Raw genomic sequence first — 57,671 nt, 5'->3', positions numbered from 1 at the left:
CGGGCGTGCCGGTGGGATTATTGGGCGAGCACAGGAACACGATCGAGGGCTGGTGCCGATCGATGACGCGCTCCAACTCGAAGACGCTGACGCTGCCGTCCGCGTGCCGCTCGCCATCGACCACGGCGCTCTGGGTGCTGCGCGCGATCTGGCCGTACATCGCATAGGTGGGCTCAAAGGTGGCAACGCTTCGACCTGTCCCGCCGTAGGTCAAACAGACGGTCTGCAGCACCTCGTTGGAGCCGTTGGCCACGAAGATGCGCTCAGGCTCGATGTCGTGCAGCTTCGCCAGGTCGGCCCGTAGCCCGCTTGCCGTGCGATCGGGGTAGCGATGCCACTCGACGTTGCGCAGTTCCGCCGCGAGGGCCTCGGTGAACTCTGACGGCGGTCCCACCGGTGCCTCGTTCGTGTTGAGGCGCACTTCGACCTCGATCTGCGGCGAGTGATACCCCTCAAGCAGGCGCAGGTCGTCACGGACTGGCGGCTTCACGGCCGAATCCCCGATGTGGACCACTCCTTGCGGCGCGACACCGAGGCTGCGTGCGCCCACAGCCCCTCGGCCTCGGCAAGCGCAGCCACTGCTGGCGCGAGCCGGTCAAATCCGGCCTCTGAGACCTCCACCACATGCATCCGCTTGGTGAAGTCGTCGGTGGTGAGCGCTCCCGCAAATCGGGCAGTTCCAGCAGTGGGCAGCACGTGCGATGGTCCAGCCACGTAGTCGCCGACCGACGCCGGCGCCCACTGCCCGACAAACACTGCCCCGGCGTGACGGATGTCGGCCAGCAGTTCGTGGGCGCCATCGCACATGAGTTGAAGATGTTCGGGCGCCACGAAGTTGGCGACTTCGGCAGCCTGGGCGGGACCGTCAACGAGGCACACGAAGCCGTCGGCCTCCAAGGTGGCCAGGGTCTCGTCGCGCCGTGGCGACAGGTCGACGATCTGAACGATTGCCTCGCAGACGGCGTCAGCGCAGGCAGGGTCCCAAGTCACAAGCCAGGCTCGGCCGCCGGGGCCGTGCTCGGCCTGCAGCACCACATCGGTGGCTGCAGCGGCCGGCGGGCACGTCCCGTCGGCGATCACAACGATCTCCGAGGGGCCCGCGAACGCGGACGCGACGCCAACGTCTCCGGCCACAAGCTGCTTTGCCGTGGCGACCCAGGCGTTGCCAGGCCCAGCCACGACATCAGCAGGTCGAATCGTCTCGGTGCCGTAGGCCAGAGCCGCAACAGCCTGCACGCCGCCGACCCGGTGAACCTCGCTGACGCCGCAGAGATGCGCCGCTGCCATGACCGATGGCGACAGATTGCCGTCGGGACCCGGAGGGGAGCAGAGCACGATGTCGTCCACCCCGGCCGCTTGAGCGACCAGCACGGTCATGAGCACAGTGGACGGGTAGGCGGCCAACCCGCCCGGCACGTACACGCCCGCCCGATCCACCGGCTGGCTGATCGAGCGAACGGTGACACCGTCGCGCTCATAGGTGTGGCCCACAGCGGCTTCGGTGCGATGGAACTCCACGATGCGCTGGTGAGCGGTCTCCATTGCCGAACGCAACGCAGGCGACAGACCTGCCCACGCAGCCTGAAGTTCGCTCGCCGGCACCAACGTGTCGGGCACGTCAACCCCGTCGAAGCGGGCAGTGAGTTCCCGGACAGCCGAATCGCCGCCGTTTCGGACTTGGTCGATCAGCTCGCGAACAGCCTCGGCTGGCACCGCGGTGCTCGCTTGCGGGCGCGGCAGCAGGTCAGCCAGCTTGTCGCTCCGACCCCGCAAGTCCAGCCGCTTGAGCACCGCGCCGAGGGTACCTGGGCCTGTTTGAGCCACTGCTGCGAATTACGGATGGAGCACTGCTGAGCCCACAATCTGCCCCCGGCCAGTGTGTAGATTCCTCTCATGCGGAGATGTATGTTGATCATGGCGCTGGCTATTGCGATGGCTAGCGGTGTGCTCGTGCCGGTCGTAACAGTGGGAGCATCGCAACGCCCTGCCGATCTTGATGTGTCGCGCTATGGGGGCGCGGACCGGTATGCCACCTCGCTGCTGGTGGCCGAAGCGGTGGCAGCCCATGCGGGGGGAAGTCTCGAGTGGGTGGTGATGGTCTCGGGCCGCAACTGGACCGACGCAGTCATTGCTGCACCGCTTGCAGGGTCACTGGGCGCACCGGTTCTTGCGACGCCGCCGGGCGAGCTGCTCTCGGACGCCTCGGAGTTTCTGCACCGCATAGGGGTGTCTCAGGCGCTTGTCGTGGGCGCCGAGAGCGACACCGAGGGGGTGGGCCCCACGGTCGTGGCAGGCCTAGAGGCCATTGGCATCTCGGTGGAGCGAGTAACGCGTGCGGACCAGTACGCCACTGGATTCGCGGTCGCCCATCGGATGGGCACGCCGGGCCACATGGGCAATCTGGGCAGAACTGCTGTAGTGGCGAGCGGGGAGGTGTTTGCTGACGCACTGGTGGCGGGTGCGTTCGCGGCTCGCGGCCCGCATCCCGTGCTGCTGACTCCGCGCAGCCGTTTGCACCAAGCCGTGGCCCGTTACCTCGCCGAACTCAGAATCGAACATGTCGTGCTCATGGGCGGTACAGGCGCACTGCACCAGACCGTCGAAGACTCGATCGTCGCACTTGGTATTGAGGTAACAAGGCTTGCGGGCAGCTCCCGCTACGACACTGCAGTCGAGGCGGCAAGACTCATCTCGGGCATCTATGGCGACGACTGCTTCACGAGCCGACGAGTCGGCTTGGCGCGCGCCCGAATTCCGTTCGACTCCTTCAGCGCCGCCCCGCTCCTCGCCCGCCTGTGCGCTCCCCTGCTGCTTGCGGATCCAGGTTCAATCCCTCCCGTCGCAGCCGATTTCTTGATCCAGGCTCGAATTGCTGCAGCCTCTGCAGGGCACAAGAACTTCGGGGTGCGCATCTTCGGAGGCAACGCCGCAGTTTCCGATGCAGCCATTTCCAACTACGTCGCAAGCTCGACGGGCGCCGTCAACCCGCTCGGTGCAGACGGAATCCCCGTGGACACAGAGGCCGGCGAAGCACAGCCTCAACGGCCTTGCGTAGCCCCACTCGACGACGAGCCGCTCAGATTGCTCGGGGATGTCTACTCTCGACAGGCAACCTGGTCACCGGACTGCAGTCGCATTGTGTATCTCGACAACGAGGGAGCGATCTGGACATCTCGGATCGACGGAACAGAACGAACCAGGCTGACCGCTGGCTACACCGAGGACGAGGATGACGAGTCACCCGCGTGGTCGCCCAATGGGACCCGAATTGCATTCGTTCGCTACGCCGGACGATCCCACAACGGCGAGCATGTCACGCGCATACTTGTCGTCAACGCCGACGGCTCAGGCGAGACCCAACTGACCTCGGGCAACTTCCGTGATGCTTCTCCAGCGTGGTCCCCCGACAGCCAGCGCATCGCGTTTGCTCGCCACAACCTAGAATCGCCTCGGGTCCCGTCAAACCGCGAAGACCGGTACATCGCTGTCATGGATGCTGACGGCGCGAACATCACGGCGTTGACGCGCGGCGGCACTGCAGAGGCATCTCCGGCGTGGTCCCCCGACGGCTCGGCAATTGCCTACGACTCAGACGGCACGATGTGGATCGCGGACTCCGACGGTCGCAATCCTCGGCGCGTTCCAGTGGCGAATGCCCGACGAAGTGGCTATTCCTGGTCACCTGATGGAACGGCGATCGCATACGTGTCTCGAGAGTGGGTCGACGACCCCAGCATTGAGGGGGGAGTCGGCGTCCAGAACGGGATCACCGTCGTCAGTTTGGATGGCCATTCGACCGCCCACGCTGTCACGTATACCGGACCATCAGTCAGTGACACGTCCATGGGCACATTTACGATAGTCCGGACACCTCGGTGGGCGCCGGACGGCAGAAGCATCCTGTTCGAACGCAACACGCACCGAGGCGATATGGCGCGGAGCTATGTGGCGCCCGTACCGGATCTGGCGATTCTGCAAGTCACCACGGATTGCCGACCGACTGGCTCGCCATACGAGAGCGTCGGATTCCCGAGGCCGAGCGCTTACCCCGCGACGGTCGGCACGCTTCGCGTGGCGGTGCTGTTCATGGACTTCCCTGATGCTCAGGCGGCATATAGCACTGCGGAGGAATTGGCGAGGGGAGATCTCGCGACGACGCAGGACTTCATCGAGTCCGTCAGCTACGGACGTTTGAACCTCGAGTTCGTTCCGCTGCGCCGGTGGCTTCGGGCACCGGGCAGCACGGACGCCTATCTCGCCCACGACGGCTCGATCAGCGAATTCATGATCGCAGAAGTGTCTGCATCACTCGCCTCCAGCGATGTCGATTTCGATGCAATAGACGCTTTCGTCACGGTCCTGCCGAGCAATCACTTCAGCGGAGCTCGAACAGCAGGACACGCCTCGGTGGGAGCCGACGATGATCGGCGTATCGCGTCGGCCATCAACATCTTCCTTGCGGAGTCGGAAGGTCCCGATTGGGGCCGCTACCTCGTTCCGCTGTCGCTTCAGTGGTTCGGCGTGCCCTACCTCGGCGACTACGGCGCACTTGGCAATCCCGACAGCCAGGTCGAACGGCCGCCGCTGGCGAGTGGGCAGCGCTGGCACCAATTGCGGATCGGCACCCAGGGGCTGAGCGCTTCGTTCCCGTCGCCCAGCACCGACTTCTACGGAGACCTCTGGGAACCCCTGAGCTGGACGCGCTGGCAACTCGATTGGATCGGACCATCTCAGATGGTCTGTCTGAATCGGCCCGAAGCAACCGTCGAGTTGAGTCCGCTCGCGGGTTCTGGCGAGGGCACCGTCATGGCGGCCGTGCCGGCAGCCCACGACGCGATCGTCGTCGTCGAGAGTCGTCGCCGGATCGGATACGACAGCTACTCCCGTCCACATCGCGACGCCATCGCTGCCGGCCGTCTGCATCCCGATCTCGTGGGAGACCGCGTCCTCGTCTACACCGTGGACCCAACGCTGCGAGGCGGCCGACGACCCATCAAGTTCGCCACTGACAACGGCTTTGGCTTTCTTCAGCGCTACCCCTTCTTGGCCGTCGGTGAGTCATTGACGGTCGAGGGTTACACCATCTCCGTGACTGCCGATGACGGGGACAGCCACACGGTCACGATTGTCAAGTCGAACTGAGCCCAAGGCGACCGCCGCACAATCGAAGAGTCAGGATTTCCAATATGCGCAGACACCTCGCTCTCGTCACTGCCTTGCTCGTCGCATCTGCCAGTGTGCTGGTGCCTGCGACGGCGGCTGGGGCGGTGCAGACCAAGGCCGAGGTGGATGTGTCGCGTTATGGGGGCGCAGACCGTTACGCGACGTCGCTGCTGGTGGCTGATGCGGTCGCCGCTCATGGTGGCGGCACGCTCGACTCGGTGGTGATGGTTTCGGGTCAGAACTGGACCGATGCGGTCGTCGCGGCACCGCTGGCCGGATCGCTGGCAGCACCGGTGCTGACAACCCCGCCCGGCATGCTGCGTGCCGACACCGCGGCATTCTTGCAACGCACCGGCGTGTCACACGCGTTGATCGTGGGCGCCGACAGCGACACCGACGGAGTCGGACCCACCGTGGAAGCGTCCCTTGAGGCCCTCGGCATCAACGTCGAGCGGGTCACCCGCTCAGACCAGTACGCGACAAGCGTTGCGGCTGCACAGCGGCTCGGCGAGCCCGGCTACATGGGCATTCTGGGACGCACCGCCATTGTGGCCAGTGGCGAGGTTTTTGCAGACGCGCTGGTAGCAGGCGCATTCGCAGCACGAGGTCCCCATCCCGTGCTGCTCACGCCGCCGGGTCGACTCCACCAGGGCGTGGCCGACTATCTCGTGCGCGTCGGGACTGAGCACGTGGTGATCATGGGGGGAACCGGTGCTCTCGGCCAACCGGTCGAAGATGCTCTGGCTGCCCTCGGTGTCAGAGTGACACGGCTCGCGGGCAAGAGCCGCTATGACACAGCCGTCCAGGCCGCCGAGCTAGTCGTCCACACCTACCACCAGACGTGTTTCACAACCCGACGAGTCGGCTTGGCCCGCGCCCGCGTCCCCTTCGACTCGTTCAGCGCCGCCCCGCTGCTCGCCCGCCTGTGTGCACCACTGCTGCTCGCCGACCCGGGCTCGATTCATTTGGTCACGGCGAACTATCTGGACCGACGTCTTGGAGACAACACACTCAGCGGCGACAACACGCTCGCCGCGTACATCTTCGGAGGTGACTCGGCGATCTCAGCCGCTGCGATCGACGCCTACCTTGCGAGAGGAACCGGTGAGGTGACGTGCGACATAGAGCTCGGGGACGAACCGGTCCAGGTCCAAGTGTTCCTCAACCTTGGCGGAGTGCGGGCCGCATGGTCACCCGACTGCTCGCGGATTGCCTACGACGACAAGGGAAACCTCTGGACGGCTCAAGCGGACGGCTCGGATCCCGTGCAACTCACCTTCGGTGCGCGAAAGAACGAGGGCTCGGGAACATGGTCGTCCGACCGCAGCCGCCTGACATTCAATACTCAGGCCGACTTCTCGCCGGTTTGGTCGCCTGACGGCGCCCGCATCGCCTTCCTTCGGTATACCGGTGTGTGGATTCAGGGCGATGAGCCCGTCGATCACATCTACGTCATCAACGCAGACGGGACCGGCGAAGTCCAGCTCACTGATGCTGACGCGACAGACAAGAGGCCGTCCTTCTCGCCTGACGGACAGAGAGTCGTTTTCGAACGCCTAGATCTCGAAGGCGATCCAAGTGATCCCGACAGCGGCTGGAGCAAGAACTCGGTTATGATCATCGACGCCGACGGTCGTAACGAAACCCGTGTGTATCAAGGCGGTGGCGGCGAGGTCTATCCCCGTTGGACGCCCGATGGCCAGCGCATCTCGTTTCCCAACGTCGGCCGTGGTCTCGGCACGGTGCGTCTGGATGGCACCGATTGGAAACCGGTTTGGCCTGTCTCTCGGGCCAATCTTCGGTTCAACGAGTACGCGTGGTCGCCGGACGGTTGTCAGGTTGCCGTGGTGGCGCGGCGCAGACTTGACGACGGTCAAGCCGAAGAATCAATCAAGGTCATCAACCTTGAGGACTCTTCGGTCACGACGCTCGTCAGCTACACGGGGCCTCACAACCGAAACCAAAGAATCTTCAGGCCCCAGTGGATTCCCGACGGTCGCGGGATTCTCTACAGCAGTCACATTGTGAACACACACGATGAACCGCGTCACTACGTCGTGCGGTTTCCCCCGCCGGAGTCTGCAGACGTTCCCACCGGCTGAATCCGACCCTCGAAACCCTTGAATCACCCGGCGAGGACCGTTGTGGCTAGCGTGCCGCGGGTGATCAGCGCAGCGGAGCTGTCATCGATAGAGACTGCGGTGGGCGAAATCGGGTCTCGAGTCGCTCAGGCAGCCGACGAACTGATGGGCACGCCGCACGAGGATGTCGGCGTCGAGCTCTACGAAGTTGAGCGCTCGCTGCGCATGGCTCGGCGCCGATTGGCCCAGGCCACCGACTCGCTTCGTTGAGCGCCCGCTCGGCTGCCGCCCGGCGCGGCACTTCAGGAGCGTTCGACGATGGCCTCGGCGGTGGCGACGATCTTGCGGGCGCGGGTCAGGTGCGGAACATCCACCATCTGGCCCTTGTGGGCGAACGCCATCAGGCCAGCAGCCTCGGCTTCGGCGAACGCCTCGAGCAGCTCGCGTGCGTCTGCCAACTCGGCGTCACTGGGTGTGAAAGCGGCGTTGACGATGTCGATCTGAGCGGGATGGATGGTGATCTTGCCGGTGAAGCCCATGGCCGCCGAGGTCGCGCATTCAGCAGCCAACCCCATGTCGTCGCGGAAGTCCACGAACACCGTGTCGAGCGGTTGCTTGCCCCATGCCGTGGCCCCTACCAAGCACATGACCCTGGCATATTCGAACACCGGCAGGAAGGCTCCCGAGGCATCCCGGTTGGCCTTGGAGCCCATCGCCCCTGACAGATCCTCGGCACCCCAGCTCAGCGCATCCACCCGGTCGTGTTGGGCGAGTTCGCCGATGTTGAGCAGGCCTTGCGGCGTCTCGGTACCCAGCACCAGCAGCACCACGCCTCCGGGCGGGTGACCGTGTTCGAGTTCCCAGCGGGTGATCATGCCGTCGATCTGGACGACCTCTGCCGCATTGTTCACCTTCGGCACCAGATAGGCGTCGGGCGGGCAGACCATCGTCTCGGCAATGTCCGCAACGCACCATGGGCTGTCGAGCGGGTTGATTCGCACGACCCGCTCCTTGGCGCCAAAGTCGACATCGGCCAGCCAGCCAGCCAGCCAGGGTGGCCCGGGCGCTGTCCTTGTTGTCGGGTGTGACGGCGTCTTCGAGGTCGAGCACGAGGCTGTCCGCGTCGGTGGCCAGGGACTTTGTGAGCATGCGTTCGTTGGCGCCGGGCACGAAATGCGACGATCGCCGCACGGTTGGGTTGCCAGCACTGAGGGACTCGGTCATTCGGTCGGGCCTCCTGGGCCTCGGGTCGTCGTTGCGGCGGGCGCCGCTGGCGGATCAGGCCGCGAAGGCACTCGGGCAGTAGTCGTTGAGCACGCAGTCATCGCACGCGGGCTTCCGCGACGAGCAGACCCGCCTGCCATGCAGGATGAGTCGCAGGCTGAAGTCGCCCCGCTCGTACTGCGGGATCATCGGATTCAACGCAAGCTCGACCTTGACCGGGTCTTCCTCGTCGGTGATGCCGAGTCGCCGCACGAGGCGGCCGACGTGGGTGTCCACGGGCAAACCGGGCAGGTCGAAAGCCACCGAGCGGATGACGTTCGCCGTCTTGCGGCCCACGCCAGGCAGCTTCACGAGTTCTTCCAAGCGGGTCGGGACCTCGCCTCCGTGATCGGCCAGCAGCTGTCGGGCCATGCCCTGCAGGTTGCGGGCCTTGCTGCGGAAGAAGCCGGTGGGATGCACCAACTCCTCCAGCTCAGTGAGGTCGCATGATGCCAGCGCCTCGGCGTCGGGGAACTTCTCGAACAGCGCCGGCACAGTGGCGTTGACACGCACGTCCGTGCACTGCGCCGACAGGATCGTCGCCACCAGCAACTCGAACGGATTGCGGTGCTCGAGTTCGCACACGGCCTCGTACTCGTCCTTGAGTCGTTCGTGGGTCCGCTGTGCGCGCCCTCTCGGCGATCGAGGCCTAGCCATGGCGAGTTTCTAGCGCTCTTGCTGAGCGCGTGCCCCGCGGCGGGCTCGGCCGCCCCTCTGGATCGAGACCAGCTTGTCGGCACGAAGCTGCCCGCACGCGGCATCGATAGAGGTGCCCCGGTTGACTCGCACGGTGGCCTTCACGCCGTGGGATTCCAACTCTGACGCGAAATGCTCGATGCGCCCCGAGGGCGATGGCGAGTGGCCGTAACCCGGCGTGGGATTCAGCGGAATGAGGTTCACGTGCGCCGCCAGCGGACGTGCATATGCAGCCAGTTCGGCAGCGTCACGGTCGCGGTCGTTGACGCCGTCGATCATCGCCCACTCAAGGCTGATGCGACGCCGCTTGGAGCGGCGGTAGTCGGCCAGCGCGCGCGCAAGGTCGCGCAGGGGGTAGGTGCGATTGATCGGTGCGATGCGGTCGCGCAGGCGGTCGTTGGCGGCGTGCAGCGAGACGGCCAGATTGACCGGCAGCGCAGCCGCAGCGAGTCGAACAATCCCGGGAATGACGCCAACCGTTGACACGGTGATGTGGCGGGCACCGATTCCCATGTCGCCGTGAAAGCGCTCAACTGCTGCCCACACGGCGTCGTAATTGGCGAACGGTTCGCCCATGCCCATGAACACAATGTTGACGGCTCCGCCGCGAGCGGCCGGCGGGACATGCTGCAGCGTGCCCAGCACCTGCTCGACGATTTCCCCGACGCTCAGATTCCGGTCGAATCCCACCTGGCCCGTTGCGCAGAAACTGCACGCCATGGCACAGCCGGCCTGGCTGCTGATGCACAGCGTGGTCCGATTGCGGTAGCCCATGAGCACGGTCTCCACCAGGTGTCCATCACGCAGCGACCACAGGTATTTGCGGGTCTTGCCGCGATCCGCTGTCTGGGCACGCACCAGCTTCAGCGCCGGTGGCAGCAGCTCGCCGATGGCCTGACGCAGGCCCTTGGGAACGTTGGTGAGCTCGGCCAGCGGGCGGCGCTGGCGGTACAAGCCGTCCCACACTTGGTCCAGCCGGTACGAGGGCTCGCCATCGAGCAGCTCTCCCAGCTCTGCCCGGGTGAGGTCCGCGAGTGAGGGATCGGCGACGGAGGCTGTCACGACCGGCCAGTGCCGTTGGACGCGAGCGGTCCGATGCCCGTGAACAGCCGCCGCACAACGGCAACCTCGAGGCCGAGTTGCCCGTAGAGCGTGACGGCCGGCATGTTGTCCGCGTCGACGTAGAGCATGGCCCGAGTCAGGCCTGCGTCGGAAAGATGCTCGTAGCCGGCCAGTGTGAGGGCTCGGCCGAGTCCCCGGCCGTGGTACCGGGGATCCACCGCGATGACGTACACCTCACCGACCGGCGGGTCCTCATCGTTGTGCACCTTCGTCCAGCAGTAGGCAACGATCTGCCCGTCGATGTCGTACACGCGGAAGCCGTCGGCGTCGAACCACGGTTCGGCTTGACGCTCAGCGACCTGAGCAAGCGTCCATCCACCCTGCTCGCGGTGCCACGAGAACGCCCGGTTGTTGACCTCCACCCAAGCCTGCTCATCCTGGCCGACCACGAACGAACGCGTCTCGATTCTGCTGGGCTGATCCATCGGCAGGGACCGCTCCATCCGGTACAGATCGCGCTTGAACGCCAAGCCCAGCGATGTCAGCTCACGCCCGAGCGCAGTCTGCGAAGGCGCCAGATCGCCGTCCGGCGCTTCGTCGTGATCGGGATGGTCGATCCAGACCGACAGCGGCCCCGCAACGTCGTCGAGCTGCCGCCCCAACGCTGCGGCCAGCGCTCCGGGGGGCCACTGTGCGGCGTTGGCCTCCACGACCGCGCCGTGCTGGTCGGAACCGATCGAGATGACGGGATCGGCACTCACTGCCCGAAGGCTAATGCTGCGCGGTCAAGGCCCCCAGGCCGTGCGAGCCGGGCGCATGCGCCGCGCCGGAGGGGATCGTGCGAGCGCAGGTGCCACACTTGCCCGGTGAACCAGATGCGGTGGCTGAACCGCAGCCAGCCTCAGACGCTCTACAGCGCCGTGCTGCTGTGCTACTTCTCCGCGGTACTGCTGCTGTTCGGAAACCGCATCGACTGGCAACTCGCACTCGACATCTTCGAAGGCATTGTTTCGCTGTTCGCCAGCGAACGCACAGCTATCGAACTTAGCGACAGCGTCGTGCCGCTGGCCGTGACCCTGTTGCTCGGCGGCTCACTCATAGTGGGCGGCTTGGGAACCGCCAACGAGCGGCGATGGGGCCATTGGCTGTGCTCGGCGGCGGCCATTTACTCGACCTTGGCAACGCTGTGGTGGGGTGCCAACAACGGCTTCCAGCTCGGAATCTTCATGCGGCTCATGTTCGACGCTCTGCTGCTGGTGCTGCTCTTCCACCCGATCAGCCGCAGTCATCGACGCGTCTGGTTCCGGTGAGTCTGCGTCTGTGTCGACGGAGGCGGTCCGAACTGCCCAGTCCGCACGACAAAGCAGACACCGTCGAGCAGATGTTCGACGAGATCGCCCCGCGCTACGACCTGCTGAACGGCCTGCTGACGTTTCGGCTCGACACCCTGTGGCGACGACGTGCAGTGGCAGCACTGGGTCTGCAGCCGGGCGAGACAGTGATTGATCTGGCCTGCGGCACCGGCGACCTGTGCAACGAGCTCGAGGCGGCGGGCTTGTTCGCCGTCGGAGTCGATTTCTCCGCTGGAATGCTTCAAGCCGCGACAACCCGTGCTCCGCTGGTGCGTTCCGATGCGCTGAGCCTCGGCGTGCGCGAGGGCTGGCTCGCCGGTGCGACCTGCGGTTTCGCTCTGCGAAATTTCGCCGACCTCGATCGCTTCTTCGCAGAGTTGGCTCGAGTGCTCCGGCCCGGCGCTCGGGTGGCGATGCTCGAAGTCGCCGAACCCGCCAATCCGGTGCTGCGCGCAGGGCACAAGCTGTACTTCGGCAAGGTCGTTCCCGCCGTCGGCAGCCTGCTCTCAAGCCGGTCGGCTTACCGCTACCTGCCCGAATCAGTGGCGTACCTGCCCGCGGCGCCAGAACTGCTCTCCCGGATCGCCGAGGCGGGATTCCACGATGTCCAGCGGGACGCGCTCAGCGGAGGCATCGCTCAGCTGATCACGGCAACGCGAAACGCCTGAACAGCGCCCGCAGGCGCAGTCCGTCTAGGCCTCCGGCAGCGTCTTGGCGAGATCGGGGACAACCTCGGCTGCGGGAAGTTCAGCGAGCGAGTCCGGCGGGCACAGGATCTTGCAGTCACGCGAGCCGCCGCCCACGATGATCGCATCGCAGTCCATGACCCTGCTGTCGATCCACACGGGAATGTCGTCGGGCAATCCGAACGGTGTGACGCCGCCGATCATCATGCCCGTGCGCTCGATCGTCTCAGAGGCATCCGCGAATGATGCCTTGCGAGTACCCAGCCTGCGCCGCACGATGCCGTTCACATCCAGCCGGGTCGTGGCGAGTACCACGCAGCACGCCATCGGCCGCTCGGCCGACTTGCCCACCACGCAGATGGCGTTGGCCGACGCGTCCATCGAATAGCCGTACCGCTCGCAGAACTGCGCCGTGTCGGCGAAGTCGGGATCGCATTCCACCAACTCGTATGCCACGCCGAGCGCTGCGAGGTGATCCAGGACTGCCTCGGAGCTCATCGCGACATCTTGGCGGATCGCGGCCGAGATGCCGCAGGACGCACAGCTTCCGACATTGGGTAGACGCGGTTCATGCGCCCAGGGCCAATCCGACCGTGAGCAGCGCGCCCACAACGATCTGGAGCCGCCCGGTCCCCGCCAGCACTGCCACCAGTGCTGCGCCCGTGGCACCGCGCAGCACTGTGCGCACGGGGGAGATAGCCACTACGACCGAGGCGAGCCCGAGCAACGCCCAGGGCCGCAGCAGCGACAGGTACAGCGGCGAGATCACCACGATGAACACGACGGCCACGTACATCGCCCTGGTCGGCCGATCGCCCACGCGCACGGCCAGCGTGCGCTTGCCGGCCTGTTCGTCGGTAGGCAAGTCCCGCAGGTTGTTCGAGATCAGCAGTGCTACTGAGCCCAGCCCGACGGGCACCGACGCGGCGAGACCCACCATGGTCAGGCGGGCGTCCTGCACGAATGCCGACCCCGCAGTCGCTACCAGTCCAAAAAAGACGAATACGAACAGCTCGCCGAGGCCGCGGTAGCCGTACGGCCGCCGGCCGCCGGTGTAGTACCACGCAGCCAGAATCGACGCCGCGCCCGCCGCAATGAGCCACCACGACACTGCGGCTGCGACGACCACGCCGACCGCCGCCGCCAGCCCGAACGCAGCGAACGCAGCATTGCGCACGGCGTTCGGCGAAGCTGCGCCCGATGCCACGAGGCGTTGGGGGCCCACCCGGGTGACATCGGTGCCTCGCACGCCGTCGCTGTAGTCGTTGGCGTAGTTCACCGCAATCTGGATGAACAACGACACGACCAGAGCGCAGACAGCCCGCCACCACACGATCACACCCTCTGCCGCGGCATCCGAGGCTGCGGTGCCCACGAACGGCGGCACCAGCGATGCGGGCCAGGTACGGGGTCGTGCCCCTGCGAGCCAGGTTCGAACGCCGGTCATTCCTGCAGCGAGTCCTGCGGAGCGGCGGCGTCGGGAGACAGGGCTGGGTCCGCCACGGTTTCGAAAGCTAGGCGCGAATGGCGGAATGGAGCGCACTGACGAACGTCATGCTCCTAGTCAGCTTCGACGTCTGCGTCGCTGCTCAGCCCGCAGCGGCCGCCCACGGAACCGATTGGCCCGCTTGGTAGTGGTCGGGTCGGATGCCGAAAGCCTCGATCATCCGGTGCCATCCACTCGCGGAAGCAAGCAGCGCACCGAGGCGCAGAATCTGCTGCTCGTTGAAGCAGCCGTTCAGCCGCTCATACATCTCGGGCGGGATGACGCCCGAGTGTTCGAAGCCCGACAGCCAGTCGCACAGCGCCAATGCGGCCTTCCACGACTCGGGCAAGTCCGATGCCTCGTAGTCGGTCAGTTGTGCGACGACTTCGTCCGTGAGTCCGGTGCGCACCAACGATGCGCTGCGCACGAGGCTTCAGTGGAAGCACTCGTTCCGATTCGCCATCCGGATGCGACACAGCTCGATCATGTGCCGATCCAGCGCACCGCGATCCTCGTCGGGATGGCCGCCGTACACGGCACCGACCCAGCCGAGGAACAGGTCAATGGTGGTCTCGTCCGCCGCGAGCGTCCGGAACAGGTTGTCGTCGGTGTAGGCCTTCGCGTACCACGTGTCCAAGCGCCGTTGCTGCTTGTCGTCCAGCTCGGTCACCTTCGGCAAGTAGCCGTGCTCGTTGGCCATGACTCCCCCTCGGCGCGGATTGCTCGCTGCCAACGACGCTACCGCAGCCGGTCGCCGAGACGCTCGTACAGCCCGCTAGAGCCGCGGGTCGGTGGGCTCGCTCTCCAATGCCAGCACACCGAAAACGCACTCGTGCACCCGGGACAGGTGCCCGTTCGCGGCGAACCGGTCGAGAGCCTCGATGCCGAGTGCGAATTCCCGCCGTGCGAGAGATGACTTGCGGCCGAGCGATCGCTGACGCAGCCGCTCGAGATTCGCCGGGTCGAGATACTCAGGCCCGTAGATGATCCGGAGGTACTCGCGGCCCCTGCACTTGACACCAGGCAGGACGAGACCCTTGTCGGCGAGCACGATCGTGTCGGCCGGCTTGACCACCATGCCCTCGCCGCCGCGATCGGTGAGCGTGTGCCACCAGTCCGTTGCCTCGTTCACCGACACGCCGTCGCCCAGATCGACGAATCGGCGATCCGTCGAACGGAGCAGCTCGGAGGCCTGGGCGATCAGCGCATCAATCTGTTCGAGGTGCCATCGATGGGGTCGGCGGGCAAGCACCTCGCCCTCCGCGGCAAGAATCTGGAACGGCGCTATCTCGATTCCGTCGACGCCGTCCACGTCCCAGCAGTACCGCCGGTACGCCTCGACGAACGATGCAACGTGCTCGGCTCGGCTGCGCGTCTGCGTGGCGAGGGCGTCCAGTTCAATGCCGCGTCGCATCGCATCAGCCATGAGTCGTTGGGCCGCATCAAGCGAGACGATGCCCGCCGCTCCGGTGGCGGCGTACTGGCTCCGCAGCAGCTCGGCCGATTTTGCCGACCACGGGAGCAGCTCCGCGTCCAGGATCAGCCAGTCGGTGCCCAATCGGTCCCAGAGTCCTGAGGCGTCGACCGCCGCACGAATGCGATCTAGCAGCACCGAAGTGAGTTCAGGGTCGGAGAAGAACGGTCTGCCGGTGCGGGTCACGATGACGCCCGCTTCGTCGTTGGTGATGCCGAATCGTGCCTGCGCGGACGCGCTATCGCGGGCGAACACGAGCACAGCCCGTGAACCCATGTGCTTCTCCTGGCAGACGACTTCGGTGATGCCTGCGCTGCGGAAGTACCCGAACGCCTCGTCGGGGTGCTCCAGGTAGCCGAGACGCTCGCTGGTGTTGGCCGGTGCCATGGTGGGCGGGAGGTACACAAGCCATCGGGGATCAACGGCGAAACGACTCATGACTTCGAGCGCTGCGCTGGATCGATCTGCGTCGATCGTGAGGCGGCCGCCCAACGACGTGTCGATGCGGTGCTTTCCCAAGACGTCGGTGATGTCCAGACTCAGTGCCGGCCGGCCCGCGGCATCAGCGTCGACAGGCCTGATCGGCTCGTAGTATTCCTCAGCCGCCTCGACCGAAATCAGTTGCTTCTCGGGCCAGCGCAGTGCCGTCAGCTGCCCACCGAAGACCGCACCGGTATCGATGCAGATGGTGTTGTTGACCCATTGCGCAACCGGCACTGGCACGTGGCCGTACACGACGGCGGCGTCTCCGCTGTAGTCCTCGACCCACCGATACCGCACCGGCAGGCCGTATTCGTCGGTCTCGCCGTCGGTGTCGCCGTACAGGGCAATGCTGCGCACACGGCCCGACGAGCGCCCGTGGTAGCGCTCAGGCAAGCCTGCATGTGCGACCACGAGGCGACCGCCGTCGAGCACGTAGTGGCTGAGGAGGCCGTCGATGAACTCGGCGACGTGCTTCTGGAACTCTGGGCCGCGCCGATCGAGCTGTTCGAGCGTTTCGGCGAGCCCGTGGGTCACCTTGACGTTGCGACCCGCCAGAGCGCGGCTCAGCTTGTTCTCGTGGTTCCCCCCAATGCAGAGCGCGCTGCCGGCGGAGACCATCGATATGGCGACGTCGAGCACTTCGGCGACGCCAGGGCCACGGTCGACGAGATCGCCCAGAAAAAGCGCCCGCCGGCCCTCGGGGTGAACGATCGGGTCGGCCGAGGTGTCGTAGCCCAGCCGGTCGAGGAGCCCGATCAGCTCGGAATGGCAACCGTGGACGTCGCCAATGATGTCGAATGGGCCCGCATCGTCTCGGCGGTCGTTCCAGAGCCTGGTGCGGACCACCTCGACGGTGTCGAGCTCGGTGACCGATCCGAGGGTGTACACCCTGGCGAAGCGTTCCTTGCGCAGTTGCTTGGCCGTGCGGCGCATCGTCACGTGCTGGCGCTTGACCGCGTGTTCCGGCGTACGGCGATCCTGCCGTGAACGATTGCGCTCCAGGCAGAGCGCCAGCGGAAGATCGAAGACGATGGCTGTCGCGAGCACGTCCCAGCGGCGCGCGACCTCGAGCAGCGACCTGCGGTCTTCCGGCTTGACGTTCGTAGCGTCAACCACGGTCAGGCGGCCGAGCTCGAGGCGCTTGTCGATGATCGTGTGGAGGAGTTCGAACGCGGGCGAGGTGACCGACTGGTCGGTCTCGTCATCGCCGACAAGCGCACGGCACCGGTCGCTCGACACGATTTCGGTATCGGAGAAGTGGCGGCTGGCAAAAGTCGACTTGCCCGAACCGGACGCGCCGCAAAGCACGACAAAACCGACTTCTGGCGTCTCGATGCGAGTGAGCACTCGTCTCATCGGGGTCCCCTCATCGACTGAACACCGCCATTTGCGTCGGCGGCCCGCAAACGGGGTCACCAGGGCCGATGCCGCTGATTTCGACGCTGTAGCCGAATCGGTCCTCGATGCCGTGGGCCCAGGCTGCGAACTCGTCACGCGTCCACTCAAAGCGATGGTCGCGGTGCCGGAATCCGGCAGAACTGAGGTGCTCGAAATTCGTGTTGTATTCCCGGTTCGGCGTCGTGAGCACCACTGCGGCAGGGGCAGCGTGGCCGAACACCACTTCGGCGAGCATGCCGAGCCGCTCGCTGTCGACATGCTCGATCACCTCGACCACGGTGGCGATGTCATACCCGCGCAGCCGGTCGTCGCTGTAGGTCAACGCCCCCTGCAGCAGGTTGATCCGCTCGCGGCGACGCTCGGACATCTCGTCAAGGCCCAGGCGGCGCTCGGCCTGCTCGAGTGCCCCGACCGAAACGTCGACGCCGAGCACTTCGGTCACTGAGGGTTCGGTCACGAGCCGCTGCAGAAGGCGTCCCTCGCCGCATCCGAGGTCCACGACCTTGCCGCCGCCGAGTGCGCGCACGGCTTCCAGCACCGACTCATGCCGTTGCTCGCCCAGGCTGATCCGGCGTTCGGCGGCCTGCTCGACCTCATCGGATCGCTCGTCGAGACTGTCGGTGTCTTCACCGGACTCAGCCAGGCGTGCGAGGGCTTCGCGAGCGAACCGGCCAAAGCGCAGGAACCGGCGCGAGATCAGCTCGGATTCGGGGTGTGACGGAAGCCAATCGCCTCCCCGTCGCAGCAGTTTGTCGATCTCGTTCTCGCCGATCCAATAGTGCTTTCGGTCGTCGAGGACCCCGAGCAGCACGTAGAGATGTTCGAGGGTGCTGCGTACGGTGTGCCGGCCGGACAGCCGAACCGAGCAATAGACGCTGTCGCCCCATGCTCCGAACTGCTCGTCCAGCGGTATCGGTGCCGATTCCACCTGATATCCCAACGGCTCGAACAGCCGACGGAGCAGGTCCTCGTCGCCTCGTAGCGGCAGAACCGGAAGGTCGACTTCCAGGTCCAGGCGCTCGCTGACCAACTCTGGTCGAGCGTCGCATGTCCCGCTGAGCGCCGTGCGATACAGACGGCCAAGTGCAACGCTCAGCATCGACGACGCCACGTAGGGCCGATCGTTTACATACGGCTCAAGGAGGCGGGACTGTCGCCCTCCTTGCCTGCGCGACAGGGCGATCGGATCGATCTCCACGAACAACGTCGCCGTGCACCGCTGCGGTGTCGCCTCGGGATAGAAGACGTGGGCGCGCCCGAAACCGACATCGACCGATCGCACTCGATCCGGGTGCTTGTGCAGCAAGAATCCCAGATCGGTCGCATCGGGCGTCGTCGAAGTGATCGAGACCAGCATGAACCGGCCATTCAATCGGATGGCACCGCGGGTGTCGCGGTGGTCTTGGGCGCAGCGTCGTCTCGACACTCCCAGATCCGGGCACCCCACGAGTGTCAGCCGACACGCCGGTTGGCGCCCGCGCGTAGTCTCACCGTGAGCCGAAGCAGGCCGCACGACGCGGCCGGACAACGCGAGGGGGCGTGACATGAAGGCTGCTGTGCTCTGTGAACAGCCGGGAGACTTGGTAATCGAGGATCTGCGGATCGACAATCCAGGACCCCAGGAAATCCTCATACAGACGAAGGGCGCAGGGCTGTGCCATAGCGACCTGCACTTCATGGAAGGACTCTTCCGCACGCCGCTCCCCATGGTGATGGGCCACGAGTCGGCCGGAGTGGTCGAGGCCGTGGGCGACGACGTCAGCTACGTCAAGCCCGGTGACCACGTGATCGCGTGCCTGTCGATCTTCTGCGGCCAGTGCCACAGGTGCTTGTCGGGCAACCCGCATCGCTGCACCAATGTCCGGGCAACATCCCGGGCAAAGGACGCAGCCGCCCGACTCGAACGTGAAGACGGCACTGAGGTCGGCCAGATGGCACGGCTCGGCGGATTCGCCGAGCAGATGCTGGTCCACCAGAACGCCATCGTGAAGGTGCGGCCCGACATGCCGCTCGATCGGGCGTGCCTCATTGGCTGCGGGGTCACCACGGGGTTCGGCGCAGCGGTGAATACCGCTGGCGTCGGCGTCGGCAGCGTGGTCTGCGTGATCGGCTGCGGAGGAATCGGGTTGTCCGCCGTACAGGGTGCGCGGGTCGCCGGTGCGGGCCGCATCATCGCCGTCGACATGACCGATGAGAAGCTCGAGACGGCCCGCCAGCTCGGTGCTACCGACACGGTCAATGCCGGCGAGGTGGACGACGTCGTCACCGCCGTCAAGGACATGACCGGCGGCGGCGTGGAGTACAGCTTCGAAGCCATCGGCTTGGCCCAGACCGTGCAGCAAGCCTTCGGGATGCTCGACATCGGCGGCACCGCCACCGTGATCGGCATGGTTCCCTCCAAGACCAGGGTCGAGCTGCGCGGCATCGACTTCCTGTCAGAAAAGAAGCTGCAGGGCTCGATGATGGGCTCGAACCAGTTCCGCAGCGACATCCCGATGATGGTGGAGCTCTATCTCGACGGGCGCCTCATGCTGGACGAGATGATCTCGGGACGCATCGACCTCGAACAGGTCAACGAGGGCTACTCGTGGATGAAGGCCGGCACCTCAAACCGAACCGTCATCACCTTCGACTGACCCCGCAGTCGACCTGCGGCACCCGAGACATCGACTGACTCCGATGCCGTCGGAAGCCTTGGCGATGCCGTCAAGCGAGAGAAATTCCACCCTCGATGCGGTGCGGGGCGTGGCGGTGCTCGGCATCTTGGTCATGAACGCCGTGTCGTTCGGCCTGCCCGCTGCGGCGTACACCAATCTCGACGCCGCCGGATCGCTGACGCCGCTGGACTGGCTTGTCGGCGGTGCTGGAGAGATCTTCGCCGATCAGAAGTTCATGGGCCTGTTCTCCATGCTGTTCGGCGCAGGCATCGTGCTGTTCGCTGAGCGCGCCGCCGCGAAGGGTCGGCGCAGCGTGCTGCTGAGCCTGTGGCGCAACGCACTGCTGCTCGTCATGGGCGTGGTGCATCTGCTCGTATGGGACGGCGACGTGCTCACGGTGTACGCCCTGTGCGCCCCGGTCGTGCTTGCGCTGCGGCGACTGCCGCCCAAAGTGCTCTTCGCGTTGGGCGGTGCGTTCTACGCAGCAGTGGCGGTCATCTCTTGGAGCGTGCAGTCGTCGCTGCGCAGCTTCTCCAGCGTCCTCATCGACTTCTGGCACTACGGCGACTACTACGACGTCGTAGAGACGTGGTTTCTCGCGGATTACTTCGGACGAGCCTTGGGCGCCATGCTCATCGGCGTGGCGCTGTACCGCACCGGCGTCATGGGCGGCGGCAAGGCGCCGTCGTTCTACCGCCGCATGGCGGCATGGGGCCTGGGCATTGGGCTGCCGCTGTCGGGGGCAGGTCTCGCGCTGATGGCCGGAACCGATTTCGACATCGACTGGGCCATCGCAGGAACCATCCCGAACACCGTTGCCACCGTGCCCATCTGCATGGGTTACCTGAGCTTGATCGGGCTGTGGAATCGCCGAAGCGATTCGCCAGCGCGCCGGTGCATTCGAGCCGCAGGACAGATGGCACTCACGAACTACCTCACGCAGACCGCGATAGGCCTTGTGGTGCTCCGATGGCTGCTCGGTGACGTCTCGCTCTCCCGCAGCAGCATCGCCGTCTTCGTGGTGAGCGTGTGGGCGCTTCAGCTCTGGTGGTCACAAGCCTGGCTTGTGCGATTCGGGTTCGGGCCCCTTGAATGGCTGTGGCGTAGTGCCACCTACCGTCGCTGGCAGCCTCTGCGCTCTCGCTGACCAGCGCACGGCTGCGCTTGAGCCAAAGGCAACCATTGACCTTCGGACGCCCGTAGCGGTCAGCGAAGCTGCTCTGGGACAAGTGCCCTCACCTCCAGCCGCACCATCTTCACGATGGACTGAGGCCGCAGCAGAGTGGCCGCAGTCAGGCCAGCCGCAATGGGTCCGGGTCGGGGGTGCCGGAGCGGCCCTCGAGCCGGACGACACGTTCACGCACCGAGGCGACTTCCTCGGACAGCCTGTCGATGCGGTCTGACTGGCTGTCGATGCGGTTCCCTAGATGGAATGTCATTGTCAACCCCGTGCCAAGCACACCCGCGACCATGGCTGCCGCCGCCACGAGCACTGCCCAAGCATCCGCCACGATCTGCGTCGCTGCCACGAGACAACCGGTCATGGCTCCACCATAGGGTGGTGGCGACCATCGAATGCACTGAATTTCAGCGACCTTGAGGTGATGGCGCCGAACTCGGCTACGACAGGATCTGCGTGGCCTCCATGTAGTCGGGCTCGAGAAACTCGACACCGGGCGCAACGCGAGCCAACTCGGCCGCGATGCTGGACGTGTCGGTCGGCACGGAGAATCCCGGCAGCCAGTTGTCGTGGTGGCCGAGAATGAGCTTGCGGGGCCGGAGCAGGTCGGCCTGACGGCCGATGAATTGGGCCAGCGAGCCCTGGATGGGCTCGCCATCGATGTTTCCGCGGCCAGCCGCCGCGAGGATCGCCACATCGGGTCGGAGGTCGCGCATGACCCCTGACCAGTGCCCCGAGGTGTCCTGGAACAGCACCGAGCCGTCGGGTGCCTCGATCAGGAACAGCAGCGCCCCACCGTCGCCCCGGTCGCTGTGGCCGATTGCTGATGCCGCGATGTGCGCGCTCGTGGCCGGATGGACCTCGCTGGCGAGGTACTTCATCAGCTCGGCGAAGCGCTCCTGCTGTTCTTGCCAGGTGACACCGAGGTCCCCCAAGCAGACCTCATCGGGTTGGTGCATCTGGGTGTGCGACCACACGCAGGAGTGCTGGCTCGGGTACACCGACACGCGTACAGCGTTGCCCCGGTCCCCCCGGCTCAAGTTGACCGTCTCTCCACCGGCTACGCAGATCATCCGGTCCGCTGGGATGCCGGCTTCGGCCATGAGCCGCACCGACTCGTACGATGCAACCAGCGTGGCATCGGTGTTGGCAACGATCCGCTCAGCGCCATAGAGGTGGTCGAAGTGGGAATGGCCCACGAGCACCCAGTCAGCCTCGGTGACATCGTCTGCCCGCAGGCCGGGTCCAACGGCGTTTTGTGCCCGGTCGATATAGGCATCCAGAAAGATGGTCAGACCTGCGGTGCGCAGCCGGAATGTCGCGCACCCGTACCAATCGAGCGTCGTAGCCATGGCCGGAACCATACGCCCGGGCTCAATCGCTCCGCGGGCCGGGCACACTGGCGCGACTATGGGTGGCTGCCGCAGCGGGAAACGCCGGGCTTCTATCCGCGTCAGTGCTGCGCTGGCGTTGCTGACCATGGCGACGCTGCCGTTCGTGGCCGGATGCATGTCGAGTCGTGACAGCGAATCGGCCAGGTCCCCAGACGCGGCACTCGACGGCAGCCTGCATGTCCTCGTTGCCGCCTCGTTGCTGCCGGTTGCCGAGATGCTCGCCGGCGACTTCGAACAGCTCCACCCAGGCGTGGACGTGCTGATCGCGGGGGCAGGAAGTTCAGCGCTGCGCGAACAGGTACTCGCCGGCGCACCGGCTGACGTGTTCATCCCCGCTGACCCGGTCCATTTCGACACCATCCGCGACGAAGTCGGGTTGGCGAGCGCACCCGTCGTGGTGGCCCGGAACTCGCTGGTGCTGGCAGTACCGGCCGGCAACGACGCCGGTGTGACGTCGCTCGCCGACCTGGCCCGGCCCGAGCTGCTGATCGGGCTGTGCGCGGCCGAGGTCCCCTGCGGCGCTCTGGCCCGAACAGGCTTGGCTCAGGCCGGGATCGAACCGGTCCCGGACACCGATGAGCCGAACGTACGCGCCCTGATCACCAAGCTGGCCGCCGGTGAACTCGACGCCGCCGTGGTGTATGCCAGCGACACAGCCCCGAACGCGGGAGTTGGCTCGCAGAACGGTTCCATCGTGAGTCTGGGCTGGACAGCCGGTACAGCGCCTCGAACGTCATACGCTGCCGCAGTGCTGGCCGATGCGCCAAATCGTGCAGCGGCCGAAGCGTTTGTGAGACACCTGCGGACGAGTTCGGCGCGTGACGCGTTTTCTGACCACGGATTCGGCGCGCCATGACCGACGGAACGACTCCTGTGAGTAGTGGCCGCTCCGACGGACGAGTGATGCGCCGGACGCAGCGGGATCTGCCGCCGTGGCCCGTGGCAATTCTGGCGACCGTCGGCGTCGTGCTGTTCGCCCTGCCCGTTGTTGGGTTGGCAGCGCGCACACCGTGGACCGGGCTCTGGACGCACCTGTCGAGCCGCTTCGTGGTGGACGCCGCAGTGCTCTCGGTGGTGTCCTCTGTTGCCGCCGCGATCGTCGCAGCCGCGGTCGGCGTTCCCTTGGCGTGGGTGTTGGCGCGGGTGTCCTTCCGGGGCCGCTCGGTGGTTCGAGCACTCGTGACGCTGCCGATGGTGCTGCCGCCGGTCGTGGGCGGTGCAGCGTTGCTGTTCGCGCTCGGTCGCCGGGGCGTCGTCGGCGGACCACTGCACGACGCCACCGGGTTGCTGCTGCCGTACTCGATCTGGGGTGTCATCCTGGCGAATGCGTTCGTCGCCACACCGCTCGTGATCCTCACCGTCGAAGGGGCGCTGCGGAATCTCGACCGGCGCTACGAGGCCGCTTCTGCCACGCTCGGAGCGTCGCGGCTGCGCACGCTGTGGCGGGTCACACTGCCCATGATCGGGCCTGCGCTGGGCGTCGCCGTGGTGGTGGCCTGGGCACGGGCCCTCGGTGAGTTCGGTGCGACGGTGACATTTGCGGGCAACCTGGGGGGGCGCACCCAGACGCTGCCGCTCGCCGTGTTCGTGGCGCTCGAAGCGGACCGTGACGCCGCCGTAGCCATCAGCTTGGTGCTGGTCGCCCTGTCGCTGGGCTTGCTCATCGCCCTGCGAGACCGCTGGTGGCCGAGCCGATGACTCCCGCAGCACGCCACACAGCCGACGGCGCTCTTGATGCCGACATCGGGCTGCGGCGCGGTGATTTCGAGCTGGATGTCTCGCTGCGCGTCGAAGTCGGCGAGACGGCGGCCCTGCTGGGACCGAACGGCGCCGGCAAATCCACGATTGTGGCGGCGCTCGCCGGATTGCTACCGCTCGAAAGCGGCGGCGTCCACCTCGCCGGCCGCGTCCTCGACGACCCGGCGGCCGGCGTCTTCGTCCCGCCCGAACAACGTCGCATTGGCGTCGTGTTCCAAGACCAAGTCCTGTTCCGACATCTCAGCGCGCTCGACAACGTCGCGTTCGGCTTGACCGCTCGCGGGATGCGCCGGGCCGAGGCGCGCGAACAGGCGCAGGCGTGGCTCGGCGCAATGGACCTCGGCGACCTTGCCCACCGCCGGCCCAAAGCGCTGTCGGGCGGCCAGCGCCAGCGGGTCGCGCTGGCCCGAGCGCTCGCTTGCCAACCCGACCTGCTGCTCGCGGACGAGCCGCTTGGATCGCTGGACGTCACCGCGCGCAATCGCCTTCGGCGCAATCTGGCAGCACACCTCAGCAGCGGTCGCAACGGCGGCAGCGTGACACCGGTACCGCTGCAGGGCGCTGGGAACGTGCCCCGATTGCTCATCACTCACGATCCCACCGATGCGTTTGTCCTGGCCGACCGCGTGCACATTCTTGAGAACGGTCGCCTCACCCAGTCGGGCACGCCCGAAGAGTTGCGACGGGCACCTGCGACGCCATACGCGGCCGACCTGTCGGGGATCAACCTGGTGCGAGGCACGGCGCAGGGCGGGGAGGTCACCGTGACGCCCGATGTCCCCTCGACGGCGGGTCAGAGCCGGAGGCCAGCCACTGTGCTTCACGCCGCCGACACAACAGCGAACGGGCCGGTCCTGGCAACGATTCACCCGCGGGCGATCGCACTGCATCGCGAGCGACCCAGCGGCAGCCCGCGCAACGTGTGGCGCACAACCGCGGACGCCGTCGAGCCGCTGGGAGACATCACCCGCGTGTTGCTCGGAGCGCCGCTGCCGCTCACCGCCGACATCACGCCCGGTGCCGCCCACGAACTGCTGATCCGGCCCGGCACCGCCCTGTGGGTCTCGGTCAAGGCCACCGAGGTCGAACTGGCGCCCGACAGCCGCGACTAGTCAACCGGAGCGGCTGACGGACGTCCATCCCTTGTCGGCGCCGGGGCGATCGTCGAAGGCGGCGCTATAGCGGTCGACGAACCCGGGGTCGGCAGCCGCGGCGACGGTCGCCATGTCGGCGTCGGTCATCGCAGCCTGCCATGCCTCAATGAGTCGGTCTTCGGCCTCATAGTCGAATCGATCGCCGATCGAACGCTCCATGGCACTGCCCGGTGCAGGGTGGTTGGCCTCGTCGGACAACCAGCGCGCAGTCTCAGCGAGACCCTCGACAGGGTCGATGACGTCGCGGTAGCCGAGCTGATACATCGCCTTGTCGCACCCGATCATCCGATGATGCGGGGTGCTGCGCAATGTCAGATGATGGCCGACGGCCGCGTAATCCCAAGGGATCGACACGATCTCAAAGGTGTGATCCAGCGCAGCAGAGAGAATCTCCACCCACTGGATGAGCGTGGGCGTCCATTCGTCGGCAACGTTGTACGCCTCGCCAGCCGAACGCGCTCCGCCGTCAACGGTGGCGAGCAGCATCGCTGCGGCATTGCGCGCGTGCGCCTGTCCCTGCAGGGTCGTGCCGCCGTCGGGCAGCACTATGCGCTTCCGCCCGTCGAGAACGCGCCGCACGATCTTCCACTCTCGCGGGCTGATCTGTCCGGGCCCGTAGATCCAGGGGTACCGCAGATGCGAGGCGGTGGGATGCTGCGCGAACACGACCTGCTCGGTAACGGCGATCTGGCGGACCTTGCGATTCACGCGGAACTCAGGTGGCTCGTCGGAAACCAACCGATCATGCTCGCGGGTGGGCGCACGCATCCCGGCAGGCCAGAGCGCATCGGCGTCGCCCCAGCCCGAGTACACCGGGAACCCGCCGACGCTGACGAACTTGCTCACGCGCCCTGCCAGCACCTTGGCGATCTCCCGCAATCGCCCGTACATGACCGCGGCCAGGTCGTACTCCGCGGCACCTAGTGCGCTGGCGAATTGATCAGCGTCGAACGGGTCTGTATGGATGTGCTCGACGAGGTCGGTGATCTCAGCTGCCTCGTGACGGCCGGTATGCAGAATCGTGACCCGGTAGCCACGTTCGAGCAAGCCCTTCACCACGTGCGGTCCGGTGGGTCCGGTGCCGCCGACCACCAACGCCGTTCGTTCGCTCACGCCTTGACCTCCGTCTCACCCGTCGCCCGACACCTGGACCGCGAGACGGCCCCACAGTCGATGTAGCTCGGGAAATGCCAATGTCCTGGCGACATTACGGCCCTGCCTGCGCAGCTCGCACCGAGACGCCCGCTGCGTCAATCGTGACGTCCCGTGATGCTCGCACCGTTCGCCGGTACGCTCCCGCAACGATGAACGCGAGCGTCAGCGGAACCGGGTCATGAACGAGTACCAGCGCGGTACTCGGGTAGTCGTGACCGAGGACATCTCGGGCGTCCCTGAAGGCACTGCAGGCAAATGCGGACGCGGTATCGGCTTCGCCATCAAGCGCTACCGCGTGCGCTTCGACAATGATGTCGAGGCCATATCTGTTGCACACAGCAAACTCGTGCCCGAGGACGAATGGTCACAGTTCCTCGCCAAGCGGGCGCGTGCAGAGATCGAAGCAGCAACCGAGCGCGCCCGGATTGCCGAGGCCCGTGCCGCGGCTGCCGAGTCGCGCGGGCTGCCGGCTGCAAGCGCAGAAGCCCCGGCCACGGAGACTGCTCCCGAACCAGCGCCCGCTGCCGAAGCCCCTGCGGAGACCTCCGGGAGCGACGAAGCCGGCGATCCCCGCTTGGCGGCTCTGCTCTCCCGTTCCAAGTCGGCACGTGCTGAAACCGGCGTCCCCGCTCCGGAGAGTCCAGCGCCTGCAGCCTCGGAACCGGCAGCCGCCCAGCCAGCTCCCGCACCGGTCGCCGAGGCTTCACCAGAGCCCGCCACAACTGCGCCTGCCCAGCGAGCTCGCACCGCTGCTCCGTCAGGCCCCGAACGCGCCGAGATTCCCGAATTCGTGCCCGGTCCGGACGTCGACCCGGACTACACGCCAGCGGCAAACCGGGTGAGCGAACTCATCGAGCAGGCGCGCAAAGAAGGCTGAGCCCCTGGGTTGCTCAGCGGCAAGAACTCCAAGGGTTACGGCATCAACCTCATCGCCGGGGTGTGACGGCGCGCCGCTTCAGTCGGTGGCGGGCGGGGGCGGGAACGGCTCGGGGTCTGCGAACCGTCGCACCACATTGGCCGTGATGCGCGCTATGTCGTTGTCGTAACCGTCACGGGCCAGCGCTCCGAACCACGAGATCGAACCCACCGAGAACACCGCCCCGCCATTGGGCGTCTCGTAGAACACCATGTCGGCGCGCACATACGGATCGGGTGTCGGGAAGGAGACCGAGCCTTCGAACTCTTCCTTCGTGCGCAGCATGCCCGGGCCGAAGGTGGTTGCCGAAGCCAGCACCACAGCATGGTCGGGCGATCCGAGGCGAACGTCGTAGCGGTCGACCTCCTGGCCGGCTGCGCCGCCGCCGAGTCCTGACGTGCCGATGCGTTCACCGGGCACTCCTTCGAGAATCCACGAGGCCCGCGAGCTGTCTGCGCCGGGATCGCGCACGTAGTAGGTCGCCTTCTCGAAGCCCTGTGCGGCAAACCCGATGCCGCAGATCTCGTTGGGCGCCCGGCCTTGCCGACGCCACAGCCCCCCGTACTCAGCACCCCAGGCGTGGTAGCTCTCGCCCGGGCCGGTCTGCCAATTCCGGACGCCGTCCTCTGCCCGGCGCAGCTCGATGGCACCCGGCCAGCCGTCACTGAATGCCACCCGCCAATAGAAGCCATTGCCGCCGAGGTACATGAGCCGGCCGCCTTCGCGCTGCCAGTCCGCGAGCGCGTCCAGCATGGCGGTCGACCAGTACTCGGGGTGGCTGCCGGTGACGAGCACTCCGTACGGCGCGATGGCTGCGAGACCTTCGAAGTGCAGATCCTCGTCGGTGACGATGTCGTGACCGACTTCAAGATGTTCGAGGAAGGCGTTGATGTCGGTGTCGGGCGTGAAGTTCCAGCCGTCGGCCCCGGGGCGGAGATTCAGCACCGGCCGCCGGCGCGAGTTGAACATCACGCCGCTTCGATCAGGGTGCTTCTCGTAGTGGCTGCGTCCCAGTTCGGGATGGTCGCGGATGTACGCATGTTCAGATCGAAGGCGTGTCTTTGTGGGGATGAAATCGGCGCCCTCGAACAGCATCCGGTGGTTGGCGTAGGCCATGTAGGTGGCCGTGGGCATGAGCAGCGCCACATCGGCGGTCGGGGCGCCTGGGGCGGGCCGGACGAAGAACGGCACCCGGTCCTCTCCGGCGGCACCGCGCACTCGGAAGGCGTAGATGCCGCTCGGCAGATCGTCGGGCAACGCTGCGGTGACCGTGGTCTCCCAACCGGCGTCGTACAGGTCGTCGTGGTGGAAGTGGACTGCGTCGAAGTGCGCCGGGTTGTCGATCCAGCGGTGTGCCGAGCCGTCCCATGCCGGCCCCGTGATGGCTCGAGTCGGCAGCTGGTGCAGCACGACTGGCCCACAGTTCGGGTTGCTCGCGGGAACTCGACGCCCTGCCATGTCGGCGGCCAGATCCCACGATGCCGAGAAATCACCGGACCGCAGGTTCGGCCGTGCGATGCGGCCGTCGAACCGTTCGCCTCCGGGGCCCGCGCCCAGCCACAATTCGACCGGAGCCAGTACACCTGCGCCGACTGGCGCCCCCGGCGTGGCTGAGACCCGGACCGCGTGCCGAACACGGTCGTCGCCCCCCGAAGCGTCGAGTTCGGCTTCCAGTTCCACAAACGTCATGTCACTCAGCCGGCTTGCCTCGACGGCATCGCGCCCTGGCGATTCGGAGCGCGCCGTGACCAGGGCCGCGCTCAGCGTTCCAGCTTCATTATCGAGCTCGACATCGAACAGGTACCACCGGTTGCAGGTCAACGGAAGCTCGTCAACCGTCACTCGCGTCTCGGTGCCGGCCGCCGAGGTCGATGCGACGGCGCGCCCGTCCACGAGGTCGAGCCGCAATGCCTCGAACTCCGATGAGTCCCTCGGCGCGTCAGACGAGCGCGCGGTCAGCGTCACGATGCGCGCCGGTCGATCGAGCAGGGTTGGCATCACCCAGACCCGTAGTCCAAGGCGCTTCGCGCTCGGCACCCCATCCACAGATGCGACCCCATGCGAGCCAGGGGTGAGCGGCTGCTCGTCGAGCTCAACCGGCCAGTTGTCGATTGCATCGACGGGACGCTCGTCAAAACCTGGGCCGTAGCGGGTCGGATCACCACAGACGATCCTGGTGACATCGACCACAGCAGGGCCTGGCCGGTGAGTCGATGCCAACAGGTGGATGCTCTCGCCGGCGCGCAATGTCCATGGCTCGCAATAGCCGACGATCTGCTTGGGCGGACCGGCGTCGGTGGGAGCGGGCGCGACGGCGCTGGGCGCGGTGGGCTCAGTCACGGTGACGTGCTGGAACTATTCAACGGGCTCGATTGCGTGTCGAGATCAGCGCTGCGACCTGAACGTGTCGTAGTCGGTCACCGGCATGCCGTCGGCACGCCAGCCACCGAAGCCGGTCACCACATGGCTGACCCGCGGAACGCCCATGTCGCCCATCGTGTCAGCGGACAGGGCCGAGCGGGCGCCTCCGGCGCAGCACAGGATGAACTCGCGATCCTCGGTGAAGACCTCTTTGGTGTAGGGCGAATCGGGCGAGACCCAGAACTCGAGCATGCCCCGGGGCGTGTGCATCGAGCCCGGAATGGCGCCGTCACGCTGCAGTTCGCGTACGTCACGGATGTCCACGATTAGCGCGCCCTGCTCGGTGACCCGTCGGTGGGCCTCCGCCGGCGAGATGTTGTCGATACGGGTCTTGGCCTCCGCGACCATCTCGTTGACTGACTTGACGCCCATCGGTTCCTCCTTGCGGCGCTGCATGCGTGTTCAGCCGGCGGCCATCGTTGCACCGCAGCGAAAGCGACGGGGCGCCGTGGGTGCAGTTTCACCGACGCGGGCGCCCGAGTCCACTCGACCGAGCGGTCAGCACTCCCGAGGGGCTCGCGCTGGCACACTTGCGGCGGTGACAGAGCCGCTCGGAACGCCGTCAGGCCGATTCTGTATGGGCGTCGACACCGGCGGCACGTTTACCGACGCGGTCGTCTATGACCACAACACGGATCGGGTGGTCGCGGCAGCCAAGACGCCGACCAGCCATGAGGACCTGTACGGCTGCGTCGTGGCGGCGATGACGAATGTGCTCGCCAGCAGCCACGTCAGCGCAGGCGACATCGGGCTGGTGGCGGTCTCGACGACGCTGGCGACCAACGCATTGGTGGAGGGCGCCGGACGACCTGCCGGCCTTGTGGCCATCGGGTTCGAGCCCGAAGTGCTGACTCGCGTCGGACTGCGCCCTGCCACTGCAACCGGCACGAGCGAGGATCTGAATTCACGAGCAGACACCTCCCCCGCCGAGGGGGAGCGCGATCGGCCGACCAGCAACGTCGCGACAGCACCAGTCGTGATCGTGGGAGGCGGGCACAGCGCCCACGGTGACGAGCGCGATCCGCTCGACCTCGGCGAGCTCAGACGAGCCATCGACCGAATCGACGCTTCTGTCGAGGCATATGCCGTCGCAGCGCAGTTCAGCGTCCGCAATGCCGCACACGAACTCTCCGCACGGGACGCGATCCGCGAGCGCACCGGCAAGCCTGTGACCTGCAGCCACGAGCTGTCGCCGCGGCTGGGCGGTCCACGACGAGCGGTCACGACCCTCCTCAACGCGCAACTCATCTCGGTGACTGCCCGCTTCACCGAGGCAATCCGTGCCGCCATGGGATCACTCGGGCTCCACGCACGGCTGATGATCGTTCGGGGCGATGGCTCGCTCGTCTCGGCCGAGTTCGTGGCACAGCGGCCGATCGAGACGGTGTTGTCGGGGCCTGCGGCCAGCGTGATCGGTGCCCGCCACCTCGCCGCATCGTCAGCAACGGATGCAAGTGCACTCGACGCGGGCTGCCTTGTCGTCGATATCGGCGGCACGACCACCGATATCGCAGCGATCCGCAACGGCGCCGTCGTCCCTGCTGAAGGCGGCAGCGACAGCAGCACTGCAACGGTCGGCGGTCACGCCACGATGGTCACGGCACTCCCGACGATGACCGTGGGCCTTGGCGGCGACAGCGAGATCAGCATTCCTCCCGACGGAGTCCTCGGCGAACTGGCCGTTGGTCCTCGCAGAGTGGTGCCGTTGTGTGTGGCAGCGCGACGGCACCCCGACGTGGTGCTGCCGATGCTGCAACGTCAGCTTGAGGCCGAGCGTCCCCTTGCAGAGTTCGGGGAGGTGCTGTTGCGAGCCGCGATCCCTGCATCGACTGAGCACCTCGAAGGTCTCGACAACGAGGTGCTGCGGCTCGCCGATAGCGCCGGCGGCGCGCTGCCCTTAGTGGATCTGAAACGGTCGGCCCGCTGGCGCAGTGCCGTGGGAAGGCTTGAGCGCCGCGGCATGGTGCGACGCGCTGCACTGACGCCGACCGACGCCTGCGTCGTGCTCGGGTTGGTCGATGCCGAATCGGTGGGCGATGCGGCCGCGGCCCACGCAGGAGCAGAGCTGTTCAGCCGCCAGAGAGACCGCTACGGCGTCAACGTCGGTACCGGCGCCGCCGACCTGTCCCGCCGCGTGATGCGCTCCGCGCTGCGAGGCGCCGCTGAAGCGCTGCTCAGCGTCGCGCTCGGTGCGGACGGCATTGCCCCTGGCGAAACCAGGCGACCGCTGGCGCAAGCAGCTCTCGACCGCCGGCATCGCGACCTCGGGCGAACTACCGCCAGCGAGACCGGCAGCACTTACGGTGATCGCTCGGCCAACCCGCTGTGGGGCTTGCTCGAGCCCAGCGAGCAGCCGGGCGTGCCGGTCGCAGGCGATGTGGCATCGATTCCGGCTGATCCAACACTGCTCGCCCACCTCGGCGCAGGTGTCGCCTCGCCAATCGTTGCCATCGGAGCCCCCGCCCCCACCTATGCCCCGCTTGTTGCGGCACTGCTCGGCACCACTGCTGTGGTTCCAGCGCATGCCGAAGTGGCCAATGCAGTCGGTGCAGCTGTGGCCCGGGTCCGCATCACGCAGCAGGTCACCGTGACCGCGCCCCGTCGCGGCAGCTACCGGGCACATTGGGGCAACGATCCGCCGGTGTGGCACAACCTCGACGAAGCCCGCGAGTGGGCCACGACCCAAGCAACCGAAGCCGCCCAAGCCGAGGCCGCCGCAGCCGGCGCCCACGACGTAGAACTCACCGTCAGCTGGGAAACGCGCACCGCCCCCAGCAACGGCCGCGAACTCTTCGTGGAGGCGACCCTGAGCGTCACCGCCGCAGGCCGCCCCGGCAGCAACTACTGAGCCGGCGAAGAAGCGTGCACCAGCCGTCCCTCGGTTCGGCAAGCGGTCTGCACCGTGCCAAGCCAATCCACATCGGGTACCGGCCGAGCGGTAACCGGATCGTCGGCGAACACGGCTTCGAGCGCTGCAGCGATGCCCAGCAGCTGCCGGTCGCTGTAGCTCGGGCCCACAAGCTGCAGTCCGAACGGCGTGCCCTGGCCGTCGAGTCCGCAGGGCAAGGCCGTGGTGGGATGGCCGACCACGGTGAGCGCCGCCGACAGTCCCAGCCATGCCATGTAGTTGCGAACAGGTCGCCCGTCGATCTCAGCGGGATACAGCTGGTGCCAGTCGAAGGGCGGCACGCTCACACCGGGGCAGATCAGCACGTCAAAGGTGTCGAACAACGCGTCAGTGGCCCGGTACAGCTCTACCTGCCGCCTGCGCGCCTTTGCGATGTCCAGCACCGTGGTCCGCAAGGCCTCGTCGTAAGTGGCGCGGATGTTGGGGTTGAAACCGCCGTCAAGTCCGGCTGCGTGGGGGTCGAAACGGTGGATGCTGCGGTGGTACTGGGTAGCGAAGATGTCCGACCGAAGTTGCCAGTCCACTTCGAGCGCATCGCTGAGATCGATGGCGGCCTCTGACACCGAGCCGACGATGCCACTCAGCCGCTCGACACGGTCGGCGAACACGGAACGGACAGCCTCCGAGACCAGCAACCCGCCCAGATCGGCGCTGACACCCACACGCAGCGATGCCACATCGACCAGAGGGAGGTCTGCGAAAGCCCCAGCGTCCAACGGAAACGCCATGGGATCGTGGCGTGCCGCACGATCGCGGCCCGCCACCACCGACAGCAACAGCGCCGCATCAGCAACGGTGCGGGCCATCGGACCCTGCACGCTGTAGTTGGTACGCCCGATCGTGCGCTCGTCGTGTGCAACCGTGCCAGGCGTGGAGCGATGAGCGGCAACCCCGCAGTACGACGCGGGAATCCGCAGGCTGCCGCCATGGTCCGACCCGGTAGCAAGCGGTGCCATCCCGCACGCGAGCGCAACAGCGGATCCGCCCGAGCTGCCTCCACAGGTCAGTGAGGGATCGAACGGATTGCCGGTGGCGCCGAAGAGCCGGTTCACGGTGTTCGCGCCGATGCTGAGCTCAGGCGTGTTCGTCTTGCCGATGATGACCGCCCCGGCTTCCCGGACCCGTGCCACGATGCCGTCGTCGGCAGTCGGCACATTGCCGGCGAAGGGCACGGCGCCGTAGGTGGTGGTGAGCCCTGCGGTGGCCTGGATGTCCTTGATCGCCACCGGCAGGCCCGCCAGCGGCCCCAATCCGTCGCCGCGGGCGCGTGCGTCGTCGATTGCACGAGCCGTCGCTCGCGCTGCGTCGTCATCGCGGATGACGAGCGCATTCACCGCCTCGTTGGTCGCATCGGCCCGTGCAAGACACGACTCCAGCAGTTCGACGGCCGACAGCTCGGCGGTTGCCATCAACTGCCGTGCCTGGGTCGCGGTGAGATCGCAAGGTTCACCCATCCCCCGGAGCGTGCCACAGCAGCCCGCCACAGGCTGCGCTCAGCTGCCCTCGGTAGTGTGACCGGCCATGAGCAGCGGGGACGGGGCCAGCTCGAGCGGCCGCAAGTCATACGTCAACGAAGTTGTCGTAGTGGGCGCCGGGTTCGCCGGCATGTACATGCTCCACAAGCTGCGCGGGCTCGGTTTCGACACCGTCGTGCTCGAACGGGCCGACGACGTGGGCGGCACGTGGTACTGGAACCGCTACCCCGGCGCTCGCTGCGACATCGAGTCCATGCAGTACTCGTATTCGTTCGACCCCGAACTTGAACAGGAATGGGAGTGGACAGAGCGCTACTCGTCCCAGCCGGAGATCCTGCGCTACGCCAACCATGTCGCGGACCGCTACGACCTACGCCGCGACATCCGCTTCGAGACCACCGTCGAACGCGTCGACTGGGACGACAAGGCCCGCCACTGGAGGCTGCGGACCGACCGCGGCGAATACCGGACGCGTTTCGTGGTCATGGCGACCGGCTGTCTCTCGACAGCGAACACGCCCCAATTCGATGGCATCGATTCGTTCGAGGGCGACACGTATCACACGGGCCGCTGGCCGCATGAGGGCGTGGACTTAGCAGGCAAGTCGGTTGCAGTGATCGGCACGGGCTCGTCCGCAGTGCAGGCGATCCCGGTGATCGCACAGGAGTGCGAGGAGCTGACGGTGTTCCAGCGAACGCCGAATTACTCCATCCCAGCTCGCAACGAGCCGCTCGACCCCCACGAGCAAGGCCAGTGGAAGGCGAACTACTCCGATCTGCGCGCCAAGGCGCTCAAGGAGATGCCGGCCTTCCTCACCCGCCTGCCCCGCTCGGATGATCTCGCCAAAGACGCAGATCCTGACGAGTTCGTCGAACGGCTTGAGCGCCACTGGGAGGTGGGCGGCTTCACGTTCTATTGGGCCTACGGCGACACCGCACTCGATCCGGAATCGAACCAGCGCATCGCTGGATTCGTGCGCGCCAAGATCGCCGACGCCGTCCACGATCCCGAAGTCGCGGCGAAGCTCACTCCGCACAACACCATCGCCTGCAAGCGACCGTGCCTGGACACGAGCTACTTCGAGACCTACAACCTGCCTCACGTACGTCTCGTAGACGTATCAGAGTCGCCGATCGAGTGCATCTCCCCTGCAGGCGTTGTCGTCGACGGCCAGGAATACGCCGTCGATACGATCGTGTTCGCGACCGGCTTCGATGCCATGACCGGGACACTGCTGCGCATGAACGTCACTGGGCGCGGCGGCATCCGGCTGGCCGAACATTGGGATGCCGGTCCTCGCACCTACCTCGGGCTCGGCGTGACCGGCTTTCCGAACCTGTTCACCGTGTCGGGTCCGGGCAGCCCCTCGGTGCTGACCAACATGATCGCGTCGATCGAACAGCATGTGAACTGGATTGCGGAATGCCTCGGTCACCTGCGCGAACACGGCATCGAAACCATCGAGGCGCAGCCGGAAGCCGAGGCGAAATGGGTCGACCACGTCAACGCTGTCGCCGACATGACGCTGTACCCGACGTGTAACTCGTGGTATCTGGGATCCAATATCCCGGGCAAGACACGGGTGTTCATGCCCCTCGTCGGCTTCCCGCCCTACGTTGAGATCTGCGATGCTGCGGCGGCCGACGGTTACCAGGGCTTCGCCTTGGCCTAGACGGCCGTCCACCACACAAGGCTCCAGATGCGATTCACTCCGACGGAACTGACCGGCCCCGAACTCAGCCTCCAGGCTGAGGTGCGCGAGTTCCTGGCAGCCGAACTGCCGCCGGGCTCCCACGAACCCTGCCTGGGAATGGCTGCGGACCACGACCGCGAGTTCTCGGCCAAGATGGCCGCCCGGGGCTGGGTGGGCATGGCGTTACCGTCACGCTGGGGCGGCTCGGACCGCACCGCCGTACAGCGCTTCATCGTGGTGGAGGAGATGCTGCGGTGGGGCGCGCCGGTGGGGCATCACTGGGTGGGCGACCGCCAGACCGGCAACGTGATCCTGAAGTTCGGCACCGACGAGCAGCGTGAGCGATTCCTGCCGCCGATCTGCCGGGGAAAGCTGGGCTTCTCCATCGGCATGAGCGAGCCTGACAGCGGCTCGGATCTGGCGTCGGTGTCGACCCGGGCCGAGCGCGCCGACGACGGCTGGATCGTGAACGGCACGAAGATCTGGACGTCCAATGCGCACATGAACGACTGGTTCATCTGCCTGTTGCGGACCTCACCGATGGAGGACGGCAACAAGCACGCTGGGCTTTCGCAGTTCCTGATCGACCTGCGCTCGCCGGGCCTCGAGATCAGCCCGATCCCATTCCTCGACGGGAGTCACCACTTCAACGAGGTCACCTTCCACGACGTGTATGTGCCCGACACCAATGTCGTCGGCGATCCCGGAATGGGCTGGCATCAGAACACCACCGAGATGGCCTACGAGCGCGGCGGCCCCGACCGCTGGCTGTCGCCGTTCTCGACGGTGGAGCAGCTGCTGCGCGAAACGGCAGGCACGCCGATGGAAGACACGGTGTCGGATCTGTTCGGTGAGCTGGCGGCCCGCTGGTGGAGCATCCGGAACCTGTCGCTGTCGGTGGCGCGGCTGATCGACGAGGGCGAGGCCCCGTCGGTGGAGTCCGCGTTGGTGAAGGAGATGGGCACGCGCTACGAGCAGGAGGTCGTCGAGAAGCTCGTGCAGCTCATCGACGAGGAATACTCACCAGAGTCGGAGTCGCTGTTCGAGCGAATGCTGGCTCAATGCGTGGTGACCTTCCCGGGCAACACGATCCGGGGCGGAACCATCGAGATCCTGCGCTCAGTCGCCTCCAAGGGCCTCCAAGGTCTGCCGGCATGACGGCAGACCCATCAACACAGCCTGCCGGCACGACGGCGCTCGAGCCGGTCGTGGTCGACGAGCTGATCACCGAAACGGCGGACCGGTTGTTCGGCGAGTTGTGCACGCATGAAGCGGTGCAGGCTGCCGAGGACAGCGGCGGCGCACCCGACATCTGGGAGGCATTCCGCGAGACCGGCTTCGACCTCATCGCGGTCCCCGAAGAGTCAGGCGGGTCGGGTGGCACGCTCGCTGAGGCCATGGAGGTGCTGCGTCTGGTCGGCTACCACTCGGCGCCGATTCCAGCCGCTGAGAACGGCATCCTCGGAGGCTGGCTGCTGGCCGAGGCCGGCCTCGAGCGCCCCGACGGTCTGGTCACGGTCGTCCCGCCTCGGCCAGCCGAGGGTGGCTGGTCGGGCGGTGGCGCGTGCTCGGTGAATCTCAACGGCGACGGCACTGCAGTGCTGACCGGCGAAGCCCATCGGGTGCCGTGGGCGCGCAGCGCAGAGGTGATCGTCTGCGTCTGTGCTTGCGATGGGCAGGCAACCGTGGTCGCGGTGCCGGCATCGGAGTGCGAGATCACGCCGCTGCCGAACATGGCCGGCGAGCCCCGCGACACGGTGCGCTTCGATGGTGTGACCGCACGAGCGGCACCTGCGCCCGACGGCGCCGACGCTGGGACGTTGGCGCAGCGCGGCGCTTTGTCCCGGGTGGCACTGATGGCCGGCGCTATCGAGAAGATGTGTCAGCTCACCGTCAGCTACACCAACGAGCGAGTCCAATTCGGTCGCCCCGTGGCGCGATTCCAGGCCGTGCAGCAGCACCTGGTCTGGGCCGCGCAAGATGCAGCGCTGGTCCGCATGGCCGCCGAAGTGGCTGCCCGGGAGGCCACCCGCGGCGACGCGCCGTTCGAGATCGCCGCAGCGAAGCTCGTCGCCAACCAGGCGGCTGCTCGGGCGACAAAGGCCTGCCACCAGGCCCACGGCGCCATGGGCATGACCCAGGAGTACCCACTGCACCACTTCAGCCGCCGCCTGTGGAGCTGGCGCAAGGAATACGGCTCCGACGCCCACTGGTCGGCCGTGCTCGGCAACATGGCCACCAGCATCGGCGCCGACGGCCTCTACCCCCTCATCACCTCCGGCACCGCAGCCCTACAGTGACTGGTGACAGGCACCGGTAGGGAGGTGGCTGTGTCGCCGACGAACTCCGAGATCATCTTCGAGATCAGTGATGACGAAGTCGACGGCGGATACTCTGCCAGCGCACTTGGGTACGGCATTCACACCCAGGCGGAGACGATCGAGGAAATGCGCGACAACATCCGCGAAGCGGTTGAGTGCTACTTCGACGACGCGTCGGCACGCTCTCGCATCATCCGGCTGCCCGAGATGTCGACCTTCCCGGACTCGTAAAATCTAGGGAACTATTTACGCTGAATATCGGGAATAAGTAGCGCGAAATAGCGGGAATCGAGATCTGCGACCTAGACTGGTGCCATGAGCCAGTACGTGCTCAGGACAGCGGACACCCTGATCGCCGACTATCTGGCCGAGCTGCCTGCGGTGCTGGTCATCGGACCACGCGCTTGTGGCAAGACGACGACGGCGCGTCGCTACGCCCGCACCGTCGTGTGCTTGGACTCTGACGAGGCCGCCGCATTCCGTGCGAACCCGGACGCTGCGCTGCGGGAGCGAGACGAGCCGGTGCTGCTCGATGAGTGGCAGATGGTGCCCGACGTGCTCGGTGCAGTGAAACGTGCCGTGGACACCGATCGCCGCCCTGGACGGTTTCTCATCACCGGCTCGTTTCGCTCCGATCGCGACGATCGTTTCTGGCCGGGAACAGGCCGTGTGGTCGTGCTGCGTATGTACCCGCTGAGCGTGGCCGAGCAGCGGCAACGAACACAGAGCACCTTCATCGACCGGGTGGTAGCGGGCGAGCCACTGTCAGCAGGTGACCGAGCGCCGATGGACCTGCGGGACTATGTGGAGCTTGCGGTGTGTGGTGGCTTTCCCGAGCCGGCTCTCGAGCTTGGCCCCCGCACCGGGCGTGCGTGGCTCGGGAGCTACGCCGACCAGATTGCTTTGCGTGACGCCCGCATCTACAGCCAAGCGCCTGACGCAGCCCGCCTGCAGCGGTACCTGCAGGCGTATGCGGAGAATTCGGCAGGAACACCGAGCCACAAGACGCTGTACGACGCAGCGGGCATCAGCCGCAAGACCGCTGTTGCCTACGACGGGCTGCTAGCCGACCTGATGGTGACCGACGATCTACCGGCGTGGTCGACGAATCGCTTGAAGCGCATGAGCCGGGCGCCGAAGCGCTACGTGATCGACTCAGGGCTCCTTGCCGGCATCCTGCGCGTAGGCATCGACGATGTGCTCGCGTCCGGCGACCTGATCGACCGCTTTATCGACACTTTCGTTGTCGCTCAGCTGCGTGCAGAAGCTGCTGCCTCGACCACGCGTTACCGCCTGATGCATCTGCGCAGCGGCGACGGGCGCCGCGAAGTCGACATGGTGGCAGAGCTCGGAGGCGGCCGAATCATTGGCATCGAGATCAAGTCGGCCGCGGCGGTGAGCCGTTCCGACGCCCGGCACCTCCAATGGCTGCGCGACTCGATGGACGAGCGCTTCGTCGCGGGCATCGTGTTCCACACCGGGCGCGACACCTTCGACCTCGCCGACCGCATCACCGCAGTGCCGATCTCAGCCCTGTGGGCCTGAGATTCCAAGCTGCCGACGCTGACGACTTGACGACCCTTCCGGAATCTGCGCAAGGCGACATCCCACGACGGCTGGCATGGCAGTGATGGAGCATCCGGTGACCTGAGCGCTCCGCGGGCGGCGCATCTACGCTCGCCGCCATGAACGGACTTGACACCGCTGACAGTGCATTCGACGAATTCGGCCGGTACGGGGACATCTCGGTCAACCTGAGCGACGACCACGTGGCGGTCGTGGAGATCCACCGGCCACCGCACAACTTCTTCGATCTGGAGCTGATCGACGGATTGGTCGCCGCCTTCGGTGACCTCGACGCAGAGGACGGTTGCCGAGCCAGCGTGCTGTGCGCCGAGGGCAAGAACTTCTGCGCTGGCGCCCAATTCGGTTCCGGGGGGCGCGGAGGCGAGATCACAGCAACGAACGCTGACGGAAGCCCGCGGCACCTCTACGACGCTGCCTTCGACCTCTTCTCGAAGCGCAAGCCAGTGGTCGGGGCCGTCCAGGGCGCTGCAGTCGGCGGCGGACTCGGCGTGGCGTGCTTCCCGGACTTCCGCGTCGCCGCGCCCGAGGCCCGCTTCACTGCCAACTTCGCCCGGCTGGGCTTCCATCACGGATTCGGGCTGACCGTCACCTTGCCAATGTTGGTCGGCCACCAGCGAGCAATGGAGCTGCTCTACACGGGCAGACGAGTCAAGGGTGACGAAGCTGTCGAGATCGGTCTGGCGGACAAGCTGGTGCCGCTGGAGGGACTGCGCTCGGCTGCATACGACTTGGCTTGCGAGATCGCAGGGTCTGCTCCGCTAGCCGTCGAGTCCATCCGGAACACGATGCGAGGCCACCTGGCGGACGCCATCAAGGCTGCGACCGACAACGAGAAGGTCGAGCAGGACCGCCTGCGCACCACCAACGACTGGCGTGAGGGCGTTAGCGCCATGAACGAGCGCCGCACGCCGAACTTCACCCGCAGCTGATGGCAGATCCCTCGTCGAAGCCAGCCAGCGCTCTGGTCGCCGACGACATTCGAACGGCCCTCGACGGCCTGCTTGAACGCCGCACCGACCAGACTCGGCTGACCTCGATGGGGGCAGGCAGCGACGACCTCGACAACGGTCGGGCCTACCTGGCCGCAACCGTGGAGGGCGGCTGGCACGTACCGACCTGGCCGGCCATCCACGGCGGCCGGGATGCGTCCCCGGCCGAGAACCAGCTCATCGGCTCCGTACTGCGCGAGTACGTGGTGCCCGACCTGTACCCGTTCGCAATCGGGCTCGGCATGGTTGGCCCCGCCCTGCTGGCGCACGGGACCGCCGAGCAGCAGGATCGCTGGCTGCGACCGATCGCGTCAGGAGCCGAAATCTGGTGCCAGATGTTTTCCGAGCCCGAAGCTGGCTCGGACCTCGCCAACGTGGCCCTGAGCGCTGAGCGAGACGGCGATGTGTGGCGTCTGGGCGGCCAGAAGACGTGGACCAGCCGTGCGATGTGGGCCGAATGGGGAATCTGCTTGGCCCGCACCGACCCCGCACAGCCCAAGCACAAGGGCCTGACGATGTTCGTGGTGGCCATGGACGCGCCCGGAGTCGAGGTACGGCCGCTGCGCCAGATGAACAATGACGCGCACTTCAGCGAGGTGTTCGTGGACGACGCTGTCGTGGCTGACGAGTGGCGCGTCGGCGATGTGGGCGAAGGCTGGCGGGTTGCCATGACGATCCTGGGGCACGAACGGGCCGGAGCCGGCAGCAGAGGAGGCGGTGACGGTGCGAAGCGGGGAACCCGTGTCCCGCCGTGGATCGCCGACCTCGTCAAGCTTGAGGCGTTGGGCGGCGATGTCCGGCGAGCCGAGGCAGTTTCCGTCTACGCCGCAGACATGGCGTCGCGCTGGACGGCGCAGCGGGCGGCCGACGAGGCTCGGTCAGGCGGCAGTCCCGGGCCGGCCGGCAGCGGCGCGAAGCTGCGAACGGTTTCGTCGTACAAGCGACGCTCCTACCTGGCGAATCGCGCCGCTGGTGCTGCGGGCATGCTCGAAGACGGTCACGGCTACATCGAGACGGTGACGGCACCGTCGATGTCGATCCGGGGCGGCACCGACGAGATCCAACGCAACATCCTGGGTGAGCGGGTGCTCGGCTTGCCGGGCGAGCCGCGCCTCGACCGCGATGTGCCCTGGCGCGATTCCCGAAAGGGAATGCTGTAAGCGCGTGAGCGGGGTGGCACAGACGCCATAACTGCGGAGGCGGCAGGGAACTCTGCGAGGTTGGAACCTGCTGGATTCCCGGAGCAGAGGACCCTGCCGCCTCCGCAGCGGGCACGGCTATTCGCGCGGCCTCCGATGGAGACTCGTGTAGACACGCGCTTGCATGAGCGACTTTCCCACCACCTACGGCGAGGTGATGTTCCTCGAAGAACACGGTCCCGATACCTACGTCGGGGTGAGTCCGGAGTACATGTGGGGCCGCATCTATGGCGGCCAGGTCATTGCTCAAGGCCTGTGGGCGGCATTCCAGACGGTGGACGAGACGTTCGTGCCGCATTCGGTCCACGCGTACTTCATCCGCGGCGGCACGCTCGACGAGCCGGTCCGCTACGAAGTCGACCGGCTACGCAACGGGCGATCGTTTTGCACACGTGCCGTCGTCGCCCGGCAAAGCGGTGGCGCAATCCTGAACCTGTCGTGCTCGTTCCACGTTGCCGAGCAGGATGCCCAAGTACAGACGGCGCGAATCCCGCTAGCACCCGATCCGGAGGATTGCCGCAACACCGACGAGGAACGGTGGCCCTGGATCATGGAGCGCCGACCGCTGGTCAGCTATCCCGGGGCCGGCCAATCGATGGGCTGGGTACGCATCGTCGACCCCATCAACGACGATCCCCGCCTGCACATCTGCGGCTTGGCGTTCACGTCCGACGCGATCCAGTTCAACGCCGCTCGATCGCTGCATCCCTTGCAGGTGACCCGCGAGCGGTACCAGGAGACGTTCATGGGTGCATCGCTGGACCACGCCATGTGGTTCCACCGCCCCATGCGGGCCGACGAATGGCATCTGTACCAATTCGACTGCCACGGCCTCACGGGCGCCCGAGGGATGACGGTCGGGAACCTCTTCTCCCCCGATGGCCGCCACATCGCGACCATCGCCCAGGAAGTGCTCTTGCGCGAGCGCCGTCCGCAGTCCTAGCAGGAGCGCGGATAGGCAATCCCTCGGTTGTCGAACCTGTTGTCTTCCGCTCTCGTTCGCTGCGCTCACGGGCCGCTCGGGCCACGGCTTCGCCGCCTATCGGCTCAGCCTCCCCGCAGGAGCAGCCGGAGTTGAACTCAGCTGGGGGCAGCGGCAGGGGGCAGCGCCTGAACTGGAAGCGACCGGGTTGGCAACCACCACGTTGTCGCGGACCTCGTTGTCGCCGGTCTTGACGTACCACTCCCATTCGACACCGGCCGGATCGGTGACCCAGGTCTCGACCTTGTCGGCGTAGCAGCACATGGTCTCGTCGACGCCGGTCGTCTCCAGGCCGGCCGCGGTGAGGCGCCGTTGCGCTGCAAACACCTCATCGTCCGACGTGGTCTCGACGCCGAGATGGTTGATCGTGCCGCCGTCGCCCGGCGACTCGAACAGCACAAGCTTCAACGGCGGTTCGTCGATGGCGAAATTCGCGTATCCGTCGCGCCGCTTCGCAGGTTCCGTGCCGAACAATCGCGAGTAGAAGTCGACGGCCTGGTCGATGTCGTCCACGTTGAGCGCCAGTTGCAACCTCATGGGATCACACTACGGCGAACGCCATGCATCGCGAAGGACGATCCCGGACATCTGTAGGTGCGTGCCAAGACCGGGCAGCGGAACCCGATCTCCCGCTCGTGTTCGCTGTACTCACGAGCCGCCCGGCCTCTAAGGTGCGCCGCTGTGACCCCGCCAAGGCAGCTCAACCCCGCACAGCTCGCGGCAGCCGACGCGCTCTCGGGCTTCTACGCGAACGGCGGTGACGTGCCGACTGGGGTGTTTGCCGATCTGGGCTTCGAGGACGGGCTTGGGATCCAGTGCGAGATGCAGCGACGAGCGGTCGCGAATGGCGCTGCGCAAGCAGGCTGGAAGGTGGGTCTCACGTCGGATCGCGCACGCACTGCCGTTGGTATCGATGACCGCCCATTTGGGCACGTCAATCGCGTGCTCGAATCGCCAGGCTCGATCCCGTCGGCAGAGATCAACAAGGTGAGCATCGAGCCCGAGATGTGTTTTGTGATCGGCGAGCGCATCGCGGGTGACGATGTCGATCCGGCCTCGGTGCCCGCCCGCATCTCACAGGCCTGCGCCGGCTACGAGGTGAACGAGGCGCGGATCAACATCGGCGGGAACCTCGCCATGCTTGTCGCCGACAACCTGACGAACTGGGCCATCGTGCAGGGTTCCGGCGTGGCCGCCCCGGTCGCCGTAGATCTCGACCGCTGCGTGGTGACGGTCTCGTGCGATGGCGAAGAGCGCTTCAGCTGCACGGCCGCGGACGAGGTCGACAACCCCTACCTGTCGATCGCCCGGCTCGCCGCCACACTGCACCGGCACGGCATGGCCCTCGAGGCGGGTCAGAGCGTCATCACCGGTGCCTACGCCCGCTTCCGGGTTGAACCTGGTCAGACCTGGACGGCTCACTACAGCGGCATCGGAGTCGTGGAGGCGACCATCTCATGAGTTCTGCAATACCCGGACCGACGATTCTGGAAGTGCCCGACGGGCCGCTCAACGTGCTCGTCACCAAGACGCTGACGCTGCCCGACGTCAGCGAAGCTGACGAAGCCGCAATCCGTTCCGCGGCCGGGCCAGGCGCCGTGGTGAACATCGCGGACCGGCCTCGAGACGGCGTTCCCTTGGCGGCAGACGCACAGGTGATCCTCGGCATCGTGCCCGAGTGGCTGTTCGATGCAGCGCCGAACCTGCGCTGGATCCATGCAACGGCATCAGGCGTCGACATGTTCATGTACCCGAAGTTCCTCGCCAGTGACGTCGTGCTCACTGGCGAGAAGGGCTTGGTCGGCAGCCACCTCGCGGACCATGCGTTCGGCCTGCTGCTGGCGCTGGTCAGGCGCATCGCTACTGCGGTGAAGCTCGGTCCCGAGGGATGGGACAACGACCTCCGGGAGCGGATGCGCTACAGCGAGCTGGAGCTCGAAGGCCTGACCATGGGCATTCTGGGATTCGGCGGCACGGGCCGGCATATCGCCCGCCGGGCAGTCGCGTTCGGCATGAACGTTCAGGCGATGGACCTGTACCCCGTCCCACCTGATGAGGGCGTCGAGACCGTCGGCGGGCCTGAATCGCTGAGCGACATCGTGGCCACGAGCGACGTACTGGCAGTGGGCCTGCCCCTGACCGGCGACACCCGGTCAATGTTCGACGACGACATGTTCGCGTTGATGCCCGATGGGGCGATCCTGCTCAACGTGACCCGCGGCGAGATCATCGACGGACCGGCGCTGGAACGTGCGCTGGCCGAGGGACGCATCGGCGGGGCGGCTCTCGATGTCGCACCCACCGAGCCGTTGCCCGCCCACAGCCCGCTGTGGGGGTTCGACAACTGTGTCATGACACCCCATACCGCTGGAGCGAGCCAACACCGCGCACGGCGCAACCTGAAGCGGTTCTGCCGCAATCTGGTGGCATTGCGGGAAGGTCGCCCGCTGGAGGGCGTCGTCGACAAGCAGACGGGGTTCTGAGCCGGCGTACTCATTGCACAGCCGTCCTGCTCGCTGTGCATCGAACGACGGCTCAGACCACCCAAGAACCCGGCACCAATACTTCGACACCGATCTGTCATGCAAAATCCGACTGGACAGGTCGGGATTCACCGGTACAGTGCTGCCGCTCGGCACCGAGGCCGAGGAAGGCATGGCCCGCCTCATGGGGCGTAAGAAATGGAGGTCGCCATGAGCGACTCAATCGAAACCCAGAACGAGCAATGGGGTTTCGAAACCCGAATGATTCACGCGGGCCAAGCGCCTGACAGCGCCACCAACGCCCGCGCCGTCCCCATCTACCAGACAACGTCATTCACGTTCGACAGCTCCGAGCATGCTCAGAATCTGTTCGGTCTGGCGGAGATCGGGAACATCTACACGCGGATCATGAATCCAACCCAGCACGTGCTCGAGGAGCGCATCAGCGCGCTCGAGGGCGGAGTACGCACTGCGGTCAGTCTGCCCGGAGCGTTGGCGGTGTCGTCAGGGCAAGCCGCGGAAACGCTGGCAATTCTGAACCTGGCTGAGTCGGGCGACCACCTCGTGGCGAGCCCGTCGCTGTACGGAGGCACCTACAACCTGTTCCACTACACGCTGCCGAAGATGGGCATCGAGGTCACCTTCGTGAACGACCCCGACGACCTCGACGAGTGGCGCGCATTGACGCGGGACAACACACGGGCCTACTACGGCGAGACCATCGGCAACCCCAAGAACGACATCTTGGATTTCGAAGGCGTTTCGGCGGTCGCCCATGAGGTCGGCGTCCCGCTGATCGTGGACAACACGGTTCCCTCGCCGTACCTGTGCCAGCCCCTGGCACACGGCGCGGACATCGTGGTGCATTCGGCCACCAAGTTCATCGGCGGTCACGGCACTTCCATCGGCGGCCTGATCGTCGACGGCGGCGCGTTCGACTTCGGCGCCTCTGGGCGTCATGCGATGTACACGGAGCCCGATCCGAGCTACCACGGACTGGCCTACTGGCCGGCTCTGGGCGCTGGCGCGTACATCCTGAAGGCGCGAGTGCAGCTGCTGCGCGACATCGGCGCTGCGGTATCTCCGATGAATGCCTTCCTGTTCCTGCAGGGCATCGAGACGCTGTCGCTTCGCATGGAGCGTCACGTGTCGAACGCGGTGCAGGTTGCGAAATACCTCGAAGCCCATCCGCGAGTCGAGTGGGTGCTGTACGCAGGACTGGATTCGAGCCCCTACAACGAGCGGGCGCGCAAGTACCTGCCCAAGGGAGCGGGATCGGTGCTGGCGTTCGGAATTGACGGCGGCGTCAAAGCCGGTCAGAAATTCGTGGAAAGCCTCAGCCTGCACAGCCATGTCGCCAACATCGGCGATGTGCGCAGCCTGGCGATCCACCCGGCCAGCACGACGCACAGCCAGCTGACTCCGGCTGAGCAGTCCGACACCGGCGTCCAGCCGAACCTGGTTCGTCTCTCGGTCGGCATCGAGACCATCGACGACATCATCGCCGACCTCGACACCGGCTTCGAGGCCGCAACGTCGATCTGAAGTCGGGAACATACCGCGGTCGGCGCTCACTGCCGGCCGACGGGATTAACGGACGGCGCCAGCGTCTCGCAGGGCAGCGATCTCGTCGGGTTCCAACCCGAACTGGGCCAAGATCTCGTCCGTGTGCTCGCCCTTGGTCGGGCTGTGTCGGCGAATATCGCCGGACACACCATCGATCTGGGTGGCATTGCGCACGATGCGAATGTCGCCAGCAGTTGGGTGATGCACCGGCGCGGCCATGCCGAGATGCTGAACCTGCGGATCGGCAAACGCTTCGGCCACCGTGTTGACGCGCCCGCACGGGATACCCGCGGCGTTCAACCGCTCGACCCACTCGTCGCAGGTGGCGCCAGCGAGGCGCTCGCTGATGATGGCGTTCAGCTCGGTGCGGTTGGCCGAGCGCGACTTCGTCGACGAGAAGCGTCCGTCGTCGGGCAGATCCGGGCGACCGATCTCTGCGCAGAACGCCTGCCACAGGCGGCCTCCGGGAGCGGCGATGTTGATATGCCCGTCGGCAGCCTCATAGGTCCCCATCGGGATCATCGTGGGATGGTCGTTGCCGGCCTGCGGCGGGTCCTCCCCCGCCACCGTCCAACGGGCGGCTTGAAAATCGAGCATGCCGATCATCGACTCAAGCAGTGATGTGTGCACCCAGCGGCCCATGCCGGTCCGGGATCGTTCGATCAGCGCCACCAGCACTCCGATGGCGAGCTGCAACCCGGCCGTCACGTCGCTGATTGCCACACCAGCTCTCACTGGGCCGTGCCCCGGCAGGCCAGTGACCGCCATCATCCCGCCAAGGCCTTGAGCAATCTGGTCGACGCCGCCACGCGTTGCGTAGGGGCCCTCCTGGCCGAAACCGGAGATCGAGCCCATGACGAGTGCCGGGTTCAGTGAGTGCAAGGTCTCCCAATCGAAACCCAGCCGGTACTTGACCGTCGGTCGCAAGTTCTCGATCAGCACATCAGCAGATTGCACGAATCGGTGCAGCAGGTCGCGGCCTGACGGGTGCTTGAGATCGATCACCACGGACCGTTTGTTGCGATGAATATTGAGATGGTCGGGCGATTGCTCGCGGCTCTCCTCGAAACTGCCGCCAGGTGCGTCGACCCGGATCACGTCGGCACCCCAGTCCGCCAGCTGGCGCACGGCGGTGGGACCTGCCCGAGCAATGGTCAGGTCGAGCACGACGAAGCCCACAAGCGGGAGGGTCTGCTCGCCGGCCGCAGGGCCAGGTGCTGATGCCTGGCTCACAGCCTCAACTGTTCGCAGGGTCTGCTTGGGCACCACGCACGAGCCGGCCGGGACGGTCACCGGTGAACTCGCCGTCGGTCGACACCTCGGTTCCTGCCACGAACGTGTGCCGGTAACCCGTCGACCGCTGGATCAGGCGCTTGCCGCCGCTCGGCAGGTCGTACACCAGTTGCGGCGGTTCCAAACCGAGTGCGTCGAAGTCGACAATGTTGAGATCGGCGCGGCACCCCGGCGCCAGCAGGCCGCGGTCGGCCAGCCCATAAGCCAGCGCGTTGGCCCGGGTCTGCTTGTGCACCAGGTACTCCAAGGGCAGCCCCTCGCCACGGGTGCGATCCCGAGCCCAGTGGGTCAGCAGGTACGTGGGATAGGACGCGTCGCAGATCGTGCCAACATGCGCTCCCGCATCGCCGATCCCGCAGATCGTGTAAGGGTCCGCCAGCATCTCGCGGATCACTTCGAGGCTTCCGCCGGTGTAGTTCTCGAAGGGGTACAGCAAGAGGGCGTCGCCGTCGCCGTCGGACAACAGATCCAGAGCCAGCTCCCATGGACTCATGCCAAGATCCGCCGCGCGGGCGGCTACCGAAGCACGTGGGTCGGGTTCATAGTCGGGCACCTCACCGAGCTCGAAGGCGCGTGTGAGGGCGTAATCCATCCACTTGCTGAATCCGTCGACCGGCCGCTCCGAGACGAGCGCGCGCCGCAGGGCCTCGTTGTTGCGCATACGGGCTGCTCGCTCGGGCGTCGGCAGGTGGGCAATCTCTCGATAGGCCGGGTGGTTTCCGAAGGGATTCACCGACACATCCAGTCCAAGCAGCACGCTGATCGGCCGGCAGCCCACCTGTCCGTTGGCGGCGATGCCGTCGGCGTTGGCAGCATGGATGTCCGCCAGCGTCTCGCGCCACAACTCGGGCGAATTGTCCACCTGCAACAACAGGACCGACAGCGGGCGTCCCGAGAGCTCCGCCGCAGCCCGCAGCGTCGCGAACTCGCCGGGTCCGAAGTCGGAGTTAACCTGCAGCACCCCAGCATCCGCGTGTCGCATCGCACGGGCGACGGCCGCCAGTTCGGGATCGCCCGCCGACAGGGACGGCGTCAGGCGACCGTCCGCGGCCTTGTGCTTGGTGGTACGGCTGGTGGTGAAACCGAGCGCTCCCGCCTCCAAGGCCTCGGTGACGAGCGTGGTGATCCGGTCCAGCTCATCGGCGGTCGGCACTTCGGCATGGTCGGCACCTCGATCTCCCATCACGAAGAACCGCAGCGCCCCGTGCGGCAGCTGGCTGCCGATGTCCATGACCCGAGGTGTCCCTTCGAGAGCGTCGAGGTACTCCGGATAGCTGGTCCAGCAGAAGTCGATGCCGTCGGCGAGGACGGTTCCAGGAATGTCCTCGACACCTTCCATCAGGTTGATGAGGTAGTCCTCGGTGCCCGGCCGGACCGGGGCAAACCCGACGCCACAATTGCCAAAGATCGCCGTGGTCACTCCGTGCCACGACGACGGCGTCATCTCTGGATCCCAGGTGGCCTGGCCGTCGTAGTGCGTGTGAATGTCCACCCAGCCCGGGAGCACGAGTTGCCCGTCGGCATCGATCTCGCGTTGACCCCGGGCGGCCACCTCGCCCACCTCGACGATCGTGCCCCCGTCGATGGCCACGTCCGCCGTTCGCGGTGGGCCGCCGCTCCCGTCCACCACAGTCCCGTTACGGATCACGACCTCAGCCATGGTCCCGAGCGTAGTGAGTGCCGCCAATCGGGAGCCGGGGCTGGCCGATCTCCTTGCGGGGTCAGGTCCCCGGCGCGTCTTGCGGGCCAGTCGATTCGGTAGGCGAGGACCGCGCCCTGCTGCGGCGCCCCACGAGAAACCCCGCTCCCCACGACAGGTGCATGACGGCGAACGCTGCGGCCCCGCGAAGGCGATCTGCGAGCGCGGGAAGGCGGGGGCCAAGGCGTGCTGCGGCCAGCGCGCAGGCGCTCAGGTATGCGCCGGGCAGAATCCCCCCACGCAAACGGCCCCGCACCAGTTCGAGCGCTGAGAGCACGAGGCCGACTACGAGCGCCGGCGCCGCAAGCTGCCGCGGCTGCGTCGAGCGCGGGTGGCGACTGATCACCACCCGCTTCCAAACGCCGTAGTCGTAGTACTGGCGTACCAGTCCCGCCCAGCTGGTTCGAGGCTGGTAGTCCACGACCAGGCTGGGGTCGAGCCACACCACATGCCCCTGTTCGCGCAGGCGCCAGTTCAGCTCGTAGTCCTGATTTCGTTCCAACGACTCATCGAAACCGCCCACGGACGCAAGCACGGCAGGGTCGAACACACCCAGGTACACGGTGTCGGCTGGCCCCTCGTGACTGCCGTGCCGGAATGCGGCCGGACCCCCGCCGAACCGCGAGGACACGGTTGCCGCGATGACCCGACTCAAACCACGCTGCCCGACCGGTCGCTGCACACCGCCGACATTCGCTGCGCCGGTGCGCGCCAAGGTCACAACCGCCCGCTCCACGTAGTCAGGGGGCAGCCTGGCCTGCGCGTCAACCCGCACGATGACGTCGCCGGCAGCAGCGCCGATCGCGAGGTTGAGACCCGACGACGTCGTGCCAGCATGGTTCTCGACAATCTGCAGCGGCCACTTGCAACTGGCCTCTGAAGCAACACGATCGGTCCCGTCACTGCTCGGCGCCACGGCCACGATGACTTCCAGCGGCCCGCCAAAGGTCTGCGCGCTCACCGCATCGAGACATTCGGGCAGATCGCACGCACAGTTGCGCGCCGGAATCACCACAGAGACGTGCCGCCCGTTGTCCGTCTGTGCGTCGCTCACCGGGCGTTGCGGCGAGCCATAACGACGAGGCTCTTCGCCATGATCTCCCAGTCGAGTACCGGCGACCAGTTGACGACGTACTGCAGGTCGTGACCGAGCTTGTAGCCCGGATCGGTTTGGTAGTGGCCCTGCGTCTGTGCGAGCCCCGTGATACCGGGCGGCACGTCGTGACGTCGGCCGTAACCGGCAATCTCGCGTTCCAGCCGGGCGACGAATTGGGGCCGCTCGGGTCGGGGCCCCACCAACGACATCGTGCCGACCAGCACGTTCCACAGCTGCGGCAGCTCGTCGAGCCGGGTGCGGCGCAGCCAACCCATACCTCTCATGACCCGTGGGTCGTTCGAGGCAGCGAGCACAGGCCCATTGCTCTCCGCGTCACGCGTCATAGTGCGGAACTTGAGCAGTACGAACGGCGCTCCTCCACGGCCCACTCGCTCCTGCCGATACAGCACACCTCGACCACCACCGATTCTCACGTACAAGGCGACTGCTGCGGTGAGCGGCAGAGTGAATGGGGCGAGGAGCAGCAGGTACGCGAGATCGAGCAGTCGCTTGAAGCGCAGGCGGCACATCGGCAATGCATGCTCCCGCAGCGCCACAAACGGCATGCCCCCGATCTGTCGGCTGCGCTGTAGTCCCAGCAGCGTGTCAGCTGGTGTGATGCGGCGAAAGACACTGATGTTGCGCAGTTCCAGTTCATCGAGCGGCGCGGGATAGATGGCGTCGAGAGGCTGTCCGGACAACAGCAGCAGTTCGGTGGCAAGCAGGCGATCTGCTTCGGGGAGGATCAGGGTGGGGTCGGTCAGGCTGCCGACGACCACGGCGTCGGCCTCAGCGTCGGCAAGATGCTCGCGAGCTGAGTCGATATCGGCCGGGGTGCCCATCAGCAGCATCCGAGGCTTGCCGGTGCGCAGCTGACGGACGCGCCGGGCCCCCCAGCGATTGAACGAGATCAGCACGGCACCGGCTACCGCCAACACCACCAGGTTTCCCCGTGGCATGAGGTAGCGACCCGTCAACAAGGTGACCGTGGCGTCGCCGCCCACCGCCATGAACGTCAGCAGCATGGCTCGCGGAAGCCAGGGCCGATGTCCGAGCCGTTGCTCGAACTCGTACAGACCGCCGAAGTAGTAGACGGTCATGTGCAGGGCGGTGGCGACGGCAAAGCCGATCAGGTAGTGGGTCCGCGGATAGGTCGGCCAGTCCAGGCCGAATCGCACAACGGTGATGGCCACCATCAGGCCGAACAGCGTCACCGCATCGACGACGTAGAGGAACCGGAATCCCTGACGGCTCGATCGATGCCATTCCGGCGGCGCAGCCAGCGTCATCTCGTGTGCATGATTGGCCGCGACGCGTGGCTGGGTGCGGGACTGGACCTTCACGCGAAACAACCCATCGCTCGCTCTACCGTCGCGCACCCTGTCGGCCGGCGAAGGTGCAGTCCGCAAACTATCGCTCCCGCCGACTTCAACGGTCTCGGAAATGGGGCCGATGGGCATACGCCTCCCGTTGGCCAATGCGACAGCAAGGCTACGCTGCGCTCCCTCGACCGCTCGGTGCGTCACAGTCTGCGGTCCTCTCGGTCGCGTTCTCCTGGCCCAACCAATGCGGATGGAGAGGCCAACGATGACGACATCCCAACGGCGCGTGACACACCTTCTCTCTGGTTGGACTGTGGTGGCCGTCATCTGCGTCGGGGTGTTCGCTGTGTGGGCGCCCGATCTCGATCTGCCGCTCGGCAACAGCGACGATGGTCGCATCTTCGGCCGTGCAGGACTCCAAGCACGGAACTACTGGGAGTTGGGACCGGTGGAGTCCCGGTTCGGCGCAGTGATGGATCCATACATCCGCGCCGAATTCGAAATCCCACCTCGCACGGATCCGCCCCCCGCCTCAGTCACCTATGCGCATCACCCACCGCTGCGACTGTTCATCACGATCGCCTCCATCGGAGTCTTCGGCGACAATCTTCCAGCCCTGCGTATCACCGACTTCCTGATAGGCGCAGCGACGGTCGCTCTCATGGCCGCTGTGCTGCGCGTGGTCGGAATGAGTTGGGGACCGACGTTGCTCGCTGTGTTGGTCATGTCGAGCACGGGCTTTTTCTACGTCTTTGCACGTCACGGCATCAGCTTCTCGTTGCTCTTGGCCCTGACCGCCACGGTCGCGAAATTGCGTCAGATCGAGCGACCGCCGCGCTGGGCGTTAGCCGGAGCCGCCGCGCTCGCGGCGTTCACTGCGTTGCACTCGTGGATTGCCATCGCCTCGCTCGGCCTTCTGGTGCCTTGGCTGTTTATCGGAACCATCCAGCGACGGCGACAGGGCGAGAACCCAGGCTCGACCCCACCTCGCAGCCTCGGTCAGTTGGCGCGCCTCGGTTGGTCGCCCTCACTTGTCGCGATCTTCGCCGGCGCGGTCGCAGGTGGGTTGCTGACGGCAGCGTGGTTGCTCAACGCCACCGACATCTCCGAACTCAGCGAACGGATCGCGTTCCGCACCGGAACCGATGTCTCGACAGCGATCGAGCAGAGAAACTTCAGCTTCGGGGAGTTCCTGTCACGCCAGTGGCGTTTCGCGAGCCACGAACTCATGACCTCGTGGTGGTTGAGGCTGCTGTTGCTACCAGCGCTCGTGGCTGCGTTCGTCGACCGTCGCACCCGTGGCCCGGCGCTCGTCACCCTTGCTGTCGCAGCTTCGCTGACATTTGTCTTCCAGCAGGGCGCTTGGATCCATCGTCTCTGGAATTTCCCTTGGCTTGCTCCGACTGTCATCGGAGTGGCTGCGCTTGCCGACTGGGTCCGGCGTGCCCTGAAGGGCCCAGCCGCAAAGCTGCGCTGGCCGCTCGGCCTTGCCGCTGCAGTGGTCCCGGCGATCACCCTGGCCTTCGTCGTAACAGGACCGACAAGGGACTTCTACCTGACCGATCCGGCCGACGCCGGAGCGGTTCTGGAGCGAGCCACGGCGACGGCGCCTGAGGTCGCTGAAGCTGAACTCATTTGGATCACGTCGGGCCTGTCGACAGCCCGGTGGGCCTCCTACTATCTTGATTTGCCCGTGTGGTCGCTGGATGAGAGCAAGCTCGACGACGTCATCGCATCGGACTTAGTGCTCCTCCGCAATGATCGCATTCCCGAATTCGTCCCCGAGGCTGCAATGGCAAATGCGCTGGCGATTGGCGAGTCCTACACGCTGATCACTGCCGAGGAGTTGGTCGAGTGAGCCAGCCCATACCTCCTGCCGATATCCGGGGCAACGACTGGCGCTCGCTTCCCGCGGCTCCAGCGGAGCATTTCGTGCCAGAGCGCTCGGTCAGCGTTGTGATTACCTACTTCGAGGCACCCGAGGCTCTCGAACTGACTCTTGCTGCCCTCGAGAGGCAGACGTACCCACGCGACCTCTTCGAGGTAGTAGTCGTCGACGACGGTTCACGGGTACCGCTGGAGACACCGTCACATTGCCCGTTCGAAATCCGAGTCGTGCACCAAGAGGATTTGGGTTTCGGCCTCGCGAGGGCCCGGAACACCGGGGTCCAAGCCGCTTCGAACGACATCATCGCGTTCCTGGACTGCGACATGATGCCCGAAGCCGGCTGGATGGCTGGGCACGCCCGCTGGCATCACGCCGCAAGCGACGTCCTGACGCTCGGTTTTCGGGCCCATGTCGACGTTGCAGGCATCGACGCAGACGCCGTCAGGAATCGAATCGGGTCGCTGTCCGACCTGTTCGAAGGCCGCGCAGTCGACAGACCGGAATGGATCGAGTTCCACATGGTGCGTACCAATGAGCTCACCTCCGACGCCGACGATCTTTTTCGTGTCGTAACTGGTGGGAATCTTGGTGTTTCCCGATCATTTTTCGAACTTGTGGGCGGCTACGACGAATCGTTCACCCAGTGGGGTTGCGAGGACACTGAATTCGGATACCGAGCCTTTACACGCGGCGGCGTACTCGTCCCGGCGCGCAGCGCGATGTGCTGGCATCAAGGGCCGGGGGCGGCGCCGAGCAGCAACGAGAAGGCCAGCCTCGAGCTCCAACGGGCCAAGATCTCTCAGCTCATCGCGCACCACGGCTTCAGGCAGGCGAAGCCGGGCCGAAGCTTCTCGGTGCCGCAGTACGTGGTGACCGTGACTCCCGGCAGCGCTGATCCCGAGACACTGCTCGACACGGTCGAGCGCATTCTGGGCAGCACCCTGCACGACCTTGTTGTCTGGATCAACGAGTCTCCGCACAGCCGCGCCGGCAACGACCCGGAGTATGAGCGCCTCCGGCGGCTCCTCGGCGGAGATGCGCGCGTGCAGTTCGGGCCTGATGGCGCGGCAGCCGAGGAACTGCCGGCAGCGGCGTTCCATATCACGGTGCCTGCAGGCGCAGAATTGGCCAAGGACGACCTGGCGCGGCTGAGTCGAACGCTCAAATCAACCGCGCAGACCTCGCTGGACTTGGCGGATGGCAACAGGATCTCGCTCACTCGAGCTCGCTTTGTGCATCGGGTCGTGCGCACAGGAAAGCCGCTGGAGCAAGTTGTGACGGGTGCCTCGTGCGAGGCACCGAAGAATCAACCGAAGAGTCAGCCGCCTCCGCCTGAGGGTGCCGAGCGGCCTGCGCGACCTGCGCGACCAGCGCGGAAGTCTGCGCCGACGCTGCCTCGACGGGAAGAGCGGAAGGCAGCAAAGGCGGCAGATTCCGCTGCGCGGGCTGATCGTCGCCGGACACATGCCATAAGGCAGGCCGCACGGCCTCCCGCTGCTGAACGAATCCAGAAGATTCGCGACATGTCCCGACGCTTCTCGCGGCAAGCGGCCCAGATTCGGAGTCGTGAAGAAGCGACACACTTCGCCCGCGCCGTGGGAGCCTGGGTCGGGGCGGCACTTGCGTGGCGATTGCGTTGGATCGTCTGGAAGCACCGGCAAGCCGCACGATGGCTGATGTGGAAGACCCTGCGCGCCCAAAGCTGGGCCAGGCGCGCCTCTCGACGAACCATGTGGAAGACCCTGCGCGCCCAAAGCTGGGCCAGGCGCGCCTCTCGACGAACCATGTGGAAGACCCTGCGCGCCCAAAGCTGGGCCAGGCGCGCCTCCCGACGAACCATGTGGAAGACCCTGCGCGCCCAAAGCTGGGCCAGGCGCGCCTCCCGACGAACCATGTGGAAGACCCTGCGCGCCCAAAGCTGGGCCAGGCGCGCCTCCAGACGAACCATGTGGAAGACCCGCCGGGCCCACAGGTGGACACGCCAATCCCTTGGTCCGTCAACCTTGGGAATCCAACCAGCGACCTATCGCCTCGGACCCCATCTTGTGGCGCGCGGAACAACGGCGAGCGAGATCTTCGAGGCTTCGAGTCGGGTCGATGACGAACTTGGACACGCGACACGGGCCGTACTGATCGACGACACCTCTGGCGCGCCTATCGAGGCTGACGGCGCTTCAGTACGCATCATCAAGGTTGCCGACCTCGATCCCACTGCACGGGTGCCCGCTTTCGACGCCGAGCAGGTGAATCCTAAGAATTGGTCTTTGGAGTGCCGTCGTATGCCGGCGGCCCTTGGTCCTGTTGCGCTCCTGCCCGAAGAATTGGAAATCCGCAAGACGACAAATCCGGACAAGATCTTGGCCTGCCGCCGATTTCACCATGTGGTCGATATCGGGCTTTATCACGAGAGCACTCCACGGCGAGCCGCGTCGCTTGCCGCGCTCGCTGCAAGCGGCGTCGTAGTTCACGTCATCGACGAGGATCCGAATCTCCGAACACTGCTCGGGCCCGATCTCTACACGTTGATGACGGACCCCAAGATCCCAATGTCAAGCGAACAGGAGAGGGAATCGCTCAGTGTGGCCATGCGACGCGAGGCGTTGCGGAACCATTCGCTTCGAGTTCGAGCCCGCCAAGTGTTCGCTGTCGCTGACCTCGAGGCACCCGCGCCGCCTCTGGTCTCAATTCTGCTGGCGACCTGCCGTCCAGCGCTGGTCGAATCTGCCATCAAGAGTGTGGCGATACAGAGTTACCCACACATCGAATTGGTGTTGGCCCTGCATGGCGATGGCTTCGACCATGCTGAGATTGACGGTCTTCAACGGCAACTGCCCATCGCCAGCAAGGTCGTTCCAGTGCCCGCTTCCGCATCGCTCGGCGCCGTGCTGAATGCGGCCGTAGAGGCTTCGTCGGGCACCTTGCTCACCAAGTTCGACGACGATGACTTCTACGGTTCCGAACATGTGTGGGATCTCGTGCTCGCCCACGAATACTCACGGGCATGCCTCGTCGGGAAGGCGGCCGAGTACGTCTATCTGGAACGCAGCAACCGCACGATCCACCGCTTTCGAGGCGGCGCCGAACGGCTGAGCTCCGAACTCAGCTTGGCCGGCGGCGCGATGATCATCTCCCGTAACGACCTCGACTCCATCCTTGGCTGGCAGGAAATCCCGTCTGGGGTCGACAAGGCCTTGATCGAAGATGTCGTTGCCAGCGGACGTCGCCTCTACCGCACTCATGGCAAGGGCTATGTGTTGGTGCGGCACGGCGATGCGCACACGTGGGGAGTCAACGACGCGTACTTCGAAGAACAAGCCCATGAAGTCCGCGAAGGGTGCGACCTCGCCTTCGCCGGGTTCTTCCGTGAGCCGCGTGACCCACTGCCGGCCGG

At 66.2% G+C, this 57,671-nt stretch carries 48 protein-coding genes and 1 pseudogene (2 of these 49 running past the window's edge); 25 read left to right on the top strand and 24 right to left on the bottom strand.

Annotation, left to right across the window (positions count from 1 at the left end; genetic code table 11):
* Window positions 1–490: the start of a histidinol-phosphate transaminase gene (gene hisC / locus ACOCMM_RS08705; RefSeq protein ID WP_419552774.1), read on the bottom strand. 584 nt of this gene lie to the left of the window's left edge; 490 of the gene's 1,074 nt are visible here — the first part of the coding sequence; it begins with the start codon at window positions 488–490; its stop codon lies off the left edge, out of view.
* Window positions 487–1,791, bottom strand: coding sequence for a histidinol dehydrogenase (gene hisD / locus ACOCMM_RS08700; RefSeq protein WP_419552773.1), 1,305 nt, complete (start codon window positions 1,789–1,791; stop codon window positions 487–489). Before hisD ends, hisC begins: the two co-directional genes overlap by 4 nt.
* A 159-nt stretch (window positions 1,792–1,950) precedes the next feature.
* Here hisD and ACOCMM_RS08695 point away from each other — a divergent pair, with 159 nt between their 5' ends.
* Genes ACOCMM_RS08695 through ACOCMM_RS08685 form a run of 3 tightly spaced genes read left to right on the top strand, consistent with a single transcriptional unit; the run spans window position 1,951 to window position 7,514 of the window.
* Window positions 1,951–5,142, top strand: a complete 3,192-nt coding sequence (locus tag ACOCMM_RS08695; protein WP_419552772.1) for a cell wall-binding repeat-containing protein — start codon at window positions 1,951–1,953, stop codon at window positions 5,140–5,142.
* A gap of 44 nt (window positions 5,143–5,186) precedes the next feature.
* The gene (locus tag ACOCMM_RS08690; protein ID WP_419552771.1) at window positions 5,187–7,265 is read left to right on the top strand and encodes a cell wall-binding repeat-containing protein; all 2,079 of its coding nucleotides are present in this window, start codon (window positions 5,187–5,189) and stop codon (window positions 7,263–7,265) included.
* Window positions 7,266–7,325: 60 nt separating this feature from the next.
* A complete protein-coding gene (locus ACOCMM_RS08685) occupies window positions 7,326–7,514 on the top strand; it encodes a hypothetical protein (RefSeq protein ID WP_419552770.1) in 189 nt (62 codons plus the stop codon).
* A gap of 32 nt (window positions 7,515–7,546) precedes the next feature.
* On the opposite strand, the gene ACOCMM_RS08680 is transcribed toward ACOCMM_RS08685, so the two are convergent.
* The 5 genes and pseudogenes from ACOCMM_RS08680 to mshD all read right to left on the bottom strand — a co-directional run bounded on the left by ACOCMM_RS08680 (window position 7,547) and on the right by mshD (window position 11,026).
* Window positions 7,547–8,281: an HpcH/HpaI aldolase/citrate lyase family protein gene (locus ACOCMM_RS08680; protein WP_419554846.1), complete on the bottom strand. Its 735-nt coding sequence runs from the start codon at window positions 8,279–8,281 to the stop codon at window positions 7,547–7,549.
* A gap of 19 nt (window positions 8,282–8,300) precedes the next feature.
* A pseudogene (locus ACOCMM_RS08675) lies at window positions 8,301–8,468 on the bottom strand (aldolase/citrate lyase family protein); the annotation flags it as partial.
* Window positions 8,469–8,522: 54 nt separating this feature from the next.
* On the bottom strand, window positions 8,523–9,164 hold the full coding sequence (gene nth, locus ACOCMM_RS08670) for an endonuclease III (RefSeq protein ID WP_419552769.1): 642 nt from the start codon (window positions 9,162–9,164) through the stop codon (window positions 8,523–8,525).
* 9 nt (window positions 9,165–9,173) lie between these two features.
* Window positions 9,174–10,265, bottom strand: coding sequence for a 23S rRNA (adenine(2503)-C(2))-methyltransferase RlmN (gene rlmN / locus ACOCMM_RS08665; RefSeq protein WP_419552768.1), 1,092 nt, complete (start codon window positions 10,263–10,265; stop codon window positions 9,174–9,176).
* Window positions 10,262–11,026, bottom strand: coding sequence for a mycothiol synthase (gene mshD / locus ACOCMM_RS08660; RefSeq protein WP_419552767.1), 765 nt, complete (start codon window positions 11,024–11,026; stop codon window positions 10,262–10,264). The genes rlmN and mshD overlap by 4 nt, the downstream gene beginning before the upstream one ends.
* A 105-nt stretch (window positions 11,027–11,131) precedes the next feature.
* Between mshD and ACOCMM_RS08655 the strand changes: the two genes are divergently transcribed.
* Complete coding sequence (locus tag ACOCMM_RS08655) at window positions 11,132–11,575, top strand: hypothetical protein (RefSeq protein WP_419552766.1); 444 nt, start codon at window positions 11,132–11,134, stop codon at window positions 11,573–11,575.
* Complete coding sequence (locus tag ACOCMM_RS08650) at window positions 11,572–12,285, top strand: ubiquinone/menaquinone biosynthesis methyltransferase (protein WP_419552765.1); 714 nt, start codon at window positions 11,572–11,574, stop codon at window positions 12,283–12,285. Before ACOCMM_RS08655 ends, ACOCMM_RS08650 begins: the two co-directional genes overlap by 4 nt.
* A gap of 24 nt (window positions 12,286–12,309) precedes the next feature.
* Here the strand turns inward: ACOCMM_RS08650 and ACOCMM_RS08645 are convergent, their stop codons facing one another.
* The 6 genes from ACOCMM_RS08645 to ACOCMM_RS08620 all read right to left on the bottom strand — a co-directional run bounded on the left by ACOCMM_RS08645 (window position 12,310) and on the right by ACOCMM_RS08620 (window position 18,570).
* A complete protein-coding gene (locus ACOCMM_RS08645; RefSeq protein ID WP_419552764.1) occupies window positions 12,310–12,801 on the bottom strand; it encodes a YbaK/EbsC family protein in 492 nt (163 codons plus the stop codon).
* 70 nt (window positions 12,802–12,871) lie between these two features.
* The gene (locus ACOCMM_RS08640) at window positions 12,872–13,750 is read right to left on the bottom strand and encodes a 1,4-dihydroxy-2-naphthoate polyprenyltransferase (protein ID WP_419552763.1); all 879 of its coding nucleotides are present in this window, start codon (window positions 13,748–13,750) and stop codon (window positions 12,872–12,874) included.
* Window positions 13,751–13,892: 142 nt separating this feature from the next.
* Entirely contained in the window at window positions 13,893–14,216 is a 324-nt protein-coding gene (locus tag ACOCMM_RS08635; RefSeq protein WP_419552762.1) for a hypothetical protein, read from the bottom strand.
* A gap of 6 nt (window positions 14,217–14,222) precedes the next feature.
* Window positions 14,223–14,489, bottom strand: a complete 267-nt coding sequence (locus ACOCMM_RS08630; protein ID WP_419552761.1) for a hypothetical protein — start codon at window positions 14,487–14,489, stop codon at window positions 14,223–14,225.
* Between the two features lie 75 nt (window positions 14,490–14,564).
* Window positions 14,565–17,102, bottom strand: a complete 2,538-nt coding sequence (locus tag ACOCMM_RS08625; RefSeq protein WP_419552760.1) for a polynucleotide kinase-phosphatase — start codon at window positions 17,100–17,102, stop codon at window positions 14,565–14,567.
* Between the two features lie 10 nt (window positions 17,103–17,112).
* Entirely contained in the window at window positions 17,113–18,570 is a 1,458-nt protein-coding gene (locus ACOCMM_RS08620; RefSeq protein ID WP_419552759.1) for a 3' terminal RNA ribose 2'-O-methyltransferase Hen1, read from the bottom strand.
* Between the two features lie 118 nt (window positions 18,571–18,688).
* Here ACOCMM_RS08620 and ACOCMM_RS08615 point away from each other — a divergent pair, with 118 nt between their 5' ends.
* Window positions 18,689–19,780 carry a Zn-dependent alcohol dehydrogenase gene (locus ACOCMM_RS08615; protein ID WP_419552758.1) on the top strand — a complete coding sequence of 364 codons (1,092 nt, stop codon included), beginning with the start codon at window positions 18,689–18,691 and terminating at the stop codon, window positions 19,778–19,780.
* A gap of 43 nt (window positions 19,781–19,823) precedes the next feature.
* Window positions 19,824–20,948 carry a DUF418 domain-containing protein gene (locus tag ACOCMM_RS08610; protein ID WP_419552757.1) on the top strand — a complete coding sequence of 375 codons (1,125 nt, stop codon included), beginning with the start codon at window positions 19,824–19,826 and terminating at the stop codon, window positions 20,946–20,948.
* 145 nt (window positions 20,949–21,093) lie between these two features.
* On the opposite strand, the gene ACOCMM_RS08605 is transcribed toward ACOCMM_RS08610, so the two are convergent.
* Both ACOCMM_RS08605 and ACOCMM_RS08600 read right to left on the bottom strand, forming a co-directional pair.
* Entirely contained in the window at window positions 21,094–21,345 is a 252-nt protein-coding gene (locus tag ACOCMM_RS08605; RefSeq protein ID WP_419552756.1) for a hypothetical protein, read from the bottom strand.
* Between the two features lie 76 nt (window positions 21,346–21,421).
* Window positions 21,422–22,333, bottom strand: coding sequence for an MBL fold metallo-hydrolase (locus ACOCMM_RS08600; RefSeq protein ID WP_419552755.1), 912 nt, complete (start codon window positions 22,331–22,333; stop codon window positions 21,422–21,424).
* 127 nt (window positions 22,334–22,460) lie between these two features.
* On the opposite strand from ACOCMM_RS08600, the gene modA reads away from it, so the two are divergent.
* The 3 genes from modA to ACOCMM_RS08585 are packed head-to-tail and all read left to right on the top strand — an operon-like array spanning window position 22,461 to window position 25,245.
* Entirely contained in the window at window positions 22,461–23,231 is a 771-nt protein-coding gene (gene modA / locus ACOCMM_RS08595) for a molybdate ABC transporter substrate-binding protein (RefSeq protein WP_419552754.1), read from the top strand.
* Window positions 23,228–24,073, top strand: a complete 846-nt coding sequence (gene modB, locus ACOCMM_RS08590; RefSeq protein ID WP_419552753.1) for a molybdate ABC transporter permease subunit — start codon at window positions 23,228–23,230, stop codon at window positions 24,071–24,073. The genes modA and modB overlap by 4 nt, the downstream gene beginning before the upstream one ends.
* Window positions 24,070–25,245 (top strand): ABC transporter ATP-binding protein, encoded by a 1,176-nt coding sequence (locus ACOCMM_RS08585; protein WP_419552752.1) that lies wholly within the window; start codon window positions 24,070–24,072, stop codon window positions 25,243–25,245. The genes modB and ACOCMM_RS08585 overlap by 4 nt, the downstream gene beginning before the upstream one ends.
* Here ACOCMM_RS08585 and ACOCMM_RS08580 read toward each other — a convergent pair whose 3' ends face one another.
* Window positions 25,246–26,400 carry an NAD-dependent epimerase/dehydratase family protein gene (locus ACOCMM_RS08580; protein WP_419552751.1) on the bottom strand — a complete coding sequence of 385 codons (1,155 nt, stop codon included), beginning with the start codon at window positions 26,398–26,400 and terminating at the stop codon, window positions 25,246–25,248.
* 220 nt (window positions 26,401–26,620) lie between these two features.
* Here ACOCMM_RS08580 and ACOCMM_RS08575 point away from each other — a divergent pair, with 220 nt between their 5' ends.
* Window positions 26,621–27,319 carry a hypothetical protein gene (locus ACOCMM_RS08575; protein WP_419552750.1) on the top strand — a complete coding sequence of 233 codons (699 nt, stop codon included), beginning with the start codon at window positions 26,621–26,623 and terminating at the stop codon, window positions 27,317–27,319.
* Window positions 27,320–27,397: 78 nt separating this feature from the next.
* Here the strand turns inward: ACOCMM_RS08575 and ACOCMM_RS08570 are convergent, their stop codons facing one another.
* The gene (locus ACOCMM_RS08570) at window positions 27,398–29,698 is read right to left on the bottom strand and encodes a N,N-dimethylformamidase beta subunit family domain-containing protein (protein WP_419552749.1); all 2,301 of its coding nucleotides are present in this window, start codon (window positions 29,696–29,698) and stop codon (window positions 27,398–27,400) included.
* A gap of 45 nt (window positions 29,699–29,743) precedes the next feature.
* Entirely contained in the window at window positions 29,744–30,151 is a 408-nt protein-coding gene (locus tag ACOCMM_RS08565) for a rhodanese-like domain-containing protein (protein ID WP_419552748.1), read from the bottom strand.
* Between the two features lie 166 nt (window positions 30,152–30,317).
* Here ACOCMM_RS08565 and ACOCMM_RS08560 point away from each other — a divergent pair, with 166 nt between their 5' ends.
* Complete coding sequence (locus tag ACOCMM_RS08560) at window positions 30,318–32,627, top strand: hydantoinase/oxoprolinase N-terminal domain-containing protein (RefSeq protein WP_419552747.1); 2,310 nt, start codon at window positions 30,318–30,320, stop codon at window positions 32,625–32,627.
* Here the strand turns inward: ACOCMM_RS08560 and ACOCMM_RS08555 are convergent.
* Window positions 32,621–34,141, bottom strand: coding sequence for an amidase (locus ACOCMM_RS08555; protein WP_419552746.1), 1,521 nt, complete (start codon window positions 34,139–34,141; stop codon window positions 32,621–32,623). The genes ACOCMM_RS08560 and ACOCMM_RS08555 overlap by 7 nt on opposite strands.
* 67 nt (window positions 34,142–34,208) lie before the next feature.
* Here ACOCMM_RS08555 and ACOCMM_RS08550 point away from each other — a divergent pair, with 67 nt between their 5' ends.
* From ACOCMM_RS08550 to ACOCMM_RS08515, 8 genes are all read left to right on the top strand, one after another.
* Window positions 34,209–35,834, top strand: coding sequence for a flavin-containing monooxygenase (locus ACOCMM_RS08550; protein ID WP_419552745.1), 1,626 nt, complete (start codon window positions 34,209–34,211; stop codon window positions 35,832–35,834).
* A 27-nt stretch (window positions 35,835–35,861) separates the two neighbouring features.
* Window positions 35,862–37,013, top strand: coding sequence for an acyl-CoA dehydrogenase family protein (locus tag ACOCMM_RS08545; protein WP_419552744.1), 1,152 nt, complete (start codon window positions 35,862–35,864; stop codon window positions 37,011–37,013).
* Window positions 37,010–38,155, top strand: coding sequence for an acyl-CoA dehydrogenase family protein (locus ACOCMM_RS08540; RefSeq protein ID WP_419552743.1), 1,146 nt, complete (start codon window positions 37,010–37,012; stop codon window positions 38,153–38,155). The genes ACOCMM_RS08545 and ACOCMM_RS08540 overlap by 4 nt, the downstream gene beginning before the upstream one ends.
* A gap of 30 nt (window positions 38,156–38,185) precedes the next feature.
* Entirely contained in the window at window positions 38,186–38,407 is a 222-nt protein-coding gene (locus ACOCMM_RS08535) for a type II toxin-antitoxin system HicB family antitoxin (RefSeq protein WP_419552742.1), read from the top strand.
* An 84-nt stretch (window positions 38,408–38,491) separates the two neighbouring features.
* Window positions 38,492–39,721 (top strand): ATP-binding protein, encoded by a 1,230-nt coding sequence (locus ACOCMM_RS08530; RefSeq protein WP_419552741.1) that lies wholly within the window; start codon window positions 38,492–38,494, stop codon window positions 39,719–39,721.
* Between the two features lie 140 nt (window positions 39,722–39,861).
* On the top strand, window positions 39,862–40,692 hold the full coding sequence (locus tag ACOCMM_RS08525) for an enoyl-CoA hydratase/isomerase family protein (RefSeq protein WP_419552740.1): 831 nt from the start codon (window positions 39,862–39,864) through the stop codon (window positions 40,690–40,692).
* A complete protein-coding gene (locus ACOCMM_RS08520; RefSeq protein WP_419552739.1) occupies window positions 40,692–41,912 on the top strand; it encodes an acyl-CoA dehydrogenase family protein in 1,221 nt (406 codons plus the stop codon). The genes ACOCMM_RS08525 and ACOCMM_RS08520 overlap by 1 nt, the downstream gene beginning before the upstream one ends.
* A 163-nt stretch (window positions 41,913–42,075) precedes the next feature.
* A complete protein-coding gene (locus ACOCMM_RS08515) occupies window positions 42,076–42,894 on the top strand; it encodes an acyl-CoA thioesterase (RefSeq protein ID WP_419552738.1) in 819 nt (272 codons plus the stop codon).
* A gap of 96 nt (window positions 42,895–42,990) precedes the next feature.
* Here the strand turns inward: ACOCMM_RS08515 and ACOCMM_RS08510 are convergent, their stop codons facing one another.
* Window positions 42,991–43,470 (bottom strand): ArsI/CadI family heavy metal resistance metalloenzyme, encoded by a 480-nt coding sequence (locus tag ACOCMM_RS08510; protein ID WP_419552737.1) that lies wholly within the window; start codon window positions 43,468–43,470, stop codon window positions 42,991–42,993.
* Window positions 43,471–43,614: 144 nt separating this feature from the next.
* Between ACOCMM_RS08510 and ACOCMM_RS08505 the strand changes: the two genes are divergently transcribed.
* The 3 genes from ACOCMM_RS08505 (at window position 43,615) to ACOCMM_RS08495 (ending at window position 46,961) form a co-directional block, all read left to right on the top strand.
* Window positions 43,615–44,394, top strand: a complete 780-nt coding sequence (locus tag ACOCMM_RS08505) for a 2-keto-4-pentenoate hydratase (protein WP_419552736.1) — start codon at window positions 43,615–43,617, stop codon at window positions 44,392–44,394.
* A complete protein-coding gene (locus tag ACOCMM_RS08500) occupies window positions 44,391–45,416 on the top strand; it encodes a D-2-hydroxyacid dehydrogenase (protein ID WP_419552735.1) in 1,026 nt (341 codons plus the stop codon). Before ACOCMM_RS08505 ends, ACOCMM_RS08500 begins: the two co-directional genes overlap by 4 nt.
* Before the next feature lie 210 nt (window positions 45,417–45,626).
* Window positions 45,627–46,961, top strand: coding sequence for a bifunctional o-acetylhomoserine/o-acetylserine sulfhydrylase (locus ACOCMM_RS08495; RefSeq protein WP_419552734.1), 1,335 nt, complete (start codon window positions 45,627–45,629; stop codon window positions 46,959–46,961).
* A 45-nt stretch (window positions 46,962–47,006) separates the two neighbouring features.
* On the opposite strand, the gene ACOCMM_RS08490 is transcribed toward ACOCMM_RS08495, so the two are convergent.
* The 4 genes from ACOCMM_RS08490 to ACOCMM_RS08475 form a co-directional block, all read right to left on the bottom strand.
* A complete protein-coding gene (locus tag ACOCMM_RS08490; protein ID WP_419552733.1) occupies window positions 47,007–48,215 on the bottom strand; it encodes a CaiB/BaiF CoA transferase family protein in 1,209 nt (402 codons plus the stop codon).
* A 4-nt stretch (window positions 48,216–48,219) separates the two neighbouring features.
* A complete protein-coding gene (locus ACOCMM_RS08485) occupies window positions 48,220–49,935 on the bottom strand; it encodes an N-acyl-D-amino-acid deacylase family protein (protein WP_419552732.1) in 1,716 nt (571 codons plus the stop codon).
* A 61-nt stretch (window positions 49,936–49,996) separates the two neighbouring features.
* The gene (locus ACOCMM_RS08480) at window positions 49,997–51,028 is read right to left on the bottom strand and encodes a glycosyltransferase family 2 protein (RefSeq protein ID WP_419552731.1); all 1,032 of its coding nucleotides are present in this window, start codon (window positions 51,026–51,028) and stop codon (window positions 49,997–49,999) included.
* Window positions 51,025–52,413 carry a sugar transferase gene (locus ACOCMM_RS08475; protein WP_419552730.1) on the bottom strand — a complete coding sequence of 463 codons (1,389 nt, stop codon included), beginning with the start codon at window positions 52,411–52,413 and terminating at the stop codon, window positions 51,025–51,027. Before ACOCMM_RS08475 ends, ACOCMM_RS08480 begins: the two co-directional genes overlap by 4 nt.
* A gap of 244 nt (window positions 52,414–52,657) precedes the next feature.
* Between ACOCMM_RS08475 and ACOCMM_RS08470 the strand changes: the two genes are divergently transcribed.
* Together ACOCMM_RS08470 and ACOCMM_RS08465 are read left to right on the top strand one after the other, a co-directional pair.
* On the top strand, window positions 52,658–54,250 hold the full coding sequence (locus tag ACOCMM_RS08470) for a hypothetical protein (protein WP_419552729.1): 1,593 nt from the start codon (window positions 52,658–52,660) through the stop codon (window positions 54,248–54,250).
* Window positions 54,247–57,671, top strand: the 5' portion of a protein-coding gene (locus ACOCMM_RS08465; RefSeq protein ID WP_419552728.1) for a glycosyltransferase family 2 protein. Its footprint extends 22 nt past the window's final position; 3,425 of the gene's 3,447 nt are visible here — the first part of the coding sequence; it begins with the start codon at window positions 54,247–54,249; its stop codon lies off the right edge, out of view. Before ACOCMM_RS08470 ends, ACOCMM_RS08465 begins: the two co-directional genes overlap by 4 nt.

The organism is Candidatus Poriferisodalis sp., from assembly GCF_965198245.1.
In the GTDB taxonomy this organism is placed as follows: domain Bacteria; phylum Actinomycetota; class Acidimicrobiia; order Acidimicrobiales; family Poriferisodalaceae; genus Poriferisodalis.
This window is presented reverse-complemented; position numbering and strand designations above follow the sequence as displayed.

Excerpts from the sequence above, each read along its gene's own strand:
- ACOCMM_RS08545 (WP_419552744.1), top strand. The coding sequence starts at position 35,862 with ATGCGATTCACTCCGACGGAACTGACCGGCCCCGAACTCAGCCTCCAG.
- ACOCMM_RS08555 (WP_419552746.1), bottom strand. The coding sequence starts at position 34,141 with ATGGGTGAACCTTGCGATCTCACCGCGACCCAGGCACGGCAGTTGATG.
- ACOCMM_RS08525 (WP_419552740.1), top strand. The coding sequence starts at position 39,862 with ATGAACGGACTTGACACCGCTGACAGTGCATTCGACGAATTCGGCCGG.
- nth (WP_419552769.1), bottom strand. The coding sequence starts at position 9,164 with ATGGCTAGGCCTCGATCGCCGAGAGGGCGCGCACAGCGGACCCACGAA.
- ACOCMM_RS08495 (WP_419552734.1), top strand. The coding sequence starts at position 45,627 with ATGAGCGACTCAATCGAAACCCAGAACGAGCAATGGGGTTTCGAAACC.
- ACOCMM_RS08575 (WP_419552750.1), top strand. The coding sequence starts at position 26,621 with ATGAACGAGTACCAGCGCGGTACTCGGGTAGTCGTGACCGAGGACATC.
- ACOCMM_RS08630 (WP_419552761.1), bottom strand. The coding sequence starts at position 14,489 with ATGGCCAACGAGCACGGCTACTTGCCGAAGGTGACCGAGCTGGACGAC.
- ACOCMM_RS08550 (WP_419552745.1), top strand. The coding sequence starts at position 34,209 with ATGAGCAGCGGGGACGGGGCCAGCTCGAGCGGCCGCAAGTCATACGTC.
- ACOCMM_RS08615 (WP_419552758.1), top strand. The coding sequence starts at position 18,689 with ATGAAGGCTGCTGTGCTCTGTGAACAGCCGGGAGACTTGGTAATCGAG.
- ACOCMM_RS08540 (WP_419552743.1), top strand. The coding sequence starts at position 37,010 with ATGACGGCAGACCCATCAACACAGCCTGCCGGCACGACGGCGCTCGAG.
- ACOCMM_RS08520 (WP_419552739.1), top strand. The coding sequence starts at position 40,692 with ATGGCAGATCCCTCGTCGAAGCCAGCCAGCGCTCTGGTCGCCGACGAC.
- ACOCMM_RS08610 (WP_419552757.1), top strand. The coding sequence starts at position 19,824 with ATGCCGTCGGAAGCCTTGGCGATGCCGTCAAGCGAGAGAAATTCCACC.
- ACOCMM_RS08605 (WP_419552756.1), bottom strand. The coding sequence starts at position 21,345 with ATGACCGGTTGTCTCGTGGCAGCGACGCAGATCGTGGCGGATGCTTGG.
- ACOCMM_RS08470 (WP_419552729.1), top strand. The coding sequence starts at position 52,658 with ATGACGACATCCCAACGGCGCGTGACACACCTTCTCTCTGGTTGGACT.
- ACOCMM_RS08585 (WP_419552752.1), top strand. The coding sequence starts at position 24,070 with ATGACTCCCGCAGCACGCCACACAGCCGACGGCGCTCTTGATGCCGAC.
- ACOCMM_RS08625 (WP_419552760.1), bottom strand. The coding sequence starts at position 17,102 with ATGAGACGAGTGCTCACTCGCATCGAGACGCCAGAAGTCGGTTTTGTC.
- ACOCMM_RS08645 (WP_419552764.1), bottom strand. The coding sequence starts at position 12,801 with ATGAGCTCCGAGGCAGTCCTGGATCACCTCGCAGCGCTCGGCGTGGCA.
- ACOCMM_RS08485 (WP_419552732.1), bottom strand. The coding sequence starts at position 49,935 with ATGGCTGAGGTCGTGATCCGTAACGGGACTGTGGTGGACGGGAGCGGC.
- ACOCMM_RS08500 (WP_419552735.1), top strand. The coding sequence starts at position 44,391 with ATGAGTTCTGCAATACCCGGACCGACGATTCTGGAAGTGCCCGACGGG.
- modA (WP_419552754.1), top strand. The coding sequence starts at position 22,461 with ATGGCGACGCTGCCGTTCGTGGCCGGATGCATGTCGAGTCGTGACAGC.
- modB (WP_419552753.1), top strand. The coding sequence starts at position 23,228 with ATGACCGACGGAACGACTCCTGTGAGTAGTGGCCGCTCCGACGGACGA.
- ACOCMM_RS08515 (WP_419552738.1), top strand. The coding sequence starts at position 42,076 with ATGAGCGACTTTCCCACCACCTACGGCGAGGTGATGTTCCTCGAAGAA.
- ACOCMM_RS08530 (WP_419552741.1), top strand. The coding sequence starts at position 38,492 with ATGAGCCAGTACGTGCTCAGGACAGCGGACACCCTGATCGCCGACTAT.
- ACOCMM_RS08690 (WP_419552771.1), top strand. The coding sequence starts at position 5,187 with ATGCGCAGACACCTCGCTCTCGTCACTGCCTTGCTCGTCGCATCTGCC.
- ACOCMM_RS08600 (WP_419552755.1), bottom strand. The coding sequence starts at position 22,333 with ATGGCTACGACGCTCGATTGGTACGGGTGCGCGACATTCCGGCTGCGC.
- ACOCMM_RS08565 (WP_419552748.1), bottom strand. The coding sequence starts at position 30,151 with ATGGGCGTCAAGTCAGTCAACGAGATGGTCGCGGAGGCCAAGACCCGT.
- ACOCMM_RS08510 (WP_419552737.1), bottom strand. The coding sequence starts at position 43,470 with ATGAGGTTGCAACTGGCGCTCAACGTGGACGACATCGACCAGGCCGTC.
- ACOCMM_RS08640 (WP_419552763.1), bottom strand. The coding sequence starts at position 13,750 with ATGACCGGCGTTCGAACCTGGCTCGCAGGGGCACGACCCCGTACCTGG.